This is a genomic window from Citrobacter sp. RHB35-C21, from assembly GCF_013816515.1.
GTDB classification, from domain to species: domain Bacteria; phylum Pseudomonadota; class Gammaproteobacteria; order Enterobacterales; family Enterobacteriaceae; genus Citrobacter; species Citrobacter braakii.
The window spans coordinates 1,553,704-1,610,829 of sequence record NZ_CP057147.1 but is presented as its reverse complement, the minus strand read 5'-3'; the positions used below and the strand labels follow the sequence as shown (position 1 = coordinate 1,610,829).

The 57,126-nt window shown below is 51.9% G+C and carries 52 protein-coding genes, 6 tRNA genes and 1 other RNA gene (2 of these 59 cut by a window edge); 28 read left to right on the top strand and 31 right to left on the bottom strand.

Annotation, left to right across the window (positions count from 1 at the left end; genetic code table 11):
- On the bottom strand, window positions 1–196 hold the 5' end (the start) of the coding sequence (locus tag HVZ39_RS07780) for a lysozyme inhibitor LprI family protein (RefSeq protein ID WP_016153893.1). Its footprint begins 419 nt before the window's first position; only the first 196 of its 615 coding nucleotides appear in the window; its start codon is at window positions 194–196; the stop codon falls past the left edge of the window.
- A gap of 343 nt (window positions 197–539) precedes the next feature.
- On the opposite strand from HVZ39_RS07780, the gene ypdK reads away from it, so the two are divergent.
- A complete protein-coding gene (gene ypdK / locus HVZ39_RS07775) occupies window positions 540–611 on the top strand; it encodes a membrane protein YpdK (protein WP_010723117.1) in 72 nt (23 codons plus the stop codon).
- Window positions 612–677: 66 nt separating this feature from the next.
- On the opposite strand, the gene alaC is transcribed toward ypdK, so the two are convergent.
- On the bottom strand, window positions 678–1,916 hold the full coding sequence (alaC, locus tag HVZ39_RS07770) for an alanine transaminase (RefSeq protein ID WP_016153894.1): 1,239 nt from the start codon (window positions 1,914–1,916) through the stop codon (window positions 678–680).
- A gap of 387 nt (window positions 1,917–2,303) precedes the next feature.
- Here alaC and HVZ39_RS07765 point away from each other — a divergent pair, with 387 nt between their 5' ends.
- The 4 genes from HVZ39_RS07765 (at window position 2,304) to HVZ39_RS07750 (ending at window position 5,917) form a co-directional block, all read left to right on the top strand.
- Window positions 2,304–4,001 (top strand): sensor histidine kinase, encoded by a 1,698-nt coding sequence (locus tag HVZ39_RS07765; protein ID WP_029139619.1) that lies wholly within the window; start codon window positions 2,304–2,306, stop codon window positions 3,999–4,001.
- Between the two features lie 14 nt (window positions 4,002–4,015).
- On the top strand, window positions 4,016–4,750 hold the full coding sequence (ypdB, locus tag HVZ39_RS07760) for a two-component system response regulator YpdB (protein WP_016153896.1): 735 nt from the start codon (window positions 4,016–4,018) through the stop codon (window positions 4,748–4,750).
- Window positions 4,751–4,765: 15 nt separating this feature from the next.
- Complete coding sequence (locus tag HVZ39_RS07755; protein ID WP_181633426.1) at window positions 4,766–5,629, top strand: AraC family transcriptional regulator; 864 nt, start codon at window positions 4,766–4,768, stop codon at window positions 5,627–5,629.
- 99 nt (window positions 5,630–5,728) lie between these two features.
- Window positions 5,729–5,917 carry a hypothetical protein gene (locus tag HVZ39_RS07750; RefSeq protein WP_032931709.1) on the top strand — a complete coding sequence of 63 codons (189 nt, stop codon included), beginning with the start codon at window positions 5,729–5,731 and terminating at the stop codon, window positions 5,915–5,917.
- A 77-nt stretch (window positions 5,918–5,994) separates the two neighbouring features.
- On the opposite strand, the gene ptsP is transcribed toward HVZ39_RS07750, so the two are convergent.
- The 6 genes from ptsP to glk all read right to left on the bottom strand — a co-directional run bounded on the left by ptsP (window position 5,995) and on the right by glk (window position 13,438).
- Window positions 5,995–8,490 carry a phosphoenolpyruvate--protein phosphotransferase gene (ptsP, locus tag HVZ39_RS07745; protein ID WP_181633425.1) on the bottom strand — a complete coding sequence of 832 codons (2,496 nt, stop codon included), beginning with the start codon at window positions 8,488–8,490 and terminating at the stop codon, window positions 5,995–5,997.
- Between the two features lie 23 nt (window positions 8,491–8,513).
- Window positions 8,514–9,554 (bottom strand): aminopeptidase, encoded by a 1,041-nt coding sequence (ypdE, locus tag HVZ39_RS07740; RefSeq protein ID WP_080859861.1) that lies wholly within the window; start codon window positions 9,552–9,554, stop codon window positions 8,514–8,516.
- Window positions 9,554–10,639, bottom strand: a complete 1,086-nt coding sequence (gene ypdF / locus HVZ39_RS07735) for an aminopeptidase (protein WP_181633424.1) — start codon at window positions 10,637–10,639, stop codon at window positions 9,554–9,556. The genes ypdE and ypdF overlap by 1 nt, the downstream gene beginning before the upstream one ends.
- A gap of 17 nt (window positions 10,640–10,656) precedes the next feature.
- On the bottom strand, window positions 10,657–11,904 hold the full coding sequence (locus tag HVZ39_RS07730) for a PTS fructose transporter subunit IIC (protein ID WP_016157076.1): 1,248 nt from the start codon (window positions 11,902–11,904) through the stop codon (window positions 10,657–10,659).
- Window positions 11,905–11,924: 20 nt separating this feature from the next.
- Window positions 11,925–12,251: a fructose PTS transporter subunit IIB gene (locus HVZ39_RS07725; RefSeq protein WP_003028254.1), complete on the bottom strand. Its 327-nt coding sequence runs from the start codon at window positions 12,249–12,251 to the stop codon at window positions 11,925–11,927.
- 221 nt (window positions 12,252–12,472) lie between these two features.
- On the bottom strand, window positions 12,473–13,438 hold the full coding sequence (glk, locus tag HVZ39_RS07720; RefSeq protein WP_016153902.1) for a glucokinase: 966 nt from the start codon (window positions 13,436–13,438) through the stop codon (window positions 12,473–12,475).
- 204 nt (window positions 13,439–13,642) lie between these two features.
- On the opposite strand from glk, the gene HVZ39_RS07715 reads away from it, so the two are divergent.
- A complete protein-coding gene (locus HVZ39_RS07715) occupies window positions 13,643–14,878 on the top strand; it encodes an ion channel protein (protein ID WP_047416352.1) in 1,236 nt (411 codons plus the stop codon).
- Here HVZ39_RS07715 and HVZ39_RS07710 read toward each other — a convergent pair whose 3' ends face one another.
- Entirely contained in the window at window positions 14,879–16,531 is a 1,653-nt protein-coding gene (locus tag HVZ39_RS07710; RefSeq protein ID WP_046275538.1) for a thiamine pyrophosphate-binding protein, read from the bottom strand.
- A gap of 182 nt (window positions 16,532–16,713) precedes the next feature.
- On the opposite strand from HVZ39_RS07710, the gene mgrA reads away from it, so the two are divergent.
- The 5 genes from mgrA to HVZ39_RS07685 all read left to right on the top strand — a co-directional run bounded on the left by mgrA (window position 16,714) and on the right by HVZ39_RS07685 (window position 22,705).
- On the top strand, window positions 16,714–17,712 hold the full coding sequence (gene mgrA, locus HVZ39_RS07705) for an L-glyceraldehyde 3-phosphate reductase (RefSeq protein ID WP_065554067.1): 999 nt from the start codon (window positions 16,714–16,716) through the stop codon (window positions 17,710–17,712).
- A gap of 128 nt (window positions 17,713–17,840) precedes the next feature.
- Window positions 17,841–18,170 carry a DUF2502 domain-containing protein YpeC gene (gene ypeC, locus HVZ39_RS07700; RefSeq protein ID WP_016153906.1) on the top strand — a complete coding sequence of 110 codons (330 nt, stop codon included), beginning with the start codon at window positions 17,841–17,843 and terminating at the stop codon, window positions 18,168–18,170.
- A gap of 402 nt (window positions 18,171–18,572) precedes the next feature.
- Window positions 18,573–20,132, top strand: coding sequence for a PTS transporter subunit EIIC (locus tag HVZ39_RS07695; protein ID WP_016153907.1), 1,560 nt, complete (start codon window positions 18,573–18,575; stop codon window positions 20,130–20,132).
- Window positions 20,133–20,148: 16 nt separating this feature from the next.
- Entirely contained in the window at window positions 20,149–21,501 is a 1,353-nt protein-coding gene (locus HVZ39_RS07690; protein WP_049281513.1) for an adenylosuccinate lyase family protein, read from the top strand.
- Window positions 21,494–22,705, top strand: a complete 1,212-nt coding sequence (locus HVZ39_RS07685) for an amidohydrolase family protein (protein WP_075847694.1) — start codon at window positions 21,494–21,496, stop codon at window positions 22,703–22,705. Before HVZ39_RS07690 ends, HVZ39_RS07685 begins: the two co-directional genes overlap by 8 nt.
- Here HVZ39_RS07685 and HVZ39_RS07680 read toward each other — a convergent pair.
- Both HVZ39_RS07680 and HVZ39_RS07675 read right to left on the bottom strand, forming a co-directional pair.
- Entirely contained in the window at window positions 22,698–24,245 is a 1,548-nt protein-coding gene (locus HVZ39_RS07680; RefSeq protein WP_181633423.1) for a hypothetical protein, read from the bottom strand. The genes HVZ39_RS07685 and HVZ39_RS07680 overlap by 8 nt on opposite strands.
- Window positions 24,246–24,328: 83 nt before the next feature.
- A complete protein-coding gene (locus HVZ39_RS07675; RefSeq protein WP_016153911.1) occupies window positions 24,329–25,567 on the bottom strand; it encodes an Nramp family divalent metal transporter in 1,239 nt (412 codons plus the stop codon).
- A 344-nt stretch (window positions 25,568–25,911) separates the two neighbouring features.
- Between HVZ39_RS07675 and nupC the strand changes: the two genes are divergently transcribed.
- Complete coding sequence (gene nupC, locus HVZ39_RS07670; RefSeq protein ID WP_016157084.1) at window positions 25,912–27,114, top strand: nucleoside permease NupC; 1,203 nt, start codon at window positions 25,912–25,914, stop codon at window positions 27,112–27,114.
- Window positions 27,115–27,267: 153 nt separating this feature from the next.
- On the opposite strand, the gene HVZ39_RS07665 is transcribed toward nupC, so the two are convergent.
- Together HVZ39_RS07665 and HVZ39_RS07660 are read right to left on the bottom strand one after the other, a co-directional pair.
- Window positions 27,268–27,343 (bottom strand) — tRNA-Ala (locus tag HVZ39_RS07665).
- Between the two features lie 42 nt (window positions 27,344–27,385).
- Window positions 27,386–27,461 (bottom strand) — tRNA-Ala (locus HVZ39_RS07660).
- 221 nt (window positions 27,462–27,682) lie between these two features.
- Here HVZ39_RS07660 and HVZ39_RS07655 point away from each other — a divergent pair.
- Both HVZ39_RS07655 and HVZ39_RS07650 read left to right on the top strand, forming a co-directional pair.
- Entirely contained in the window at window positions 27,683–28,045 is a 363-nt protein-coding gene (locus HVZ39_RS07655) for a YfeC-like transcriptional regulator (RefSeq protein WP_016153913.1), read from the top strand.
- A 1-nt stretch (window position 28,046) separates the two neighbouring features.
- Window positions 28,047–28,439, top strand: coding sequence for a YfeC-like transcriptional regulator (locus tag HVZ39_RS07650; protein WP_016153914.1), 393 nt, complete (start codon window positions 28,047–28,049; stop codon window positions 28,437–28,439).
- A gap of 55 nt (window positions 28,440–28,494) precedes the next feature.
- Here HVZ39_RS07650 and gltX read toward each other — a convergent pair whose 3' ends face one another.
- Window positions 28,495–29,910 carry a glutamate--tRNA ligase gene (gene gltX / locus HVZ39_RS07645; RefSeq protein WP_181633422.1) on the bottom strand — a complete coding sequence of 472 codons (1,416 nt, stop codon included), beginning with the start codon at window positions 29,908–29,910 and terminating at the stop codon, window positions 28,495–28,497.
- Between the two features lie 258 nt (window positions 29,911–30,168).
- On the opposite strand from gltX, the gene HVZ39_RS07640 reads away from it, so the two are divergent.
- From HVZ39_RS07640 to HVZ39_RS07620, 5 genes are all read left to right on the top strand, one after another.
- A tRNA-Val gene (locus HVZ39_RS07640) sits at window positions 30,169–30,244 on the top strand.
- A 46-nt stretch (window positions 30,245–30,290) separates the two neighbouring features.
- Window positions 30,291–30,366: transfer RNA gene (locus HVZ39_RS07635), tRNA-Val, on the top strand.
- 46 nt (window positions 30,367–30,412) lie between these two features.
- A tRNA-Val gene (locus tag HVZ39_RS07630) sits at window positions 30,413–30,488 on the top strand.
- Window positions 30,489–30,492: 4 nt separating this feature from the next.
- Window positions 30,493–30,568, top strand: a tRNA-Lys gene (locus HVZ39_RS07625).
- A 29-nt stretch (window positions 30,569–30,597) separates the two neighbouring features.
- A non-coding RNA gene (locus HVZ39_RS07620) (RtT sRNA) lies at window positions 30,598–30,722 on the top strand.
- Between the two features lie 80 nt (window positions 30,723–30,802).
- On the opposite strand, the gene HVZ39_RS07615 is transcribed toward HVZ39_RS07620, so the two are convergent.
- Window positions 30,803–31,729: a LysR family transcriptional regulator gene (locus HVZ39_RS07615; RefSeq protein ID WP_016153919.1), complete on the bottom strand. Its 927-nt coding sequence runs from the start codon at window positions 31,727–31,729 to the stop codon at window positions 30,803–30,805.
- A gap of 89 nt (window positions 31,730–31,818) precedes the next feature.
- Here HVZ39_RS07615 and HVZ39_RS07610 point away from each other — a divergent pair, with 89 nt between their 5' ends.
- Window positions 31,819–32,817 carry a bile acid:sodium symporter family protein gene (locus HVZ39_RS07610; RefSeq protein WP_080859851.1) on the top strand — a complete coding sequence of 333 codons (999 nt, stop codon included), beginning with the start codon at window positions 31,819–31,821 and terminating at the stop codon, window positions 32,815–32,817.
- Here HVZ39_RS07610 and HVZ39_RS07605 read toward each other — a convergent pair.
- From HVZ39_RS07605 to zipA, 3 genes are all read right to left on the bottom strand, one after another.
- Entirely contained in the window at window positions 32,814–33,032 is a 219-nt protein-coding gene (locus tag HVZ39_RS07605; RefSeq protein WP_016153921.1) for a DUF3820 family protein, read from the bottom strand. The two genes, HVZ39_RS07610 and HVZ39_RS07605, sit on opposite strands and share 4 nt — an antisense overlap.
- 1 nt (window position 33,033) lies before the next feature.
- Entirely contained in the window at window positions 33,034–35,049 is a 2,016-nt protein-coding gene (gene ligA, locus HVZ39_RS07600) for an NAD-dependent DNA ligase LigA (RefSeq protein ID WP_019077345.1), read from the bottom strand.
- A gap of 71 nt (window positions 35,050–35,120) precedes the next feature.
- On the bottom strand, window positions 35,121–36,116 hold the full coding sequence (gene zipA, locus HVZ39_RS07595) for a cell division protein ZipA (protein WP_047358215.1): 996 nt from the start codon (window positions 36,114–36,116) through the stop codon (window positions 35,121–35,123).
- Window positions 36,117–36,346: 230 nt separating this feature from the next.
- On the opposite strand from zipA, the gene cysZ reads away from it, so the two are divergent.
- The 5 genes from cysZ to crr all read left to right on the top strand — a co-directional run bounded on the left by cysZ (window position 36,347) and on the right by crr (window position 41,207).
- Window positions 36,347–37,108 carry a sulfate transporter CysZ gene (gene cysZ, locus HVZ39_RS07590; protein ID WP_016153924.1) on the top strand — a complete coding sequence of 254 codons (762 nt, stop codon included), beginning with the start codon at window positions 36,347–36,349 and terminating at the stop codon, window positions 37,106–37,108.
- Window positions 37,109–37,271: 163 nt separating this feature from the next.
- A complete protein-coding gene (gene cysK, locus HVZ39_RS07585) occupies window positions 37,272–38,243 on the top strand; it encodes a cysteine synthase A (protein WP_005121957.1) in 972 nt (323 codons plus the stop codon).
- A 383-nt stretch (window positions 38,244–38,626) separates the two neighbouring features.
- On the top strand, window positions 38,627–38,884 hold the full coding sequence (gene ptsH / locus HVZ39_RS07580; RefSeq protein ID WP_002913505.1) for a phosphocarrier protein Hpr: 258 nt from the start codon (window positions 38,627–38,629) through the stop codon (window positions 38,882–38,884).
- 45 nt (window positions 38,885–38,929) lie between these two features.
- Complete coding sequence (gene ptsI, locus HVZ39_RS07575; RefSeq protein ID WP_016153925.1) at window positions 38,930–40,657, top strand: phosphoenolpyruvate-protein phosphotransferase PtsI; 1,728 nt, start codon at window positions 38,930–38,932, stop codon at window positions 40,655–40,657.
- Between the two features lie 40 nt (window positions 40,658–40,697).
- Window positions 40,698–41,207, top strand: a complete 510-nt coding sequence (gene crr, locus HVZ39_RS07570) for a PTS glucose transporter subunit IIA (RefSeq protein ID WP_000522253.1) — start codon at window positions 40,698–40,700, stop codon at window positions 41,205–41,207.
- A gap of 205 nt (window positions 41,208–41,412) precedes the next feature.
- Here crr and HVZ39_RS07565 read toward each other — a convergent pair whose 3' ends face one another.
- Together HVZ39_RS07565 and pdxK are read right to left on the bottom strand one after the other, a co-directional pair.
- The gene (locus HVZ39_RS07565) at window positions 41,413–41,652 is read right to left on the bottom strand and encodes a hypothetical protein (RefSeq protein ID WP_016153926.1); all 240 of its coding nucleotides are present in this window, start codon (window positions 41,650–41,652) and stop codon (window positions 41,413–41,415) included.
- Window positions 41,649–42,515, bottom strand: coding sequence for a pyridoxine/pyridoxal/pyridoxamine kinase (pdxK, locus tag HVZ39_RS07560; RefSeq protein WP_047416371.1), 867 nt, complete (start codon window positions 42,513–42,515; stop codon window positions 41,649–41,651). Before pdxK ends, HVZ39_RS07565 begins: the two co-directional genes overlap by 4 nt.
- A gap of 82 nt (window positions 42,516–42,597) precedes the next feature.
- On the opposite strand from pdxK, the gene ptsJ reads away from it, so the two are divergent.
- Together ptsJ and HVZ39_RS07550 are read left to right on the top strand one after the other, a co-directional pair.
- Window positions 42,598–43,890 carry a transcriptional regulator PtsJ gene (ptsJ, locus tag HVZ39_RS07555; RefSeq protein WP_181633421.1) on the top strand — a complete coding sequence of 431 codons (1,293 nt, stop codon included), beginning with the start codon at window positions 42,598–42,600 and terminating at the stop codon, window positions 43,888–43,890.
- 13 nt (window positions 43,891–43,903) lie between these two features.
- Window positions 43,904–44,620, top strand: coding sequence for a GMP synthase (locus tag HVZ39_RS07550; RefSeq protein ID WP_016157091.1), 717 nt, complete (start codon window positions 43,904–43,906; stop codon window positions 44,618–44,620).
- A 91-nt stretch (window positions 44,621–44,711) separates the two neighbouring features.
- Here the strand turns inward: HVZ39_RS07550 and cysM are convergent, their stop codons facing one another.
- The 7 genes from cysM to HVZ39_RS07515 form a co-directional block, all read right to left on the bottom strand.
- The gene (gene cysM, locus HVZ39_RS07545) at window positions 44,712–45,623 is read right to left on the bottom strand and encodes a cysteine synthase CysM (protein ID WP_016153930.1); all 912 of its coding nucleotides are present in this window, start codon (window positions 45,621–45,623) and stop codon (window positions 44,712–44,714) included.
- 118 nt (window positions 45,624–45,741) lie between these two features.
- Window positions 45,742–46,839 (bottom strand): sulfate/thiosulfate ABC transporter ATP-binding protein CysA, encoded by a 1,098-nt coding sequence (gene cysA, locus HVZ39_RS07540; protein ID WP_016153931.1) that lies wholly within the window; start codon window positions 46,837–46,839, stop codon window positions 45,742–45,744.
- The gene (gene cysW / locus HVZ39_RS07535; RefSeq protein ID WP_016153932.1) at window positions 46,829–47,704 is read right to left on the bottom strand and encodes a sulfate/thiosulfate ABC transporter permease CysW; all 876 of its coding nucleotides are present in this window, start codon (window positions 47,702–47,704) and stop codon (window positions 46,829–46,831) included. The genes cysA and cysW overlap by 11 nt, the downstream gene beginning before the upstream one ends.
- A complete protein-coding gene (cysT, locus tag HVZ39_RS07530; protein WP_003038061.1) occupies window positions 47,704–48,537 on the bottom strand; it encodes a sulfate/thiosulfate ABC transporter permease CysT in 834 nt (277 codons plus the stop codon). Before cysT ends, cysW begins: the two co-directional genes overlap by 1 nt.
- A complete protein-coding gene (locus HVZ39_RS07525) occupies window positions 48,538–49,554 on the bottom strand; it encodes a sulfate ABC transporter substrate-binding protein (RefSeq protein ID WP_016153933.1) in 1,017 nt (338 codons plus the stop codon).
- 156 nt (window positions 49,555–49,710) lie between these two features.
- Complete coding sequence (gene ucpA, locus HVZ39_RS07520; protein WP_016153934.1) at window positions 49,711–50,502, bottom strand: SDR family oxidoreductase UcpA; 792 nt, start codon at window positions 50,500–50,502, stop codon at window positions 49,711–49,713.
- A 174-nt stretch (window positions 50,503–50,676) separates the two neighbouring features.
- On the bottom strand, window positions 50,677–51,333 hold the full coding sequence (locus tag HVZ39_RS07515) for an FCD domain-containing protein (protein ID WP_016153935.1): 657 nt from the start codon (window positions 51,331–51,333) through the stop codon (window positions 50,677–50,679).
- 144 nt (window positions 51,334–51,477) lie between these two features.
- On the opposite strand from HVZ39_RS07515, the gene HVZ39_RS07510 reads away from it, so the two are divergent.
- The gene (locus HVZ39_RS07510) at window positions 51,478–52,794 is read left to right on the top strand and encodes an anaerobic C4-dicarboxylate transporter family protein (protein ID WP_016153936.1); all 1,317 of its coding nucleotides are present in this window, start codon (window positions 51,478–51,480) and stop codon (window positions 52,792–52,794) included.
- Window positions 52,795–52,915: 121 nt separating this feature from the next.
- On the opposite strand, the gene HVZ39_RS07505 is transcribed toward HVZ39_RS07510, so the two are convergent.
- From HVZ39_RS07505 to HVZ39_RS07490, 4 genes are all read right to left on the bottom strand, one after another.
- Window positions 52,916–54,232 carry an anaerobic C4-dicarboxylate transporter family protein gene (locus HVZ39_RS07505; RefSeq protein ID WP_016153937.1) on the bottom strand — a complete coding sequence of 439 codons (1,317 nt, stop codon included), beginning with the start codon at window positions 54,230–54,232 and terminating at the stop codon, window positions 52,916–52,918.
- Window positions 54,233–54,294: 62 nt separating this feature from the next.
- Window positions 54,295–55,671 (bottom strand): argininosuccinate lyase, encoded by a 1,377-nt coding sequence (gene argH, locus HVZ39_RS07500; protein ID WP_181633420.1) that lies wholly within the window; start codon window positions 55,669–55,671, stop codon window positions 54,295–54,297.
- A 456-nt stretch (window positions 55,672–56,127) separates the two neighbouring features.
- Window positions 56,128–57,027, bottom strand: coding sequence for a porphyrinogen peroxidase (gene yfeX, locus HVZ39_RS07495; protein ID WP_016153939.1), 900 nt, complete (start codon window positions 57,025–57,027; stop codon window positions 56,128–56,130).
- A 94-nt stretch (window positions 57,028–57,121) separates the two neighbouring features.
- A protein-coding gene (locus tag HVZ39_RS07490) for an RpoE-regulated lipoprotein (protein ID WP_016157097.1) crosses the window boundary here: on the bottom strand, window positions 57,122–57,126 show its 3' portion. 571 nt of this gene lie beyond the right edge of the window; only the last 5 of its 576 coding nucleotides appear in the window; the start codon falls outside the window, past its right edge — the gene reads right to left on this strand; its stop codon occupies window positions 57,122–57,124.

Sequence of the window (57,126 nt, the reverse complement as noted above, 5' to 3'; positions counted from 1 at the left end):
CTTCCCAGTAATTTTCATTGAAGGCCTTTACCGTCGCCTTAGTGCCATCAATCCAGATATTGCCTTTGCCATCACTATTCACACCACCAATACTTGCGCAGCTGAAATTGAATGCCATCGGCGAGGCCGCCATCGACGTCACTGGCGTAAGAACGAGTGCTAACATCATTAATCTGGTCATTTTTAACCTTTTCATAATCTCATTCCGCGAAAAATTAACCGCATTAACATCATGGAGATATGAGAATTCTCCGAGTAAACATTTCGTCGCTCAATAGCAATTTATTACCGACAGAAATTAAACTGTCGCCGAATCACGACACTTGTAAGTTATTAAAATTAAATAAAAAAATGCCTCTTGTCTCACCTCATTTTTAGGCGTACATTAGCGCCGTCTGGAGCATAAAAGCTCAGAATTCTGAGGTGATGCAGACAAGCAAACGAAGGGAATTCTCCATTTCGTTTACGCGTGCATCAGCTCTCTGTCAGGTTAGCATATGTTCATTTAGACGTACCTCAGGTACGCGGAGAGATGAAAAGTGAAATATTTCTTTATGGGCATTTCTTTTATGGTCATCGTTTGGGCCGGTACTTTCGCCCTGATGATCTAAATTAAAAGACGCAGCAAAAAAAACAGGAGCCTGATGGCTCCTGTTTGCTTTTGGGGAAACGTGTTGTTAGTCGGTACTTTCAGTGGCCGATTTTGCACTGGCAGGCAGTAAGCCATCGGCGCGGAACATTGCTTTGATGCCACGGATCGCCTGACGGGTACGGTCGCGGTTTTCAATTAACGCAAAGCGCACGTGCGTATCGCCATAATCACCAAAACCAATCCCCGGCGAAACGCATACCTTCGCCTCGTTCAGCAGTTTCTTGGCAAATTCAAGTGAGCCCATCGCGGCGTATTGCTCTGGGATTTTCGCCCAAACGTACATCGAGGCCTTGGGCATCTCGACCATCCACCCGGCTTCATGCAGCCCCTTAACCAGCACATCTCGACGACGTTTATATTGCTCAGCAATATCCCGCACGCACTGCTGATCGCCTTCCAGCGCGGCGATTGCTGCAACCTGCAACGGAGTAAAGGTTCCGTAATCGTGATAGCTCTTAATTCGAGCCAGCGCGTTCACCAGCGTTTTGTTACCTACCATAAAACCGATACGCCAGCCCGCCATGTTGTAGCTTTTCGATAGGGTGAAAAACTCCACCGCGACATCACGAGCGCCCGGTACCTCCATAATCGACGGCGCTTTCCAGCCATCGTAGACGATATCGGCATAGGCCAGGTCATGAACCACCAGCACGTCATAGCGTTTAGCCAGGGCCACAACTTTTTCGAAGAACTCCAGCTCGACGCACTGCGCAGTCGGGTTGGAAGGAAAACCTAAGATCATCATCTTCGGTTTCGGGTAGCTTTCGCGAATCGCGCGCTCCAGCTCATTAAAGAAATCGACGCCTTCGACCAGCGGCACTGAACGTACCTGCGCGCCGGCAATCACCGCCCCATAAATATGGATCGGATAGCTCGGGTTCGGTACGAGGACCGTATCGCCGTGATCCAGCGTGGCCAGCATCAGGTGCGCCAATCCTTCTTTCGAGCCAATCGTCACAATCGCTTCGGATTCCGGATCGATCTCAACGTCATAGCGTTCCTGGTACCAACGGGAAATCGCCCGACGCAGACGCGGAATGCCGCGCGAGGTGGAGTAACCGTGCGTATCCGGGCGCTGCGCCACGGTACAGAGTTTTTCGACGATGTGAGGAGGCGTGGCCCCATCCGGGTTCCCCATGCTGAAATCGATAATATCTTCGCCGCGCCGACGCGCAGCCATCTTTAGCTCAGCAGTGATGTTAAAAACGTAAGGGGGAAGGCGATCAATACGCGTAAAGCGACGTTCAGGGCGGGAGTCAGCCATAATATCCTCAGATTAACGTTAGCGCCCGGACCGTCCGAGCGACGCTGCCACGATGGTGGCACGTTTAGAAAATAGCCTGAATAATTTCCTTCTGTCGAGAGGCAAAACAAAATATTTTTTATTGAGATAAAAGAGGAAGTGCCAGAAAAAATGAGGAAATGAAATTTTTCACACTCCGCTTAAAATTACCACCATTTAACATTTTATTGTTAAACATATTACTTTGTGTGCTCCGTTGACAGGACAGGCATTGTAAATACAACAACCATGCAACAATCCCCTTTTAATATTAAGGTTTTTCCCCATTAGCTACAGGCTGCGGGTGTGCTGGTCATCCAGCCTCAGGTTACCTATCATAGAGGTTTAACCCTTGCGCAAGAGTCACCCGTGCACGAAATATTCAATATGCTGCTGGCGGTATTCGACCGGGCAGCGCTGATGCTGTTCTGTCTGTTTTTCCTGATTCGTATCCGCCTGTTTCGCGAACTGTTGCACAAGTCAGCCCACTCCCCGAAAGAGCTGCTCGCCGTTACCGCGATTTTCTCAATGTTTGCCCTGTTCAGTACCTGGTCCGGCGTACCGGTTGAAGGCTCACTGGTTAACGTACGTATTATCGCCGTCATGTCAGGGGGAATTCTGTTCGGTCCCTGGGTCGGTATCATTACAGGCCTGATCGCGGGCACCCACCGCTACCTGATCGACATCGGCGGCGTAACCGCCCTGCCCTGCTTTATCACCAGCATTCTGGCAGGCTGCATTGCCGGCTGGATCAACCGTAGGATCCCCAAAGCGCAGCACTGGCGTGCGGGTATTTTAGGCGGAATGCTGTGCGAATCTCTGACCATGATCCTCGTCGTCGCCTGGGCACCCACCACCGAACTGGGGCTGGATATCGTCTCGAAAATCGGCATCCCTATGATTCTGGGTAGTGTCTGCATTGGTTTTATCGTCATGCTGGTGCAAAGCGTGGAAGGCGAGAAAGAAGCCAGCGCCGCGAAGCAGGCTAAGCTGGCTCTGGATATCGCCAACAAAACTCTGCCGCTTTTTCGCCAGGTCAATAGCGAATCGCTTCGCCAGGTGTGCGAAATTATTCGCCATGATATCCATGCTGATGCCGTCGCTATTACCAACACCCAGCACGTGCTGGCCTACGTTGGCGTGGGTGAGCTTAACTACCGCGATAACGATGATTTCGTCAGTCCGACTACGCAACAGGCGATCAATTACGGAAAAATCATCATTAAAAACAATGATGAAGCGCACCGTACGCCTGAAATACACTCCATGCTGGTGATTCCACTTTGGGAGAAAGGTGTTGTCACCGGTACGCTAAAAATCTACTACTGTCACGCCCACCAGATAACCTCCTCACTACAAGAAATGGCCATCGGCCTGTCGCAAATTATCTCGACTCAGCTGGAAGTCTCCCGGGCGGAGCAGCTACGCGAAATGGCAAATAAGGCAGAGCTGCGTGCGCTACAAAGTAAAATAAATCCCCATTTCCTGTTTAACGCCCTGAACGCAATTTCATCGTCGGTGCGACTGAATCCAGACACAGCGCGCCAGCTGATTTTTAATTTATCGCGCTATCTTCGCTATAATATTGAATTAAAAGACGATGAGCAGATCGACATCAAAAAAGAGCTGTATCAAATCAAGGATTACATCGCCATCGAACAGGCCCGTTTTGGCGACAAGCTGACGGTTATTTATGATATCGATGAAGAGGTAAGCTGTTATATTCCCAGCCTGCTGATTCAGCCTTTGGTAGAGAACGCTATCGTCCATGGGATTCAGCCCTGCAAAGGAAAAGGGGTGGTCACCATCAGCGTTGCGGAGTGCGGTAATCGGGTACGGATTGCCGTGCGGGATACGGGCCACGGTATCGATCCAAAAGTGATTGAACGGGTCGAATCCAATGAAATGCCGGGCAATAAAATTGGTCTGTTAAATGTGCATCATCGCGTTAAGCTGCTCTACGGCGAGGGCCTCCATATCCGCCGTCTGGAGCCAGGCACTGAGATTGCCTTTTATGTGCCTAATCAGCACTCGCCCGCAGCCGCACCGGCCACATTGTTGCTTTAACCAGGAGTGAAGTCGTGAAAGTCATCATTGTTGAAGATGAATTCCTGGCCCAACAGGAACTTAGCTGGCTGATAAAAGAGCACAGCCAGATGGAGATTGTCGGCACATTTGACGACGGTCTGGACGTGCTGAAATATCTCCAGCACAACCGCGTTGACGCCATTTTTCTGGATATCAATATTCCCTCGCTGGATGGCGTCCTGTTGGCGCAAAACATCAGCCAGTTCGCGCACAAGCCCTTTATTGTCTTTATTACCGCGTGGAAAGAGCACGCTGTTGAAGCCTTTGAACTGGAGGCCTTTGACTACATCCTGAAGCCGTATCAGGAATCACGCATCGTCGGCATGCTGCAAAAGCTGGAAGCAGCCTGGCAGCAACAGCAAACGGGAACCTCGCCTGCCAGTCCGGTGACCCGCGAAAACGATACGATCAATCTGATCAAAGATGAGCGGATCATCGTGACCCCGATCAACGACATCTACTACGCAGAAGCCCATGAAAAGATGACGTTTGTCTACACCCGGCGCGAATCGTACGTGATGCCGATGAACATCACTGAATTTTGCAGCAAATTGCCTGCTTCGCATTTCTTCCGCTGCCACCGCTCGTTCTGTGTGAATCTGAATAAAATCCGCGAGATCGAACCCTGGTTTAACAACACCTACATTTTGCGCTTAAAAGATCTGGAATTTGAAATCCCGGTGAGTCGGAGTAAAGTGAAAGAGTTCAGGCAGTTAATGCACTTATAGCGCAGAGAAAGAGCGATGAAAGAGCCAGGCCTACCCGCAGACCAACAGTTTTTCGCCGATCTGTTCAGCGGCCTGGTATTGAACCCGCAGCGTCTTGGCCGCGTGTGGTTCGCGACCCAGCCCACCACGTTACCGTCCGGCAGTTTGTGTATTGACCTTCCGCGCCTCGATATCGTGCTGCGTGGCGAATACAGTAATCAACTGGAAAAACAGCAGCATAGTCTGCCTGAAGGCGACATGCTGTTTATCCCGGCGAAAGCGGCGAATTTGCCCGGCAGCGATAAACCCGTGATGCTATTGAGTCTGGTGTTTTCTCCGGCCTGGCTGGGGCTCTCTTTTTACGATAATCGAACAGCATCGCTGTTACGTCCTATCCGCCGTATTGAGTTACCACATCCGCAGCGCGGCGAAGGCGAGGCGATGCTCACCGCATTAACCCATTTAAGCCGCTCTCCTCAGGCCCAGGATATTATTCAGCCGCTGGTGCTTAGCCTGCTGCATCTGTGTCGTAGCGTGGTGAATACCCGCCCTGACACAGAACGTCCGCGCGCTGAATTTCTCTATCACAGTATGTGTAACTGGGTGCAGGATAACTATGCCCAACCGCTGACCCGGGAAAGCGTAGCGCAGTTTTTTAATATCACGCCCAACCACCTGTCAAAAGTGTTTGCCCAGCACGGCACCATGGGGTTCGTCGAGTACCTGCGGTGGGTCAGAATGGCGAAGGCGCGCATCATCTTACAGAAATACCATCTGTCGATTAGCGAAGTCGCACAGCGGTGCGGGTATCAGGACAGTAATTATTTCTGCCGCCTGTTCCGGCGTCAGTTTGGCCTGACGCCGGGAGAGTACAGCGTACGTTTTCAGTCAGCACGTTAAGTGAGACAACACCAACAGGTTAGTAATATCCGTTTGCATCGTTGTAAAATAACGGCATGTAGCTCCCCCTGCAGGCTTACTCAATAAAGTGAATATGCGATGAAAAACAGACGTGCACTCTCCCTGATGTGTTTTCAGATGCTGGAATCAGGTGCGGATCGTCAGACCGTGAAAAGAGCCCTTACCTCCCGCCGTGTTAAAGCTCGCCAGGCGGTGGTTCTGCTCTGCAAGCAAGAAATGACGCTCTTAAGAGCCGGGAAACTGCCGGTGCCAAACGCGCCGCATTGATGATGTCGCTTTCCGGTCGCGTTCATCCAGCCTGCAACCAGATCGTCGCAGGCTGGAGAGCGCTCTTTCAGTGAAGCTTAAAACGTCAGTTCCGCCTCCAGCAACGCGAGAATACTGTCGGCATTTTCAGCGGCAAACAACGACTGGCGGAACGGCTTGTTCACCAACTTACGCGCCAGCTGCGAGAAGACCTTCACGTGGTTAATGCCTTCATCAGCCCCCAGCGTCAGCATGATAACCAGTTCCACTTCGCCCATCTCTGACTGCCAGTCAACGGGATGAGCAAGCCGGGCAATACTGATACTGGAATGGCGGATCCACTGGGACTTAGTGTGCGGAATAGCCACACCAAAACCGACAGCAGTGGTGACTATCTCTTCGCGCTGCCAGATATCTTCCTCCAGTTCAAACGGATGTTCAGTTCGCCCATTAACACCCAGATTGCCGCACAGAAACTGAATCACCTGCTCTTTGTTACTCAGAGATTCACCAACAAAGATGTTCTCCCGCGCCAGTAGCGGACGCACGTCTTTCTGCGGTGCAAACTGGTTTAGCAGATCTTCTATCTCTTGAGCGCTACGGCACTCACAAGCCCGTATGGCGAGTTCACGGCATGCCTGGCCCTCCAGTTGACGAAGCTGACTTTTCACCGCCGGAATACGTGGACTGCTCATGCTCAGCTCGTCGAGTCCTAAGCCCAGTAGCAGCGGTAAATAGCGTCCTTCGCCCCCCAGTTCGCCGCAAATGCCCACCCATTTACCGCGTTCGTGCGCCACGCGGACAATCTGCTGCAACATTCGCAGGAACGACGGCGTAATCGGGTTGTACAACGGCGAAACGCGCGGGTTATTACGATCGACGGCGTACAGGTACTGGGTCATGTCGTTTGAACCAATACTGAAGAAATCCACCTCATCGCAGAAATGGTCGATGATGTAACACACCGACGGCACTTCAACCATAATCCCCAATGAAATTGTCGGAGCATGGCGTAAACCGTCGGCTTTCAGTGCCACCAGCGCTTTTTGCAGTTCGCTTTTTACCCACAAAATCTGGTCAAGGCTGTGCACCATTGGGATCATCAGTTGCGCATTGCCGAAGGTTGCCGCACGTAAGATGGCGCGCAGCTGCGTGCGAAACAGTCCGGCAAACTGCGGATAAATTCGCACCGCGCGGTAGCCCAGGAAAGGATTCTCTTCCTGCGGAATATTGAGGTAACGGATATTTTTATCCCCCCCAATATCCATGGTGCGAAAGATTACCGGCTTATCACCCGCGGCCAATAAAACCTGCTGGTAGGCTTCAAACTGTTCCTGCTCGTCGGGAGCGCTGTCGCGGTCCATAAACAGCATTTCAGTACGAAACAGCCCAATCCCTTCCGCGCCATTGGCAAACGCCCCCGGCGCTTCCAGCGCGGTACCGATATTCGCTGCAACATCAATACGCTGATTATCTTTGGTCAGCGCGGGCTGGGCGGCATCCAGCGCCTGCCGCCGCTGGCATTCATCGGCCAGCTTCTGCGCAATCGCGTAATAACCGCGAACCGCATCGTCTGGATTGATGGCCAGTACCCCACAGCGGGCATCCAGTACCGCATGCTGCCCTGCATAGCGGCTAATGGCCTCCAGCGGCAAGCCGCTAAGCACCGGAATAGCCGACGCGCGAGCAAGGATCAGGGTGTGCGATGTGCGCCCTGTTTTCTCCAGGATCATGCCTGACAGATGCTGCAAATTGAGGCTTAAAAACTGGCTGGGCGTCAAATCCTCAGCGACCAGAATCGTCGGCTTATTCAGCACCAGCGCATTGCGCGGACGTCTTTCAGGCCAGGTGATGTGCAGCAGTTGTTCGCTGATATCACGGATATCGCTAACGCGCTCGCGCAGGTAATCGCTACCGGAGGCCGACAGCTTGTCGCACACCTGCTCCATATTGGCGATAATCGCCGCCCCTAACCCCAGATGCTGCTCCAGCATTAAGCGACGAATATTCCCGGCAAACTCGTCGTCCTGAATCAGAGACAGATGGGCGCTGAGGATGGTTTTACTCTCACCCTCACGCTCGCGCAGTTGCTGATTGAGCTGTTCGGCAAGCGTCGCCAGACTATGCTCCAGCCGGGTATTGTCTTCCGCACTCGGCGCAATCGCGCGATAGCTTTCCAGATTATCGCTCTGCCAAAGCGTGAGCGAACCCGCCCCTACGCCCCCTGCAAGCACGGTGCCATAAAGAAGGTCTGGGTTGAGGCGAATCAGCGAACGCGGCAACGGATGTGCCGCCAGTTCTGCCGGCGTCGGCTGAACGCTGTCGCTGTCAATAAACCGGTGCAGGAGGTACTCCTCCAGCGCTCGCCGGGCCTGTTCTTCATCGCGACCGGTGATGGTTAAGCTACAATTGTCATTAAACAGCGTCCCGGTGCCAATCAGCGCCAGCGAGCTTTTCGCATCTGCTCTGGCATTCTGGCGATGGTTAAGAAATATCACCTCACTTTGCCACTGGCTGCACTGCTCTTTCAGCTCCCACGCCGGACGCGCATGCAGGCCATTGGGTAACGGGCAAAGAAATTGAATCGTTAGCATAACAACTCCTGATTAGCGCGAAATCAGCACCTGAAATCCGTCAGATGAACCACGGTTTCGCACGTAAGATGTGAAAGAAGAGCCGACAACAACTGCTGCGTCTGGATGATGTCACGGCAGTCGGCAATCGACGCCGCGCAGTGTCCATGCCGCGTAGCTGGCCCCATGACAACCGTGGGGATCCCCGTGCCGCTTACATGCACCGCCCCGCCGTCAGTGCCGCCGTTACTGAACATGTCAAGCTGCAGGGTAATGCCCGCATCGGTGGCCACGCTTTCAACCCACGCCGTCAGCTTTGGCGAGGCAATCAGCGATTTATCGCTTAACACCAGCATCGGGCCATTACCAATCTGCCGATGGTTGGCCGCACCATGATCAAAGTTTTTGGCCCAGCAGGCGGTATCCAGCACGATCGCCACATCCGGGGCGACCGCGCGTGCTGCTGTTTGTCCTCCGCGCAGTCCCACTTCTTCACTGGAACTGGCCACCAGCCAGACCTCGCATGGGAGAATGGCGTTATGCCATTCGCGCAGCAGTGCCACCAGCAAATAACATCCAAGTCGATCATCAAAGGCTTTGCCCATGACTCGCTGGTGCGGCAAAACCTGAAACGTCGTGTCAAAGGTGACGCGATCGCCAGGGCGTACGCCGGCCTGAAGTACCTCGTCATAAGACCGCGCGCCAATGTCCACCTGCAGCGCACTGACGTCATTACCGCTGCGCTCTCCGTCGAGCAGACCGGGAATTTTGCTCTCTTCACGGGTGGTGATCCGCACCGGCTGCAATTGCCTGGCCGCCATACGCACATTTCCCACCGGCAATACATCGATCGCCCCTTCGCTGGAAATACTGCGCACGATAAATCCCACTTCATCCATATGCGCGCAGATCATCACCTTCGGACCAGTTGATTCATTCAGACGGATCAGCACCGATCCCAGGCCGTCAAAGCGCACCTCTTTATGCAGACGATCCGCCTCTTCAAGCAGGATCTGACGCACTTCCTGTTCTGAAGAGGCGATCGCGTCCGCCTCACTCAGCGCCTTCAGTAGCGATAAGTCCATTACGCTTCTCCCGTGTGTAACAATGTTTTCGCCATGGTGTAGAGCACCTCGCCGCCGTCTGGCGTAACAAGCACCACGTCCTCAATACGCACGCCTCCCTGCCCCGGCAGATAAATACCCGGCTCAACGGTGAGCAGCATGCCAGCCGCCAGAAGCGTCGCGTCGGTGGGGGAAAAACGGGGATTTTCATGCACCTCAATGCCGATAGCGTGTCCGGTATTGTGACCAAACTCATCACCATAGCCCGCCTGCGTAATGACCTGCCTGGCTGCGGCGTCAACCTCATGGCAACGCCGACCTGGTCGAATTGCTGCCACCGCCGCACGCTGCGCCGCCAGAACAATCTGATACACGGAAAACAGCGGGCTTTCTTGCGCTGGCTGGTTTGCGTCTGGGATGCGAAAGGTTCTCGTCATATCCGAACAATAGCCCTGATACTGCGTGCCAAAATCCAGCGTGATGAACTCACCCGCCTCGACACGCTTGTCGCTGGCTTTACCATGCGGCAGCGCGCCGCGCCAGCCGCTGGCGACAATGGTGTCAAAAGAGGGTTTGTCTGCACCGAGCGTACGCATGTACCACTCCAGTTCAGCGGCGATTTCGCGCTCACTGAGGCCAGGTTGAATAAAGCGGCGAATATGTTCAGCACTAAGGTCAGCTATCCGGCAGGCTTCGCGAATGCAGGCTATCTCCTGCGCCGTTTTTACCTGCCGGAGCACATCCGGCACGGCACTCACTAGTCGCGCAAGCAGTTTGCCCGACCATCCATTCGCCGTATTCCAGCTTACCTGCTCGCCTTCAAATCCCACCGTCTGCAGCTTTTCGTCAGCAATAATGTGATTCACCCGTGAATACAGCGTCTGCGCGCCATCAAGTAGATGGATCTGATAGCCCTGAGTACGCGTAGCGACATCGGTGTAGTAACGGGCGTCGACCAGGATATGCGCGCTTTGATGGCTGATAAACACAAACCCTGAACCGCTGGAGATCCCCATATGCGGCTGTTTATTCTGCCGCGATGACAGCAGCATCGCATCGAGATGTTGCGCCGTTAGCCAGTCACGCAGCGAGGCAAGTAAGCTCATGGTCACAATCCTTCTAATCAGAGGCTTTCAATCAGCAATTTGCCTTTGCGATACATCATGTTGCGCAGGAACACCACCATCAGAGCCGTAATCACCGCACCTAACAGGATCCCCGCCATATAGACGCCGAGGTTAGTGACCAGCGGCCATGCCCAGATGGCCGATTCCGGGAACCACTGCACCGCCCCCAGCCAGACGGCAGCCGTCGATCCGACAATAGCGCCAACCATATAGGATGGAATTGCCGTGATGGGGCTTTCCAGTGCGAACGGGATCGCCCCTTCGCTGATGCCCATAAACGCGAGGAACATTGCCGTTTTCCCTTGCGGGTAGAGCTGTGCGTTGAACAGGCGTTTGCCGGTTAAGCGCCGGTCGAGAAGCGTAGCCAACCCGAGGCCAATTGGAGGAATCACGATGGCAATAGAGCGTGCGGTTACCGGCAGAACGTGATCGGTAGTAAAGCTGAAGGCGACAAATCCTGCGGCTTTATTAATCGGACCGCCGAGGTCAATCGCCGTTGCCGCAGAAATCCCCATCGCGTACATCAGCGTGCCTTTCTCTCCAGCCGCCGTCAGCAGAGAACGAATTCCGCCGTTGATCCACCCGCCAAACGGCGTTATCACGTAATACATCGCCAACATGACGAAGATCGCGGAAAGAATGGGCAGTAAAAAGGTGGTTTTGAATGCCAGCAGGAAATCAGGCAACTGGATTTTTTGGTTCATCCACTTCACCAGATACCCGGCGACAATCGAGATAATCAGCGCGCCAATAAAGGTTGACGGGACGGGAGCACTGGTTGCCCATTGCAGCGTCGCTGGGTCAAAATTCAGTATCTGTGTGGGCTGAGTGGACATCAGTCCACCAATGAACCCCGCCGGAAACGCCAGCTTACCGCCGATAGAGTTGGCGACAAACGCGGCAAACATCGGAATAGCAAAACCAAACAGCACGCCGCCAAAAGATTGCGACAGCCAGGCAAACTTCAGTAATGAGAGATTAAAACCGCTGAATTTTCCGCTGTTCAGTGCATCCATGATGCCGGTGTCAGCAGGAATATCGAGCCAGCTATAGGCGATCAGTTGCGAGAAGGCGAGAATTACCCCGCCCATAATTAACGTCGGTACCATGCGCGAAATACCCGACATCACATGCTGCGGAAGTTCGCCCCAGAAGCTATTGTGGGAGGCCGGTGGATTTTTTATTGCCGCTGCCGCACCAGATGCGCCAGGCACAACGGTTGCACTGCGTTTTTTAATGGCCATACGTAATTCCCTGTCGATGATTATTGTTGTTCAGCGGCAACCATCTCTTCGATCTCTTTGATGATGCCGGCTGCATTTTTTATCGCGTCCTGTAACGTAATTTCGTAGACGTCACGCGACTCAAAACGCTCGTTATCTTCCGGAGTAACGGCAACAGAATGGATGATCAACGTTGCCTCTGCGATATCCTGCGCCGTCAGGCGATTTTGAATTCCGTCCGCACCCTGGGTTTCAATTTTCACTTCATAACCCGCTTCAACCGCGGCTTCTTCCAGCGCCTGAGCCGCCATGAAGGTATGGGCCAGACCCATTGGGCACGCGCAAACGGCAATCAGTTTTTTGCTCATAATCATTTCCTCGTAATAGTTAACGAGTGAAATTATGGTCCGGGGAAAGTAACGACCGTTATCAGACAAATAATGCTTTTACTGGACAAATAATCCCGCCATTCGGAAATGTGACGAAGGTCGGAAAGGCGGGCGGCAGGCATAAAAAAACCGCGTAATAAACGCGGTTTTGCGGGATATATGTAAGCCGGATAAGCGCTGTGCACCGTCCGGCATTGGTCTTACAAAATATGGCCCAGCGTCTGGCGCAGATGCGCACCGGAACCAAGCAGGCCCGGGTTATCATGCACGATCAGATATACCGGAATATCCTGTACGTAGGCTTTAAAACGCCCCTTATCTTCAAAACCACCACGGAAACCCGAAGCTTTAAAGAAGTCGAGGAAGCGCGGTACGATGCCGCCAGCGATGTACACACCGCCAAACGTGCCCAGCGTTAACGCCAGATCGCCGCCAAAACGCCCCATGATGACGCAGAACAGCGACAGCGCGCGACGACAGTCGATACAGGAATCGGCCAGCGCACGCCCGGTGATGTCCTTCGGCTGCAGATTTTCCGGCAGGCGCCCGTCTGATTTGACGATGGCGCGATACAGATTAACCAGCCCCGGACCTGACAGTACGCGCTCTGCGGAAACGTGACCAATTTCCGCACGCAGGACCTCAAGGATAATCCCTTCTTCTTCGCTGTTAGGCGCAAAATCCACGTGACCGCCTTCACCGGGCAGGCTCACCCAGCGTTTATCTACATGCACCAAATGCGCCACGCCGAGTCCGGTACCTGCGCCATAGACAGCAATCGGTTTGCCTTCAACAGGTTCCGCACCGCCAAACTGGATCAAATGCTCTTTCTTCAGCATCGGGATCGCCATCGACACGGCGGTGAAATCATTGATGATTTCCAGATGGCTGAAGCCCAGATTTTTTTTCATCTCAGCAATAGAGAATGCCCAGGTATGGTTGGTCATTGCCACCCAGTCACCGGTTATCGGACAGGCAATGGCAATACAACCATCCTCAACGCTGACGCTATGCTCATCCAGGTATACGCGTACTACCGCCTCGAGGCTTGGGTAATCCAGCCCGGAATAGGTTTTTGCCTGCGAAATCTCGCCGCTGGCAATGTCGCACAGAGCAAGACGCGCGTTGGTGCCGCCAACATCACCTACTAAAGCATATTTTGTCATTCTTCCACTGCTCCGCTAAAGTCAGAATAAATCTTTGCCACACTGTAAATTCATGGGGGCATAACAACAACGCCCTGAAGGCTGATGCCCGTGGAAAATCGATCCAGATCACATAATTACTTTATCGTTTCAGCACCATTTGCAGCGATGCGGTTGCGCAGGCTGTGCAAACTATGTCTATGACTCTGTTTTAAGGAATAGAATATGCTTCATCCACGAGCCAGAACGATGCTCTTGCTATCAACTCCTGCGCTAATTATTGGTATTGCCTCCAGCCTGGTGTTGATCGTTGTGATGAAAGTGGCGTCCGTTTTACAGCAATTTTTGTGGGAACGCCTGCCCGTTAGCATCGGTATTGCCCAGGACTCTCCGCTGTGGATTATCGGCATGCTGACGCTCACGGGGATCATGGTCGGGTTAGTTATTCGCTACAGCCAGGGTCACGCGGGACCGGATCCTGCCTGTGAGCCGTTAATTGGAATGCCGGTCCCCACCTCAGCAATTCCGGGCTTGCTGGCAGCGCTCATCCTCGGCCTGGCGGGTGGCGTCAGTTTGGGTCCGGAACACCCGATCATGACCGTGAATATCGCACTGGCTGTGGCACTCGGCAGCCGTATGTTTCCCCGCATTGCTAAGCTGGACTGGACCATCCTCGCCTCTGCCGGCACCATCGGCGCGCTATTTGGCACCCCCGTTGCCGCCGCGCTGGTCTTTTCACAAACGCTGAATAGCTCGGACAATGTTCCTTTGTGGGATCGCCTGTTTGCACCGTTAATGGCCGCCGCCGCGGGCTCGCTGACCACCAGTCTGTTTTTTCACCCCCATTTTTCACTGCCTATCGCGCACTACACGCAGATGCATGTGATCGATATCCTCAGCGGTGCGGTCGTTGCCGCCATCGCCATTGCCGCCGGGATGGTGGCTGTCTGGTGTCTGCCGCGTTTACACCATTTAATACATCGATTGAAACACCCGGTCCTGATTCTTGGGGCTGGCGGCTTAATCCTCGGCATTTTAGGCGTTATCGGCGGACCGCTTACCTTGTTTAAAGGACTGGACGAAATGCAGCAAATGGCATTTAGCCAGACGCTGGGAGCATCGGATTATTTCATGCTCGCCGTGATCAAATTGGCGGCATTAGTGGTTGCAGCTGCGAGTGGTTTTCGCGGCGGGCGAATTTTCCCGGCAGTATTCGTTGGGGTCGCGCTTGGCCTGATGCTGCACGCCCACGTTGAAGCGGTGCCAGCGGCCATTACCGTCTCCTGCGCGATTCTTGGACTGGTGCTGGTCGTCACCCGTGACGCCTGGCTGAGCCTGTTTATGGCAGCAGTGGTGGTGCCAGATTCCACCCTGCTGCCGCTGCTGTGCATCGTCATGCTGCCCGCCTGGCTGCTGCTGGCGGGCAAACCGATGATGATCGCCGAGCGTACCGATAAGTAGTTAGCCTCCGTTACGCGTTTCCAGCGCACGGGTCACCGTGCGCAATAGCTCAGGAAGATCGGCTTTCGGTAGTACCACCTCAATTAACGACAATCGTTGCGGATGGGACAAACGGGCCAGCACTTCTTCCAGTTGTACCGCCTGCTCCACACGCCAGCACTCCGCCTGACATTCACGACGAAACGCCTGCGGCACCTGCGTCCAGTTCCAGGCAGCGATATCGTTATAGCGCTGATTTGCCCCATGTATAGCCCGCTCCACGGTATAGCCGTCATTATTTAGCAGCAAAATAACGGGAGATTGCCCGTCTCTGAGCATAGAGCCCAGTTCCTGAATGGTGAGCTGCGCCGCACCATCGCCAATAATCAGGATCACCCGGCGGTCCGGGCAGGCGGTTTGCGCGCCGAATGCAGCCGGGAGCGCGTAGCCGATAGACCCCCACAGCGGCTGAACCAGCACCTCCGCTCCACCGGGTAGCATGAGCGCAGCCGCGCCAAATGCAGCGGTCCCCTGGTCGACGAGGATAATGTCATTGGGCGCCAGATACTGCTGCACCGTATGCCAGAAATTTTCCTGCGTCAGAGGTCCCTTCTCAACCTGAATACGCCTAACTGGCGGGCGTTCTGGCGGCAGTGAAAAGGACATCTCCAGACACAGCTCCCGCAAGGTGGTTACCGCCTGCTCCATCGGGACGTTAAACCAACGGTTTCCAATCCGTGAGGCATGTGGCTGCACCTCAATCGTGCGCTCCTGTGGTAACTGTTGCGTAAACCCGGCGGTCAAAGTGTCAACAAATTGTGTGCCAACACATACTATCGTGTCGGCATCTTCTATCGCCTGACGTACATAGTCGCTGCTGGCTCCAGCGCTGTAGGTGCCGACAAACGCCGGATGGCGCTCATCGAATAGCCCTTTGCCCATCAACAACGTGGCGTGGGCCATCGGCGTTTCCGCCATCCAGCGTTGCAATACCGGCTGCAGGCCAAAGCGCTGCGCGAGAACGTCTGCCAGAAGCGCTACGCGCGGGCTGTCCAGTAACCGCTCGCGGGCATGGTAGCGAAACGCTTCTGCCACGCTGCTTTCCGGCTCGCTCAGAGGAACAATCAGGATGTCATTCGGCGGCGTGGTCCGCTGTTTTGCCACATCAGCAGGTAACATCAGATAGCCCGGTCTGCGTTCGATGAGCATTGTTCGCAGCACGCGGTCAATTTCATAACAGGCGTTTTGTTCATCCAGCACTGCGCTGGCCGTCGTCACCGCCTGCTGCATACGATAAAAATGCTGAAAATCACCGTCCCCAAGGGTGTGATGCATCAACTCCCCGCGACGTTGAGCACCGCGACAGGGCGCGCCAACAATATGCAAAACAGGAACATATTCCGCATAGCTTCCCGCGATACCGTTAATCGCGCTTAACTCACCCACGCCAAACGTGGTGAGCAGCGCCCCCACCCCGGATACCCGGGCATAGCCATCCGCAGCATAAGCCGCATTCAACTCGTTCGCACACCCGACCCAACGTACGCTGGGATGTTCAATCACGTGATCAAGAAACTGCAAATTATAATCGCCAGGCACACCAAAGAGATGGCCAACACCACAGCCTGCCAGCCTGTCCAGCAGATAATCAGCAACGGAATACGGGGTTTGCATGACAGCTTTCCTTCTGACGGTAACCTCATGTTGAGTATCGAAGAACTGTGATGACTGTCCAGGAAAGTCGCTGTGAAGGGGGTGGAAAGCAAGATGTACAGTTTTCATCCCTAAATTTAATTGCAGCTGGCCTTGTGTAAACGTATACACTCAAAGTCACACCTTATCTGACAGGAGGCTATATGGCTTATCAGGCTGCTGAAAATCGTTATCAGACAATGGAGTACCGCCGCTGCGGTCAGAGCGGCCTCAAGCTCCCGATTGTATCACTGGGGTTGTGGCACAATTTTGGTGATACCACGCAGGTCGAGAACAGTCGGGCGCTGTTACAGCGTGCATTCGATCTGGGGATCACCCATTTTGATCTGGCGAATAACTATGGTCCACCGCCGGGTTCAGCGGAGCGAAATTTTGGTCGCATCCTGCAGGAAGATTTTTTACCGTGGCGAGATGAGCTGATCATCTCCACCAAAGCAGGTTACACCATGTGGGAAGGCCCTTACGGGGACTGGGGCTCACGCAAATACCTGATTGCCAGCCTCGATCAAAGCCTGAAGCGCCTGGGGCTGGAGTATGTCGATATCTTCTACCACCATCGCCCCGACCCTGAAACACCGCTCAGAGAAACCATGCGCGCACTGGATCATATCGTCCGTCAGGGCAAAGCGCTGTACGTAGGCCTCTCTAACTATCCGGCTGAACTTGCCCGGCAAGCGATTGAAATACTCGACGATTTAGGTACGCCATGCCTTATTCATCAGCCCAAATATTCTATGTTTGAGCGTTGGGTCGAAGAGAGCCTGCTGTCGCTTTTACTGGAAAAAGGCGTCGGTAGTATCGCCTTCTCACCGCTGGCTGGCGGGCAGTTAACCGACCGCTATCTGAACGGTATTCCTGCGGATTCTCGCGCCGCAAGCACCAGCCGTTTTCTGAATCCGGACCAGATCACCCCACAAAAACTGGAAAAAGTTCGAGCGCTGAACGCACTGGCAGAGCGACGTGGACAAAAGCTGTCTCAGATGGCGCTCGCGTGGGTTCTTCGGGAAGACAAAGTTACGTCTGTGCTGATTGGCGCCAGTAAACCGGCGCAAATTGAAGATGCCGTCGGCATGCTGGCAAACCGTCACTTTACGCCTGAAGAGTGCGCGGAGATTGATGCCATTCTGAGTCGGTTGAAATAAAGACACATTTATTAACAAAAAGTGCTCTCACTTGCGATTTAAGAGTTGTGGCGATGAAACGGGGCTTTACTGCCCCGTAATATTACGTTAACAGGCCGGCTACGGCTCGATCGTGAAGGAGAGAAAACATGTTCAGGTCACTGATTCTGGCGGCAGTCTTAATGGCTTTTACACCGCTGGCCGCGAACGCTGGCGAAATCACCCTGCTGCCATCAATAAAATTGCAAATTGGCGATCGCGATAATTACGGTAACTACTGGGATGGCGGCCGCTGGCGCGACCGGGATTACTGGCACCATAACTATGAGTGGCGCAAAAATCGCTGGTGGCGTCATGACAACGGCTACCATCGTGGCTGGGATAAACGCAAAGCTTATGAACGCGGCTACCGAGAAGGCTGGAATGACCGTGACGACCATCGCGGTCGTGGGCGCGGCGGTCACGGGCATCGTCATTAAGAAAAGGAACCTGTGGTAACAGAGAATTTTTAACAATGGCAAAGGGTTCCGTTCACCGTATGTTCATTGTTTCTCTGAAACCCTCATTCCCGTAACGGGCAAGGGAGGCTCACCGTCTCCCTTGCCACCCAGGCTTCCGGCAGGAAAAATCGTCACTTCGTGATCCATTCGCCTTATGTCGTCTTCCTTCGGATCGCTTCAGTACGCTGACTTTCAGTTCAATCCGTTTCGCTTTAATAAAAAATACCTTTGCGGCTAATCAATCCTTAAGTGACCAGCATTAGCCTGCAGGCTGCTTTTTTATGGTCAAATCCTGCGCTTTTTATTTTTCACTATTTGCCCTTGAGCAAAAATCTCCTGAACGTATCTTATCCTCAAGAGAATTCACGTCAGGATTAACTTATGAATGCTAATTTTAAGAATGAAATTCAGACATTCGGTCGATCGCTATTATTACCGATCGCCGTACTGGCGCCTGTGGGGATGGTCATGGGAATTAGCGCTGCGTTAGGGCAGAGCTATATGATTGATAAACTCCCCTTTCTGGGCAATGAAATTTTCAGAGCAATTCTCTCTTCTCTGGGATTAATCAGCAGCGTCGTTTTTAATAATATTCCTTTACTGTTCGCGATGGGTGTCGCCTACGGTATGTCTAAAAAAGAAAAAGGGATTGCTGTATTTGCATCCGTCGTGGCTTACCTGACTCTGCTTATCGCCATGCATGTGCATCTTAAGCTGGCAGGTACGCTGGCGAAAGAGGATATGGCTTTCGTCGGACAGGGAATGGTATTAGGTATTCAGACGCTGAAAATCGAAGCGCTGGGCGGTATTATTGCCGGGCTGCTGGCAGCTAAAATAACCGACCGTTTTTACCGGCTGCAATTACCTCTCGCTTTCGCCTTTTTCAGCGGTAAAAAATCCGTCGCGATCTTAGCCATTGCTTTTTCCATTCCCGTCGGCTTGATCATTCCTTTTATCTGGGATCTGTTTACCGCAGGTATGCGCGCCATATCAACAATAATGATGGCACCCAACATTGGTGCAGGTATCTATATGACGCTCAATCGCCTGCTGATCCCGTTTGGCCTGCACCACGTCCTCAGTTCCACCGTGCGTTTCACCGCGGCAGGCGGTACGTACCTGATTGACGGGCAGACCTATGTCGGTATTTTGCCCGCTATCAATAAAATCCTGTTTGAGCTTGGTCCCACCCATCCGGCCTGGAAAGAGTATATGCCGACGCTCACCAGCTATCTTGCCTCATCACAAATGCTCACGACGCTGTTCCGCGTTCCGGCGATTGGTCTGGCGATGTACCACATGGCCTATTTCAAGAATAAGAAATTTGCCAAAGGGATGATCCTGACCGTGGTGCTGACCGCCATGCTGGGGAATATTACCGAACCGCTGGAGTTCTCCTTCCTGTTTATCGCGCCAAAACTCTTTATTGTCTATGCGGTACTCTGTGGCTTATTGACCATTCCACTGCAATTACTGGAAGTCTCCATCGGCTATATTCGCGGCACCATTTTTGATTTTGGTATTTTCGGTTTGATGTATGAACACACCCAATGGATTAATTTAATTATCCTCGGCGTGATTAACTTTGTTGTCTTCTATTTCGTCTTCCGCTTTGCGATCGGTAAATTTGATATTAAGACCCCAGGCCGCGAGAGTGAAATCGCTGACAGCACCTTACTGAACAATAAAGAGTACGACAAAGTCGCCGAACTGGTGATTCAGGGGCTGGGCGGGACAGACAATATCAAGCGCGTTGAAAACTGCGTTTCACGGTTACGTATTGATTTGAAAGATCAGAAAAAAATGGACATGGCCATTCTTAAAGAATCTGGCTCGCTGGGAACCTTTATCCCCTCCAGCAACCATGTTCATGTGGTATTCGGCCCACACGTAGAATTTGTCCGTAACGCGGTAGACGACCGCCTCGTCGGTGCGAAATAAATTCAAGGAGATAGTAATGCGTGCACTGTATGATTCAAAAAGCAAAACGATCGACGATCGAGGAATGAAATCTCTGCTCGCGCAGCCAGCGCGGGTACAGTCATGGCTCGATGTTGAAGCCGCCCTGGCTCAGGCTCAGGCCGGACACGGCATGATCCCCGCCAGCGCCGCAGTCAATATTACCGCTAACTGCCACGTGGATAAGATTGACCTGACGGAAATGGAACGCCTGCTGCGCGAGATTGGTCACGGCTTCGTTCCGGTCATCAAAGTGCTGGTCAAAGCCTGTGACAGTGAAAGCGGAAAATACGTGCATTACGGCGTCACCACGCAGAATATTCAGCAAACCGCACAGCTTTATCTGGCAAAGCAGTTCGATACCATCATGCAGGGTTTTGTGGACGATATTCTGCGTAACCTGGCAAAGATGGCATCTGACCATAAAGCAACGATTATGGCCGGACGTACCCACGGTAAGCACGCGCTGCCCATCACCTGGGGCTATAAAGCCGCCGTGTGGATTGATGAGTTACTGAGCGCCCAGCAGCGCATGCGGGAAGCGGAAAAACGCGTCTTTACTGTGATGATGGGGGGAGCCGTGGGCGCCTTCCACGCGACCGGTGAAACCGGCCGCCGGGTTCAGGATAGCGTTGCCCAAAAGCTGGGAATGCATTCAATGGCGATTCCCTCCCGCAACTCGCGCATTTACCGCACTGAATACATCAGTAATTTGTGCCTGCTGGCGACGACGTTACACAAAATAGCCGAAGAGGTTTATCAGACCTCAAGCGAAGAGTTTGCCGAAGTTTCAGAAGCCTTCACTAAAGGCACCGTTGGCAGCAGCACCATGCCGCAAAAAGTGAATCCTAAACTGGCGAAGGGGATCATCGCCAACGCGCAGAAATTGTACTCAGTAATGACCTCCTGCCTGTATGTCAGCCCACGTCCCTTCGAAGCAGACAGCTCCGCTTACTTTATCTTTGACGGTAATATTCAGGAGAGTATGGAGTTAATGGCTGAGATTGTGATGCGAGCCGAAGAGTTGACGCGGACGCTGGTCATCAATCCTGGTCGTATGCGCCAGAATGTGCAGTTAACGCATGGTCTTATTAATAGCGAAAAAATCATGATGCAGCTGGTGGAAAGGCTGGGCAAAGATGCCGCACATGAACGCGTCTACCAACTGGCAATGCGCAGCACGCATGAAGGCATCCCCTACGCTGATGTGCTGCGTGATGACCCTCTTATTCGCCAGCACTTTAGCGACTCAGAAATTAATACGCTGCTGGATCCTGCTCACTACATCGGCCTTTGCGCAGAAATCGCCGAGGAAACGGCCGCTCGCGTATGGGAGAAAGACAATGGCTGATCCCCTGCTTTCTCTGGCAAGTGAACGCATTGTCACCCCGAATGGAATCGAAAGCGGCTATCTGCATATTGAAAGCGGACGTATTTCTGGCCTCGACAGTACACCGCGAGGAAAAATCGTCGATTATCGCCATGCCATGCTGATGCCCGGTTTTGTGGATATTCACGTTCACGGCTGGGGGAGAGGGTCGTTTGCCTGGAGAGGTGAACGCCGTTCTTTGCAGGCGATGAGCCGGGATCTGGTTAACGCCGGGGTTACCGCATGGCTTGCAACATCAGCCACCCAGCCGGAAACGTTCTTGCTGGAGAGTCTTTCCACCGCCGCGGACTGGATTGCAGACGCAAAAGCGGAAGATGGTGCCGAAGCGGTGGGTATTCATATGGAAGGCCCCTTTATTAACCCTGCATACAGCGGAATGCAGAGCAAGGACGCGATTCAACCACCCGATATCGAAGGGTTCAAACGCTATCAGCACGCCGCGAGGGGAAATATCCGTCTGATGACGCTCGCACCCGAACTGCCGGGCGCCCTGGCGCTAATCCGCTATTTACGCCAGTCAGGCGTCACCGTGTCAGCCGGTCATACCGACGCCACCTTTGATGAAACCACCCTCGCCATTGAAGCCGGTTTAACCCACTTTACCCATGCCTTTAGCGCCATGCGCGGGCTGCATCACCGGGAGCCTGGCGTGGTGGGGGCGCTGATGTACCATCAGAATACGTATGCCGAGGTGGCAAAGCAGAGCGGGATTACGTTGCGACCAGAAGTGTTCGACATTCTCTATCGGTTGAAAAAAGATCGCCGGTTGGTCATGGTCAGCGATTGTCTGGGATATGTGGATTTTCCCGAAGGATCTGAATTCCACCATTACCTGCGCCAGGAGACGTTTCGCATTCACAATCATTGTCTTGAAATCACCGACCACAGCGGAAAGACCCGAACGGTTTCACCCACGGAGTGGTCCGAAGTGTGCAAACTGGAGATGAGCTTTCTTGACTCCGTGAAAAATGTGGTCGACAGGCTGGAAAAAGGCTGGGTTTCAGCCGCGCAGATTGCCTGCCTTAATCCGGCTATCCTGGCGGGTGTTGATGCGAGAAAAGGCAGCCTGACGTCAGGAAAAGATGCCGATATTCTCGTGTTGGGTGCAGAGTTAAACCTGGAAGCCGTCTGGTGTCGCGGCGTTTCGCAACCTCTGGCTAAATAAAAATATCACTGTAATGCGTATCAAGAAAAATTTTTAACGCCTCCTGGCTCATTCCCTGAACCTGCTGAATAAAGTCCTCAGCAGGTATTTTTTTGCGCGCGGAGGGAAGTCCATTTTCGCGTAATAACAGGAGATCGTCCTGCGTGAGCCAGAAATTCACTTTGACATAATCCAGCCCGGCGTAGCGGAGATGACTCGATATCTTGTTTGTAAAGGTAATCAGCAGGTCGAATTCGAGCTGCTGAAGCCGCGCAATCTCATTGATGTTGATGCAGGCGGGGATTTCAATATGGAAGCGGGAGAAAAGCATCTCTTTAAAATAGCCTACCTTACTCTCTGACGAGTTCGTCACAATAATGACCCGCTTTTTCTTATCGCCAACAACCCGATTTTTGAGCGCATACTTTTTGATAATCAGCACCAGGGTTGCCAGATGAATAGCAGAAAAGGTCGTTTGCCAGTGATGTTCAATCTCTTTCACCGCATACTGGACATGTTCCCATAGCTCAGGATAGCGTCGCTGGACATCATGGAGCTTTTTATCATCGAACCAGAGATGAAATTTATTCTGGATGATGGCGGCATAGATAAAATTATAAATCTCCGCAAACCAGGCGTGCTGATTGTGAATGGTGTTCTCCAGACATCCGGCTAAAGCGTGACAGGTGCGCTTAACGTAAGAGACCAGCCGGGCGTCGTATAATGTGAAGGGGCGATGAGTAAACGTCAGTGAAGCAATCAGCAGATCCAGACAGATATTTTCATCCGCATCAGGCAATACGGCATAAGCAAAGGTTGTCAAAAACTCAGCCGCCGAACTCTCCGTAATTCTGTGTCCCCTGCGGATACGGTGCAGGGCAAGGCTAAGATAGACCAGTAAGTATTTTCTGCCGTTATATCCCAGGGCGATGACCGGACTGATTTTCTCTTCGTAATAGTCTGCCGCCTGGTTTATCTCTGCAGCACACTCATGAAGAAACTGTTCGGCAATTGAACGGCCTGTCGGCTCATTGGCCTGGTGGGCGATTAGTCGGTGATCCTCACCAATTTCGACCGTTTTTAGTATCGTCATGCACGCCGCCAGCCGCAGCTGGAACTCATCCCCCGCAAGCCGGGAGCCCTTACGCGGGATACTTTGCACAATCAGATCGCGTTCCTGCACCAGGCTCATCATGACGGGATTATCATTTTTTACCGTTCCCGCACTGACATAAAATTTTTTGTAATAATCATTTTTATTCACCACATCGTGCAAACAGAGCGCCACAAAGAGATCCTTCACCCTTTCTTCTGCCGTAGTGATATAGCGATTAAACTGGACGCGCGCTAAAAACTGTCGGTATTCGCTGTAGCCAATCCGGGTGGTAATAAACTGATTATCCTGATGTAGCTGGACATTTTCTGGCAGAAGTTCATTGAGCTCTTTCATTGTCCGTTTTAGCGTGGAGAGCGTTTTACCGAAACGCTCGACAGCCTCTTCAACGGGGAGCGGACTGTTGTCCTGGAGATATTTCAGGAAAGAGAGATCAAAATGATTCATGAACGCCTGCCAGTTAATTATGCAGGGCACATCATAGAGGAAAAGCTCAATTAAAACCGTGACCCGTCGCGAGTCACGGTTGATTATAGCCCCATCGCCGTGCCTGCCAGTAGCCAGAGATTGAGCGCCACGACCAGTATCACAATGACCCAGCCAATCTGTTTAACGCAACGACGATTGACCAGATCCCCCATCAGCTTACTGTCGCTGGTGAAGATCAGCAGCGGCACCAGCGCCAGCGCGATACCAAAACTGAGCAACACCTGACTCATCACCAGAATACGGGTCGGATCCAATCCCATTAGAATCACAATAAATGATGGCATCATGGTGACGGTACGGCGTACCCATAGCGGAATGTGAAAACGGATAAACCCTTGCATCACCACCTGCCCCGCCAGCGTACCGACCACGGTAGAAGAGAGTCCCGCAGCCACCAGGCTTAAACCAAACACCGTCGCTGCAGCGTGACTCAACAACGGTTCAAGGGTCAGATACGCCTGATCGAGATCGGCAATACCGGTATGCCCGCTAAAATGAAATGCAGCGGCAGCCGTCGCCATCATCGCCAGATTGACAAATCCGGCAATCGTCATGGCGATAGCCACATCCCATTTAGTGGCCGCATAGCGTTGTTGGCGTGTTCCGCCGTGCAAATGCTGAGTTAAGGAAGAGTGCAGATAAATGACGTGCGGCATGATAGTCGCCCCGAGCACCCCAGCGGCCAGGAACACCGCTTCGGAATTAGGCAGGCTTGGGATCACCATTCCCTTACTAAGCTGCGCGAAGTTCGGTTGGGAAAAAACCAGCTCCACAATGTAAGCCGCGGCCACAAACAGCAGCAGGCCGCCAATCACCTTTTCCAGCGGTTTTTGACCGCGACGCTGCAGCATCAGAATTAAGAACGTCGCGATACCGGTGAGTACGGCCCCTTGCAATAAGGAGACGCCGAGGATCAGTTTGAAGCCAATCGCAGCGCCAATAAATTCAGCAAGGTCTGTTGCCATAGCGATAATTTCTGCCTGCACCCAGTAGAACCACACCACCGGGCGAGGATAATGATCGCGAATTTGCTCCGCCAGGTTTTTACCCGTAGCAATGCCGAGTTTTGCCGACAGCACCTGAATCAGCATCGCCATCAGGTTTGCCCAGACCACCACCCACAGCAATTGATAACCAAAGCTGGCCCCTGCCTGGATATTGGTGGCGAAGTTACCCGGATCGATATAACCGATCGCCGCGATGAACGCAGGTCCCATTAATGCGAGCTTCAACTTGCGCGCTGCCCGCCCACTGCTACTCTCAACGCGATCGTTAGTCATTTTAATGCCTCAGAAACATAGCCTTTGCTATGTTTCAAGCTACGCCTACTGAGAATGATTATCAAATTCATTTTAATGGGTGACGTTGATTTCTCTGATAGCGTTTGTCTATGGATCGATAAGGATTCTGGAAATACCGGCGAGATGTTTAATTATTGTTATGAGAATAGCACAATGACATAACTTTTCACTTCCATACTAAACATAACGGAAGTGTATCACCGATCACTAATTTTGAATCTCGTCACAGGTCCTTATTATAGTGTGTGTTTGATCTCGTTTTCTTTATGGTTGTTACATAGAATGTGCACGAAAACTAAACCTGCCTCATATTTGGAGCAAATATGGACCGCGTTCTTCATTTTGTCCTGGCCCTTGCCGTGGTTGCGGTACTCGCACTGCTGGTAAGCAGTGACCGTAAAAAAATCCGCATTCGTTATGTTGTTCAATTGCTTGTTATCGAAGTGTTACTGGCATGGTTCTTCCTGAACTCTGATGTCGGTCTGGGCTTCGTGAGAGGCTTCTCCGAGATGTTTGAGAAACTGCTCGGGTTTGCTAATGAAGGGACAAACTTTGTCTTTGGTAGCATGAACGATAAAGGCCTGGCATTCTTCTTCCTGAAAGTGCTTTGCCCGATCGTCTTCATCTCCGCCCTGATCGGTATTTTGCAGCATATCCGCGTACTGCCGGTAATCATCCGCGCGATTGGTTTCCTGTTATCCAAAGTAAACGGTATGGGCAAACTGGAATCCTTCAACGCCGTCAGCTCTCTGATCCTGGGTCAGTCTGAGAACTTTATCGCCTATAAAGATATTCTCGGCAAAATGTCTCGCAACCGTATGTACACCATGGCAGCAACGGCGATGTCGACCGTTTCCATGTCTATCGTCGGCGCGTACATGACCATGCTGGAACCGAAGTACGTGGTTGCGGCGCTGGTTCTGAACATGTTCAGCACCTTTATCGTGCTGTCGCTGATCAACCCTTACCGCGTTGATGCCAGCGAAGAAAATATCCAGATGTCTAACCTGCACGAAGGCCAGAGTTTCTTCGAAATGCTGGGTGAATACATTCTGGCTGGTTTCAAAGTGGCAATTATCGTTGCGGCGATGCTGATTGGTTTCATCGCACTGATCGCTGCCCTGAACGCCCTGTTCGCCACCGTGACCGGTTGGTTTGGCTACAGCATCTCTTTCCAGGGCATCCTGGGTTACATCTTCTACCCGGTTGCATGGGTAATGGGTGTGCCGTCCAGCGAAGCGCTGCAGGTGGGCAGTATCATGGCAACTAAACTGGTTTCCAACGAATTCGTTGCGATGATGGATCTGCAGAAAATCGCCGCTACGCTCTCCCCGCGCGCAGAAGGCATCCTGTCCGTGTTCCTGGTTTCCTTCGCTAACTTCTCTTCCATCGGTATTATCGCCGGTGCGATTAAAGGCCTGAACGAAGAGCAAGGTAACGTGGTTTCTCGCTTTGGTCTGAAGCTGGTGTACGGCTCTACGCTGGTGAGCGTACTGTCTGCATCTATCGCCGCACTGGTGCTGTAAGCGTAAGACAACGTCGCAGTAATAAGACCGGGGAGATTCATATTCTCCCCGGTTTTTTTATGCCTGCGATTCAGCAAACCAAAGAGATAAAGAGTAAGAACTGGCAGGATGCAGAAACAAAAAACCCCCGCTTTTCAGCGAGGGTTTAAATTTTGGTGGAGCTAAGCGGGATCGAACCGCTGACCTCTTGCATGCCATGCAAGCGCTCTCCCAGCTGAGCTATAGCCCCACGATGCTTTTACGTACGTACCAAATTCATTGGGATTAAATTTGGTGGAGCTAAGCGGGATCGAACCGCTGACCTCTTGCATGCCATGCAAGCGCTCTCCCAGCTGAGCTATAGCCCCATTACGTAAAGCTTGTCGAGTTGACGGGCGGCATCATATGAATTCCCTTCGCGTGTGTCAACGGCAAAATTAACTCATAGAATTCAATCGCTGAAAAAGCAGTCAAATGAAGAACATTGCGTAACAACTCGCATTCAGTAGTTAAACGCGTCACGGTTTCTACTAAAATGGTGCTATAAAATGAACCACTAATTAACCCCACGACTATTCAGGGAATCGTTATGTTCAAGGAACGGATGACGCCAGAAGAACTTGCTAATCTGACCGGATACAGCCGACAGACCATCAATAAATGGGTACGCAAAGAAGGTTGGGCGACATCACCAAAACCAGGCGTTCAGGGCGGTAAAGCCCGGCTGGTTCACGTCACCGAACAAGTTCGTGAATACATTCGCAGCGCTGAGCGTTCAGCCGAAGGTTTATCAGATAACTTATCGTTATCCGGCGATACCTCTGTTGAAGCGCTGCTGATTAGGCTCGCTAAAGAAATGACGCCGACAGAACAGAAAATGTTTACCTCACTGATCCTGCGTGAAGGCATTACGGGTTTATTACAGCGTTTAGGGATCCGCGAAAACAAATAATATGAAAAAATTACGCAGCAAAATGACGACCGAAGAGCTGGCGGAATGTCTCGGGGTTGCCAAACAAACCGTCAATCGTTGGATCAGAGAACAAAACTGGACTACCGAAAAGTTTCCCGGCGTTAAAGGTGGTCGTGCCAGACTGATTCATATTGACTCCAGCGTCCGCGCGTTTCTGCTCAATATTCCCGCTTTTCGCAAAGTCCCTGAAGTTTATCAGGCTGAAGAACCGCTGGCAGAATACACCCATGTAGTACGCAGCCACGCGTGTCGCCAGATAATTAGCGCACTGGACAACATGTCCCCAACGGAACAAGAAAAGCTGGCGATGTATATTTCGCGCGAAGGTATTCGCACTTTTCTTACTCGTTTGGGTATTGATGAGTCTGAATAACAGGCAAAAAAACGGCAGGATACGCTCCTGCCGTTGTTTCATCGGTCAATCAGTCTTATTGCTGGCTTTCACGCTCAGCAATAAACGCCAGCGCTTTATTAATACGCTCAATGCTGCGGGATTTACCAATCGCATGCACCGTAACGTCTAACGCCGGGGACTGACCCGCGCCGGTAACGGCTACGCGCAGCGGCATCCCGACTTTACCCATGCCAACTTCCAGTTCATCAGCCGTTGCCTGAATCGCATGGTGCACGTTTTCTGCCGTCCACTCGCTAATCGCAGCCAGCTTGCCGCGAACCACTTCCAGCGGCTGACGCGCAACCGGGCGCAGGTGTTTCTTCGCTGCATCAGCGTCGAACTCGGCAAAGTCTTCGTAGAAGTAGCGGCAGCTCTGCGCCATCTCTTTCAGCGTTTTGCAGCGCTCACCGAGCAGTTTAACCAGCTCTGACAGCTGCGGGCCTACGCGGGTATCGATATTTTCCTGCTCAATATGCCACTGCAGATGGGTTGCTACATATTCCGGTGCCAGCGCATTAATATAGTGATGGTTCAGCCACTGCAGTTTTTCGGTGTTAAACGCACTCGCAGACTTGCTCACCGCACCAAGGGAGAACAGTTTGATCATCTCTTCACGGGTGAAAATTTCCTGATCGCCACTGGACCAGCCCAGACGCACCAGATAGTTCAGCAGCGCTTCCGGCAGGTAACCGTCGTCGCGGTATTGCATAACGCTGACCGCACCGTGACGTTTGGAGAGTTTTTTACCATCGTCACCGTTGATCATTGATACGTGTGCGTAAACTGGCACCGGCGCGTTCAGCGCTTTCAGGATATTGATCTGACGCGGAGTGTTGTTGATATGGTCTTCACCACGAATAACGTGGGTGATTTCCATATCCCAGTCGTCGACAACAACGCAGAAGTTGTAGGTCGGGGAACCGTCGGTACGGCGAATGATCAAATCATCCAGCTCCTGGTTGCTGAATTCGATCGGCCCACGGATCTGGTCGTCAAAAATAACGGAACCGTCCTGCGGGTTGGCAAAACGGACCACGCAAGGTTCATCAGCGGCATGATGCTCGTGGCCGTGGCGGCATCGGCCGTCGTAACGCGGCTTCTCACCGTTCGCCATCTGCTCTTCGCGCAGCGCGTCCAGACGCTCTTTAGAGCAGTAGCATTTATATGCGGTGCCTGCTTCCAGCATTTCATCAATCACCGCGTTGTAGCGATCAAAACGTTTGGTCTGGAAGTACGGGCCTTCATCCCATTCCAGATTCAGCCAGTTCATGCCATCCATAATGGCTTCAATAGCTTCCGGAGTGGAGCGTTCGAGATCGGTGTCTTCAATACGCAGCACAAACTCACCGCCATGGTTGCGTGCAAAAAGCCAGGAATAAAGAGCAGTACGCGCACCGCCGACGTGCAGGTAGCCTGTCGGGCTTGGCGCGAAGCGAGTTTTGATTTTCATGAAATGGCCTTACGTTTATAAAGATGCCGACAACCGGCAAATCCAGGGAAGATTATCAGGCTCGTATTCTATCACCGTGGTCTGATTCCTCAATGTTGTTCAGGTTGGAACATTACGCTTTGCCATTTTCGTATACAAATCATGCCGCACGGACTGTTTTGCGATCGTTTTGTTTAAATTTACGACGAACGAACAATTTCTTTAGAAAATGCGTTGACTCATTTTCAACTCTCCCTATAATGCGACTCCACACAGCGGGGGTGATTAGCTCAGCTGGGAGAGCACCTCCCTTACAAGGAGGGGGTCGGCGGTTCGAACCCGTCATCACCCACCAACTACTTTATGTAGTCTCCGCCGTGTAAAACAAGAAATTGAGAAGTGGGTGATTAGCTCAGCTGGGAGAGCACCTCCCTTACAAGGAGGGGGTCGGCGGTTCGATCCCGTCATCACCCACCACTTTCTCGCCAGCTGGATTTCTTGTTAAAATGTGAAGTACCGAAGTGGGTGATTAGCTCAGCTGGGAGAGCACCTCCCTTACAAGGAGGGGGTCGGCGGTTCGATCCCGTCATCACCCACCACTTCGGGTCGTTAGCTCAGTTGGTAGAGCAGTTGACTTTTAATCAATTGGTCGCAGGTTCGAATCCTGCACGACCCACCAATGTAAAAAGGCGCCCTAAAGGCGCCTTTTTGCTATCTGCAATTTATAAGATTCGAACCTGCAGCAGGTCGAGTCGAACGCAGTGAGACAACGGAGCCGTTTACGGCGACGGCCCGAAGGGCGAGCGAAGCGAGTCATCCTGCACGACCCACCAATGTAAAAAGGCGCCCTAAAGGCGCCTTTTTGCTATGCAGAGAAGAACCATTTCCCCTCTGATAACCATCAGCGTGAGCGTTATAACTGATACAACGGATCGCGGGCGCGGGCTGCGGTTAATTCACTGGCCTGCATACGCACCACATCCCACAGCGCCTGAGCAGCGGTTGATAAAGAGCGGTTTTTACGTCGGGCCAGCATCAGTTGCCGTTCAACAACCGGCGTCAGGCGCTTAACCTGCAAGTGACTGCCCTGCGGTAAGGGGAGCGCCAGCGCGGGCAGCACGCTGATGCCAATCCCCGCCTCAACCATCGGAAACAGCGTGGCGGGATGGCCTATCTCCTGAACGATATTGGCATCAATGGAAAAATGGGCCAGCGCAGCGTCGATCAGCGGTCGACTACCGGAAGCATAATCCTGTAGCACCAGGCGTTCGTGATACAAATCCTGCCAGTTCACCCACTCTCGTTGGGCTAACGGATGATCCTGGCGACACAGCAGCAGGAACGGTTCGGACAGCACGGCTTCACACTGCAAATCGGTGACTGCGCCGGGATCAATCACAATGCCAAAATCCACTTCTCCCTGGCGAATACTCTCCAGCACCCATTGCTGTGGCCGGTCGTGCAGCACAAAATCGATAGCCGGATAAAGCTGATTACTCTGGGCAATACACTGCGGAATAAGATGAGCAGAGATCGTCTGGCTGGCGGCAACCCGCACCGTGCCGGTTAACTGCGTACCTACCTGTCCGGCTTCGCGCAGCGTGCTGTGCAATTCATCCAGAATACGTTCCAGCCGCGCCGCCAACTGGTGTCCGGCCTCCGTCAGCACCACTTCCCGCGTCGTTCTGTCCAATAACCGCACACCCGTCTGCCCTTCCAGCTCTTTTACACTATGGCTAACCGCCGACTGGCTTAAGCCGATGATATCCCCCGCCCGGCTAAAGCTTTTGGCTTGAGCGACGGTGACAAAGATACGCAACTGACGCAGAGAGTAATTCATCTATTCGATTCATATATGGATGCAATAAATCAATTTTATTTCTCAAACGGAAAAAAGCAAAATGTTACTACCGAATTTCAGGAGTCTTTATGAAACTTTTTCGTATTCTTGATCCGTTCACGATAACGCTGATTACCGTTGTTTTGCTGGCATCCTTTTTCCCGGCCGAAGGTGGTTTTGTGCCTTTCTTTGAAGGCTTAACCACCGCCGCCATTGCCCTGCTGTTTTTTATGCACGGGGCGAAACTCTCGCGTGAAGCCATTATTGCCGGTGGTAGCCACTGGCGTTTGCATCTGTGGGTGATGTGCAGCACGTTTGTTGTCTTCCCGGTTTTCGGCGTTCTGTTCGCCTGGTGGGCGCCGGTCAACGTAGACCCGATGCTGTACACCGGTTTCCTGTACCTGTGTATTTTGCCTGCCACTGTGCAGTCGGCCATCGCTTTTACGTCGCTGGCGGGCGGTAACGTTGCCGCCGCCGTTTGTTCTGCTTCGGCCTCCAGCCTGCTGGGTATTTTTCTCTCGCCGCTGCTGGTAGGGCTGGTGATGAATATGCACGGCGCAGAAGGCAGCCTGGAGCAGGTGGGAAAAATCATGTTGCAGCTGCTGCTGCCGTTCGTGCTGGGTCACCTTTCACGTCCGTGGATTGGAAACTGGGTTTCTCGACATAAAAAATGGATCGCGAAAACGGATCAATCCTCTATTTTGCTGGTGGTGTACTCTGCCTTCAGTGAAGCCGTCGTTAACGGGATCTGGCACAAAGTGGGGGTGGGTTCACTGCTGTTTATCGTGGTGGTCAGCATCATTCTGCTGGCAATCGTGATTGGCATAAATGTCTTTGTTGCGCGCAAATGCGGCTTTAACAAAGCTGATGAAATCACGATTGTATTCTGCGGTTCGAAAAAGAGCCTGGCGAACGGGATCCCAATGGCAAATATTTTGTTCCCGACTTCGGTGATTGGGATGATGGTGCTGCCGTTGATGATCTTCCATCAAATACAGCTAATGGTGTGCGCCGTGCTGGCGCGTCGCTACAAGCAACAGACGGACGCATTGCAGGCGCAACAGAAAAGCCGCGCCGCAAAAGCTTAAAGAGGACGTTTCAGGGGCTGCACCAGTTGCGTCAGCCCCTCAGTTTTAATCAGCAGCGTGATTTGCATCAGCTCGCCAAGCTTGCCCGGCGGGAATTCATCCTTACGGGCAAACCACAGCAGATACTCTTCCGGAACATCAATCAACCGACGCCCTTTATATTTGCCAAAGGGCATCACAGTATTAGCGATGTCAACCAACTGCTCTTTTTCCATCTCAGGCACCCAGTAAGCGGATCATTTCAGCTTCATCGATCACGGCAATACCCAGTTCCTGTGCTTTTGCCAGTTTCGAACCCGCCGCTTCACCGGCAATCACCAGATCGGTTTTCTTCGACACGCTACCGGCCACTTTTGCACCTAACTCGGTCAGTCTCGCTTTGGCGTCATCGCGCGACATCAGGCTCAGGCTCCCGGTCAGCACCACCGTTTTACCTGCGAAGGGGCTGTCGATTTCTTCAGCGTTAATGACCACCGGCGCTGGCCAGTGGATCCCCTGCGCCAGCAGTTGAACAATTACCTCGCGGTTGCTCTCCTCGGCGAAGAAATTAAACACGTGCGTCGCCACCACGATGCCGACATCCGGCACTTTTTGCAGCTCTTCAATGGAAGCGGCTTCCAGCGCGTCGAGCGTGCCAAAATACGCCGCCAGACCTGCAGCCGTGGCTTCGCCGACTTCACGAATGCCTAGCGCATAGAGGAAACGGGCAAACGTGGTTTCTTTCGCTTTTTCCAGCGCATTGACCACGTTTTGCGCCGACTTCGGCCCCATACGATCAAGCCCCGTCAGTTTACCGGCGGTCAGGGTGAAAAGATCCGCCGGCGTGTGGACATACTCTTTCTCGACCAGTTGATCGATAATTTTGTCGCCCATACCGTCAACGTCGAGCGCGCGGCGGGAAACAAAGTGTTTCAGCGATTCCTTACGCTGTGCTCCACAGATTAAACCGCCGGTGCAGCGAGTGACCGCTTCGCCTTCCACACGTTCAACGTCGGAATTACATACCGGACAATGCGCTGGAAACACAATTTCGCGGGTATCGTCCGGGCGTTCAGAAAGCACGACGTTCACCACCTGCGGGATGACATCGCCCGCACGGCGAATGACGACTTTATCGCCAATACGCAACCCCAGACGCTCGATTTCATCAGCGTTATGCAGCGTTGCGTTACTGACCAGCACCCCGGCAACCTGGACCGGCTCAAGGCGGGCGACGGGCGTAATCGCCCCGGTACGTCCAACCTGAAACTCAACATCGCGTACGAAAGTCATCTGCTCCTGCGCCGGGAACTTAAAGGCCACAGCCCAGCGCGGCGCGCGGGCAACAAAGCCCAATTGCTCCTGCAACGCCATAGAGTTGACTTTGATCACCACGCCATCGATATCAAATCCCAGCGTTGGTCGGTCTTCTTCAACCTTGTGATAGTAAGCAAGTACTTCCTCCGGGGAGTCGCAAAGCGCCACTCTGTCGCTTACCGGCAGGCCCCACTCTTTAAATTGCAGCAGGCGGCCCAGATGGGTATCTGGCAGCACGCCGCCTTCCAACACACCAACGCCATAGCAGAAGAAAGTAAGCGGTCGCTTCGCTGTGATACGCGGATCGAGTTGGCGCAATGAACCGGCCGCTGCGTTACGCGGGTTAGCAAACACTTTGTTGCCAGTGCGGCGGGCCTCTTCGTTAATTTTTTCAAATCCGGCCTGTGGCAGGAACACTTCACCGCGCACTTCCAGACGTGAAGGGATGTTTTCGCCACGCAGTTTTAACGGGATTGCGCGAATGGTGCGCACGTTAGAGGTAATATCCTCACCCGTGGTGCCATCACCACGCGTTGCAGCGCTGACCAGCACACCGTTTTCATACAGGATACTCACCGCCAGGCCGTCCAGTTTCAGTTCACAGCACCAGGTCAGTTTATCGGTACTCTTTAGCCTGTCCTGCACGCGCTTGTTGAAAGCGAGAAAACTCTCTTCATCAAACACGTTATCCAGCGACAGCATCGGCACTTCATGGCGAATCTGGCTGAACGCGGTTAACGGCGCTGCGCCAACGCGTTGGGTTGGCGAGTCGGGGGTAACAAGGTCCGGATGCTGCGCTTCCAGCTCGCGCAGTTCGCGCATCAGGCGATCGTATTCCGCATCGGGAATTTCCGGCGCGTCCATCACATGGTAGAGATACTCATGATGGCGAAGCGTGGTTCGCAGTTCTGTCAGTTGTTGTTCGATTGATTCCATATCGCACCATCAATGATAAAAAACCCCCGACAGGCGGGGGTTTAGAAAGGAAATGTCACGCCAGAGGAAAATCAGGCGCGAGATTCTTTAACTTCGCGGATGCGGTCCTGATACTCGCGCAGTTTCTGCGGCGTCATCATGCGACGTTGATCGTCGAGCACCACACCACCCACTTCATCGGCAATGTGCTGTGCAGACTGCAGCATCAGCTTAAAGTTTTGCAGCTCGTCCCCGTAGGACGGAACCTGCATAAAAATAGTCACGCCAGGGGTGCTGAAGTCGCCCGTCATTTCTGGGTCAAACGTTCCCGGATTAACCATATTAGCGAGGCTGAACAGCGACGGACCGCTGCCATCCGGGCTCAAATGACGATGGAAAATATTCATATCGCCAAATTTGAAACCGGCCTGCTGAATGCTGTTGAGCAGCACTTCCCCGTTGAGCTCGCTACCATGATGAGCCGCAACGTTCATAATGATGACCGCTTCTTTACGCTGCGGTTTTTCAGCAACAGGCGCTTCTTCTACTACCGGCTCGGGCTGCGGTTGATGTTCAACAACAGGCTCTGCTGGCTGGAAGGTCTGCGGCGCAGGTTGCGGTGCTTGCTGAGCAGGTTGCTGAACCTGCGGGGCAACAGGTTGCTGCACAGGTGGCTGCTGAACAGGCTGATGTTGCACCGGCTGCTGCGGTTGTACAGGCTGCTGCTGCTGAACATGCGGCGGCGGTACCGGCGCTTGTGCAGGCTGCTGCGCAGGCTGACGCGGCTGAGCAGACGCATAAGGCGGCTGGTACTGGTGTTGCGGCGACTGAGGAGGAACACCATGTTCCTGCGCATTACCGGGAGCATGATTCACACGATGAACGCGAACTTCACCCACGCCTTCGTCTTCCTCGACGTTGTCGTCGAACGAATCCTCGTCTTCACGTTTAGACTTCATGCGTTTCAGTGGGCGATCGCGGAATATAGAAGACCGCTCTTTACGGCTAGTCCAAAAACCATGTACCAGTAAAGCGATTATGGCGATCGCGCCAACAATGATTAATATCAGACGCAAATCCTGCATCATTATATTCTCTGTTGTTCTAACACCTTGCCACCACGGCAAACATTTACTCACTAAGAGTATTTGTCGATTACGCCAAGTGCAAGTGTACTCTTGGCTTTCACGGCATAAAGATGAACAAAATTGTGCTTTTTGCTGTTTTTTCGAACATTTCCGAACAGCTTAACGCTCAACAACCCGGTAAGATACGCACAGTTTACCAGAGCTTATATAACAAGGAGTACGTCCTGACCATGGTTTCATCATCTGCAGTTGTACCTCGCAGCGGCCTTTATTACTTTTCTCAGGGATGGAAGCTCATCACCCAACCGGGCATTCGTCGTTTTGTTATTCTGCCTTTGCTGGTGAATATCCTGCTGATGGGCGGCGCATTCTGGTGGTTATTTACGCAGCTCGGTAACTGGGTTCCCGCGCTGATGAGTCACGTCCCTGACTGGCTTCAGTGGCTCAGCTATTTACTGTGGCCGATTGTGACCATTTCAGTGCTGTTGGTGTTCGGCTACCTGTTCTCCACTATCGCCAACTGGATCGCCGCACCGTTTAACGGTCTGCTGGCTGAACAGCTGGAAGCACGCTTAACGGGCGCAACGCCGCCCGACACCGGCATTCTCGGCATTATGAAAGACGTTCCGCGCATTATGAAACGCGAATGGCAAAAGCTGGCGTGGTATCTCCCGCGCGCCTTCGTGTTGCTGATCCTCTATTTTATTCCAGGCATTGGGCAGACCGTCGCCCCGGTCCTGTGGTTCCTGTTCAGCGCGTGGATGCTGGCTATTCAGTACTGCGATTATCCTTTTGATAACCATAAGGTGCCTTTTAAGGAGATGCGCGTCGCGCTGCGCACGCGCAAAGTGACCAATATGCAGTTTGGCGCGTTGACCAGCCTGTTCACCATGATTCCGGTGCTCAATCTGTTCATCATGCCGGTAGCGGTTTGTGGTGCCACGGCGATGTGGGTAGACTGCTATCGTGCTAAACACGCGTTATGGAAGTAATGCAAAAATGTGTAAAAGCGGGCTGGCTTATGCCCGCTCTTATTCCATACTGCTACGCATTATTTCTCATCAGCATATAGATATGCGAATTCCTTACTTCCCCATACTTTCTCAACAGGTATGCTGAAGCGGTATCCCAATTTCATACAGTTAAGGACAGGCCATGAGTAAGATTTTTGAAGATAACTCGCTGACTATCGGTCATACGCCGCTGGTTCGACTGAACCGTATCGGTAACGGACGCATTCTGGCGAAGGTGGAATCACGCAACCCAAGCTTTAGCGTCAAATGCCGTATCGGTGCCAATATGATTTGGGATGCCGAAAAACGTGGCGTACTGAAACCGGGCGTTGAGCTGGTAGAACCGACCAGCGGCAACACGGGGATTGCGCTGGCCTACGTTGCCGCCGCCCGTGGTTACAAACTGACTCTGACCATGCCGGAAACCATGAGCATTGAGCGCCGCAAGCTTTTAAAAGCGCTGGGCGCGAACCTGGTGCTGACTGAAGGCGCAAAAGGTATGAAGGGCGCAATTCAGAAAGCGGAAGAAATCGTAGCCAGCGATCCGGAAAAATTCCTGCTGCTGCAGCAGTTCAGCAACCCGGCGAACCCGGAAATTCACGAAAAAACCACCGGCCCGGAAATCTGGGAAGATACCGATGGCCAGGTTGATGTCTTTATTTCCGGCGTCGGCACCGGCGGTACGCTAACTGGCGTGACCCGTTACATTAAAGGCACTAAAGGCAAAACCGATCTGATCACCGTCGCGGTAGAACCTACTGACTCCCCTGTTATCGCCCAGGCATTGGCGGGTGAAGAACTCAAACCTGGCCCGCATAAAATTCAGGGTATTGGCGCGGGCTTCATTCCTGGCAACCTTGATCTGAAGCTTATCGATAAAGTCGTTGCCATCACCAATGATGAAGCTATTTCTACCGCGCGCCGCCTGATGGAAGAAGAAGGTATTCTGGCGGGGATCTCTTCTGGCGCAGCCGTGGCTGCCGCGCTTAAGCTCCAGGAAGATGAATCCTTTACCAACAAGAATATTGTGGTTATCCTACCGTCATCGGGTGAGCGTTATCTGAGCACTGCATTGTTTGCCGATCTCTTCACAGAGAAAGAACTGCAACAGTAATGCCAGCATGTTAAAAACGCGTAAAAAAGCACCCTTTGGGGTGCTTTTTTGTGGCCTGCTTCAAATTTTCAACTCTCCTGGCATTGATTCAACCCGCCGGAACTGGTATTTAACCAAACTAATTATTTTGATGCGCGAAATTAATCGTTACAGGAAAAGCGCTAGCTGAATCGATTTTATGATTTGGTTCAACTCTTCCTTTCGCGGCATAATGTTTAATGACGAACGAAACGTCAGCGGCAAGAAGTTGCCAGCAACGGATTGCACCGAACTCCTTTTGTGTCGCGTCCAGTTTACGCCGATGCTAACAATACAGGCTAAAGTTGAACCGCCAGGCTAGACTTTAGTTCCACAACACTAAACCTATAAGTTGGGGAAATATAATGTTCCAGCAAGAAGTTACCATTACCGCTCCGAACGGTCTGCATACTCGCCCTGCTGCTCAGTTTGTTAAAGAAGCAAAAGGCTTTACTTCTGAAATTACTGTGACTTCCAACGGCAAAAGCGCTAGCGCCAAAAGCCTGTTTAAACTGCAGACTCTGGGCCTGACTCAGGGTACCGTTGTCACCCTGTCCGCAGAAGGTGAAGACGAGCAGAAAGCAGTTGAGCATCTGGTTAAACTGATGGCTGAACTCGAGTAAGTTCAACGAGTTCTTTTAAATATCAGTCACAAGTAAGGTAGGGTTATGATTTCAGGCATTTTAGCATCCCCGGGTATCGCTTTCGGTAAAGCATTGCTGCTGAAAGAAGACGAGATCGTCATTGACCGGAAAAAAATTTCTGCCGACAAGGTTGATCAGGAAGTTGAACGTTTTCTGAGCGGTCGTGCCAAGGCATCTGCGCAACTGGAAGCGATCAAAACCAAAGCTGGTGAAACGTTCGGTGAAGAAAAAGAAGCCATCTTTGAAGGGCATATCATGCTGCTCGAAGATGAGGAGCTGGAGCAGGAAATCATAGCCCTGATTAAAGATAAGCACATGACGGCTGATGCAGCTGCGCATGAAGTTATCGAAGGTCAGGCCACAGCCCTTGAAGAGCTGGATGATGAATACCTGAAAGAACGTGCGGCTGACGTACGTGACATCGGTAAACGCCTGCTGCGTAACATCCTGGGTCTGGCTATTATCGACCTGAGCGCTATTCAGGAAGAAGTTATCCTGGTAGCCGCAGACCTGACCCCGTCAGAAACCGCACAGCTGAACCTGAACAAGGTGCTGGGTTTCATCACTGACGCGGGCGGACGGACTTCCCATACTTCTATCATGGCGCGTTCTCTGGAACTGCCAGCCATCGTAGGTACGGGTAGCGTCACCTCTCAGGTTAAAAACGACGACTATCTGATTCTGGATGCCGTAAACAACCAAGTTTACGTCAATCCGACCAACGAAGTTATTGAGCAACTGCGCGCCGTTCAGGAGCAGGTTGCTACTGAGAAAGCGGAACTTGCTAAGCTGAAAGATCTCCCGGCTATCACGCTGGACGGACATCAGGTAGAAGTTTGCGCCAACATCGGTACCGTTCGTGACGTTGAAGGCGCTGAGCGTAATGGCGCCGAGGGTGTTGGTCTGTACCGCACCGAATTCCTGTTCATGGACCGTGAATCGCTGCCGACTGAAGAAGAACAGTTTGCCGCGTATAAAGCCGTTGCTGAAGCCTGTGGCTCTCAGGCGGTCATCGTCCGTACCATGGACATCGGCGGCGATAAAGAGCTGCCGTACATGAACTTCCCGAAAGAAGAGAACCCGTTCCTGGGCTGGCGTGCCGTACGTATCGCCATGGATCGTAAAGAGATCCTGCGGGATCAGGTTCGCGCTATCCTGCGCGCCTCTGCTTTCGGCAAACTGCGCATCATGTTCCCAATGATCATCTCTGTTGAAGAAGTGCGCGCACTACGCAAAGAGATCGAAATCTACAAACAGGAACTGCGCGACGAAGGTAAAGCATTTGACGAAAGCATTGAGATTGGCGTGATGGTGGAAACACCGGCAGCGGCAACAATTGCGCGTCATTTAGCCAAAGAAGTTGATTTCTTTAGTATCGGCACCAATGATTTAACGCAGTACACCCTGGCAGTTGACCGTGGTAATGATATGATTTCACACCTTTACCAACCGATGTCGCCATCTGTGCTGACGCTGATCAAGCAAGTTATTGATGCTTCTCATGCGGAAGGCAAATGGACTGGCATGTGTGGTGAGCTTGCAGGCGACGAACGTGCTACACTTCTGTTGCTGGGGATGGGTCTGGACGAATTCTCTATGAGCGCCATTTCTATCCCGCGCATTAAGAAGATTATCCGTAACACGAACTTCGAAGATGCGAAGGTGTTAGCAGAGCAGGCTCTTGCTCAACCGACAACGGACGAGTTAATGACGCTGGTTAACAAGTTCATTGAAGAAAAAACAATCTGCTAATCCACGAGATGCGGCCCAATTTACTGCTTAGGAGAAGATCATGGGTTTGTTCGATAAACTGAAATCTCTGGTTTCTGATGATAAGAAAGACACCGGAACTATTGAGATTGTTGCTCCGCTCTCTGGCGAGATCGTCAACATCGAAGACGTGCCGGATGTAGTTTTTGCTGAAAAAATCGTTGGTGATGGCATCGCTATCAAACCAACCGGTAACAAAATGGTCGCCCCTGTTGATGGCACCATCGGCAAAATCTTTGAAACCAACCACGCTTTCTCTATCGAATCCGACAGCGGCATTGAGCTGTTTGTTCACTTCGGTATTGATACCGTTGAACTGAAAGGCGAAGGCTTTAAGCGCATCGCTGAAGAAGGTCAGCGCGTTAAAGTGGGCGACCCGGTTATTGAATTCGATCTGCCGCTGCTGGAAGAAAAAGCCAAGTCTACCCTGACTCCGGTTGTTATCTCCAACATGGACGAAATCAAAGAGCTGATCAAACTGTCCGGTAGCGTGACAGTGGGTGAAACTCCGGTTATCCGCATCAAGAAGTAATTCTTGCTGCTGAGAAGAATGGCGCCATCAGGCGCCATTTTTTTATATACTTCATCCTTCAGATTGCCTCTGTGTTGGCTGCAGTCGCTCACCCCAGTCACGTACTCATGTACGCTCCCGGGGATTCTCTCCTTTGCCGCCTTGATGCAACCTGAATGATTTTGTATATACCCCGACAACGGTTTTTTTGTAGTTCGGAAAAGCGCTAAATTTGTGAGGTGACCGGTCGGTAACACGCCTCGCGCATCAGGATTTTCATCCCTTCCGGCCCGCTTTCCAGCATCCGTCGCTCCGAATCCGCCACTAACAGTTCACAATTGTAGCCACCCGCGATGCCAAACATGGCCCGCGCCACACAGATATCTTCCAGCGCCGTTGCCCCGCTGGTGTCAAAATGTCCAACCATACGCCCATTCTGGCGAACCACCAGCCGGTAACTCTTCATCGCGCCTCCCCTGCCGGTGGCAGAATTAACTCATCACAACCGCACAGATTGGTCCATTTCATCACTTCCAGTACGCGCTGTGCTGCATCGTGCGTCGCGGTTGTCAGCGCTTTACCCAGCACAATACCGCTCACCAGCTCAGCACAAAACAGATCGCCAGTTCCCTTCAGATCCGTTTTAACCCGTGGATGAGCGAACACCTCAACCGTTTCAGCCGTCACTACCGCCACGTTAATAATATCTTCGCTATCCCCCGGCGCGCTGGTGATCACCACCCATTTCAGCGTTTCGGTAAGCAGCGATTGCGCCGCCGTGATGGCTTCATCAAGCGTACGACACGGCTTTCCGCTCAGCATTTGCAGTTCAAACACGTTCGGCGTCAGTCCCTGAGCCAGCGGCAGCAGGTGCTGACGGTAGGCCTGCGGAATTTCAGCTTTTACATACATACCGCTGTCCGTATCGCCAATCACCGGGTCGACCAAAATGCACACTGTCGGATGCTTAGCCCGCACCGTTTTCAGCCACTGTGCTAACAGAGCGATTTGCTCTGCACTGCCCATATAGCCTGTAGTCACCGCCTTCAGCTCGCGTAAAGCATCACGCTCATTCAAGGCGCGGAGATACCCGCTAAACCAGTCGGCCGGAATAACGCCGCCGTAAAATGTTTCATAATGCGGGGTATTACTGAACAGCACCGTAGGCACTGCCGTCACGCGTAATCCCTGCGCTTTAATGGCCGGAACGGCGATGCTGTTGCCTACGCTGCCATAAACCACCTGTGACTGGACGGCGACGATATCGGTCTGTAACGCCCGATGCTTGTCGCCGAAGAGCACTGACTGAATATCACTCCCCTGCTCCATAAATTTCTCCTCTCGCTGGACAGCGGGCTTACGCCTCACTATTATCGTCATATGCTAAAATTCATTTTGTCATAGGTCAATAATGATCGACGGAAAAACCGCTAACGAAATTTTTGACAGTATTCGTCAACATGTCGCTACAGGCACGTTGGCAGCAGGAGAAACGTTGCCGCCGGTGCGTGAACTGGCAACAGCATTGAACGTTAACCGTAATACTGTCGCGGCGGCTTATAAACGCCTGGTCACCTCCGGGCTGGCACAAAGCCAGGGACGTAACGGCACGGTAATCAAGGGGATTTCAGCCCCCGTTGCGCTGGAAGGCGGCAATCCGGATACCGCGCTTATCGATCTTTCCGGCGGTAATCCAGCCCCCGCGCGTCTTCCCGATCTCAGCCGTTATTTCGCGCAAATAAATAAGAATCCTCGTTTGTACGGCGATGCCGCTGTATCATCCGGCCTTGAGGCGTGGGCCGCGCAATGGATGCAAGATGCGATGCCAGCCAAGGGAGAAATTGATATCACCAGCGGCGCCATTGATGCCATTGAGCGCCTACTGTGCGCCCATTTACTGCCTGGCGACAGCGTTGTGGTAGAAGATCCATGCTTTTTGAGCAGCATCAACATGCTGCGTTATGCCGGATTCTCCGCCAGTCCGGTCAACGTTGACAGCGAAGGCATGCAGCCAGACATGCTGGAAATCGCGCTACAGAAAGGCGCGCGGGCGGTGATTCTGACGCCGCGCGCCCATAATCCGACAGGATGCAGTCTGAGTGCATCCCGCGCGGCGCAATTGCAGGAAATCCTGGCCCGCTATCCGCAGACGCTGGTGATCGTCGACGACCACTTTGCGCTGCTGTCCGCATGTCGTTGGTATCCGGTGATTGCGAAGGAAACCACGCACTGGGCGATTGTTCGCTCAATGTCGAAAACATTAGGCCCGGATTTACGCCTGGCCATCGTCGCCAGCGATCCACTCACTTCCGCGAAACTGCGTTTACGGCTCAACGCCGGCAGTCAGTGGGTTAGTCATCTGCTGCAGGATCTGGCCTGCGCCTGCCTGAGTGACGAGACTTATCAACACACGCTGGCGCAAACTCAGCAGTTTTACGCCGCCCAGCAGCAAAAGCTGGCAGCGGCTCTGCGGCTTCATGGCATTACGCTGCCCGACTGCGACGGTCTTAATCTGTGGCTGCCGCTAGAAGATAACAGCCAGGCTATCGCTTTTGCGCTGGCAAAGTCCGGCTGGCTGGTACGTGAAGGCGAAGTATTTGGCGTCAATACGCCTGCGCATGGCCTGCGCATTACACTGTCAACATTAGCAGACAGCGACATTGATAAGCTGGCGACTGATATCCATCAGGCGCTAAAGCGCTAACAGGAGAGGAAAAGTGCGAGTTCATTTTGTTATTCATGAGTCTTTCGAATCTGCTGGCGCGTACCTGCCGTGGGCCGAATCACGCGGCTATACCATCAGTTGGTCGCGCGTTTACGCCGGAGAAACTGTTCCCGCTAATGCCGATGGCTTCGATATGCTGGTGGTATTTGGTGGGCCGCAGTCACCCCGCACCACGCTCGCAGAGTGCCCATACTTTGACTCTCAGGCAGAGCAACATCTGATAAACCAGGCGATTGCGGCACGAAAAATCGTGGTGGGGATCTGTTTGGGGTCGCAGTTAATCGGCGAAGCACTGGGCGCGAAGGTGTGCCAAAGCCCGGAAAAAGAGATTGGTCACTATCCGATCGCCCTGACCGAGGCAGGCCAACAGCATCCGTTGTTCAGCCATTTCGGCTCACCGCTCAACGTGGGTCACTGGCACAATGACATGCCGGGATTAACCGACCAGGCGACAATTCTTGCCACAAGCGAGGGATGTCCGCGACAAATCGTGCAATACGGTAATTTCGTCTATGGTTTTCAGTGCCATATGGAGTTTACCGCCGAAGCGGTCGAAGGATTAATTCAGCACTCTGAGCAAGAACTGGCCGAAGCGAAAGGGAAGCGCTTTATTCGCGCTGTTGAAGAGATGCGCACCTGGGATTACCAGCAGATGAATGAGACGCTGTGGCAATTCCTTGATAAGTTGGTAGAAAAACGTAACGATTGAACAGTGCGGGCCGGAGAAGACGCTTTGCGTCGTCATCCGGCGATCCTGCCGTACGGTTGCCTGCTAGCGCTACGCTTATCAGGCCGACAAATTAAATACCTAATCCCTGGCTGAAATGCTCTTCGCCAAAGACCCCGGTGGAAAGGTAGCGATCGCCGCGATCGCAGATGATCGCCACCACCACCGCCCCCGGTGTCGCGCGCGCCACGCGTAACGCGCCCGCAACCGCGCCGCCAGAACTCACTCCGCAAAAAATCCCTTCGCGAACGGCCAGTTCACGCATGGTGTTTTCCGCATCGTTCTGATGAATATCCAGCACCTCATCCACCAGCGAGGCGTTGAAAATGCCCGGCATATATTCCGCTGGCCAGCGACGAATGCCCGGAATACTACTGCCTTCTTCCGGCTGCAGGCCAACGATGGTGACGGGTTTGTCCTGTTCACGCAGAAAACGCGATACGCCGGTAATGGTGCCAGTCGTCCCCATGCTGGAGACGAAATGGGTAATACGTCCTGACGTCTGCTGCCAGATTTCGGGTCCGGTAGTCGTGTAGTGCGCATACGGGTTATCAGGATTATTAAACTGATCTAGAAGTTTACCTTCTCCGCGCTGCGCCATCTCAAGGGCTAAATCACGCGCCCCTTCCATCCCCTGCTCTTTGGTCACCAGAACCAGTTCAGCCCCGTAAGCACGCATCGCCGCACGTCGCTCCTGGCTCATGTTGTCTGGCATCAGGAGCTTCATGCGGTAGCCTTTCAGCGCGGCAATCATCGCCAGCGCAATACCCGTATTACCGCTGGTGGCCTCAATCAGCACGTCGCCAGGCTGAATTTCCCCGCGCTTTTCCGCTTCAACGATCATCGACAACGCCGCGCGGTCTTTCACTGAACCTGCGGGATTATTGCCTTCCAGCTTGACCCAAATTTCACTGCCGTTATCCGCCGTCAGACGTTGTAATTTCACCAGAGGCGTATTGCCAATTGTTTGTTCTAATGTGTTCACGTTTTCAGCTCAATAAAATGCCGGGTGGCGCTGCGCTTACCCGGCTTACAGGTCATGCACCACCCGTTAAGCCCGGTAAGCGCAGCGCCACCGGATGATAACTATACGAATTAACCTATCAGGCACTTTGCGCCAGGGCAAGTTCCTCTTCACGCGTTTCAATACGCTGGTCGCCATTATACAAACGCGCATTTTGCAGCCCAACAAACAGACGTTCGCCGCGGTTCGGGGAATCATCGCCCTGCATAATCACCGTCAGCGGTTCGTTATACCACCCCAAGGGTTGCACAACTAATTGGGTGTAGTGTCCTTTCGGGCTGGCTTCCAGCACCTGTACTGGCAACGGTGAATCCAGACTGGTACGGCGGCTGACGTCCACTTCCCACGGACGCAGGAACAGATCCACCGGGCCCTGATAGCCAGGCGTATAGCCCAACGGCCAGCGATGTGCGCCCACGTGGAATTGTCCACCGCGAATCGTCCCTTGCAGGCGGTTAACTTCACCCATAAATTCCAGGACAAAACGGGTAGCCGGTTCGCGCCATACCTGATCGGGCGCATCGGCCTGCTCGATATGACCCTGGCTCATCACCACCACGCGGTCTGCGACTTCCGTCGCTTCTTCCTGATCGTGGGTAACAAACACGCTGGTGAACTTCAGCTCTTCATGCAACTGACGTAGCCAGCGACGCAGTTCTTTACGCACCTGAGCATCGAGCGCGCCAAACGGCTCGTCGAGCAACAAGATCTGCGGCTCTACCGCCAGCGCACGCGCCAACGCCACGCGCTGCTTTTGCCCACCGGAGAGCTGTGCCGGGAAACGGTCCGCCAGATGAGCCAGTTGAACCATCTCCAGCAGTTTGGTCACTTTTGCTTTGATCGTCGCCGCATTAGGGCGCTCACGCCGTGGCAGAACAGTCAGACCAAAAGCGATATTGTCGAAAACGGTCATATGACGAAACAGCGCATAGTGCTGAAACACGAACCCCACCTTACGGTCGCGGGCGTGCAAACGACTGACGTCAGTGCCGTGGAAACGGATATGCCCGCTGGACTGATGCTCCAGCCCGGCGATGATGCGCAGCAGCGTGGTTTTGCCCGATCCAGAAGGCCCCAACAGGGCGACCATCTGACCTGAAGGAATATCCAGCGAGATATCGTTCAGCACCTGTGTGCGACCAAAAGACTTCTTAATATTGGCAATCTCAATGCTCATGATTTTCCTCCTGCTGCGCGCGTTTCTCCTGGTTTTCCAGGCGCCATTGCAACATGCTCTTCAAAAACAAGGTAATAATCGCCATCAGCGTTAATAGCGCCGCGGCGGTAAAGGAGCCGACTGTGTTGTAGTCCTGCTCCAGTAATTCAATCTGTAACGGCAAAGACAAGGTTTCACCGCGAATCGAGCCAGAAACCACCGATACCGCGCCGAACTCGCCAATCGCACGGGCGTTGGTCAGCACCACGCCGTACAGCAATGCCCAACGGATATTCGGCAGCGTAACGCGACGGAACATTTGCCAGCCGGAGGCGCCAAGCAGAACCGCCGCCTCATCTTCATGGCTGCCCTGGCTTAACATCACCGGCACCAGTTCGCGCACCACAAACGGACAGGTCACGAACACCGTCACCAGCACCATTCCCGGCCAGGCAAACATAATTTGCAGGTTGTGTTCATCCAGCCATCCGCCAAGCGGGCCGTTAGAGCCGTAAAACAGCAGATAGACCAGGCCGGCGACCACCGGTGAAACGGCAAACGGAATATCCAGTAACGTGAGCAACAACTGGCGTCCAGGGAAGTTAAAGCGGGTCACCAGCCAGGCCAGTAACACGCCAAACACCAGGTTCACCGGCACCGCAATCAGCGCAATCAGCACCGTCAGCCAGATGGCGTGCAGCATGTCCGGATCAGCCAGGTTGTGTAATACCGGCATCAACCCCTTGCTGAACGCCTGCACGAAGATGTAAACCATCGGCACCAGCAAAATAAAGGCGGATACCAGCATGCCCGTGCCGATCAGAAACCATTTCCCCCAGTTGATGCGGGGTGCGCCATAACGTTTCAATTGGGTAATGTCTGCCATCAGTGACCTACCACGCGTCGACCAAAGCGACTTTGCAGGGTGTTAATTGAAAACAGCAGCAGCAACGAAGCCCCGAGGATCACAGATGCAATCGCGCTGGCGGCCGGGTAGTCAAACTCCTGCAAACGAACAAAAATCATCAGCGAGGTCACTTCCGTTTTCCATGCGATGTTTCCGGCGATAAAGATAACCGCGCCAAACTCACCGAGGCTGCGGGTAAACGAGAGCGCAACGCCCGCGACTAGCGCGGGAGACAGCTCCGGCAGTACCACTTTACGAAAGCTCTGCCAGCGCGTAGCGCCGAGCGTTTCCGCCGCTTCTTCATACTCCGGACCTAACTCTTCCAGCACCGGCTGCACGGTACGCACCACGAATGGAATGCTGGTAAAAGCCATCGCCACCGCAATGCCAAGCCAGGTGTAGGTCACTTTAATATCCAGCTTCGCCAGCCACTCGCCGTAGAAACCATTGACCGAAAAAAGCGATGCCAGCGTCAGACCTGCTACCGCCGTAGGCAGCGCAAACGGCAGATCCATCAGCGCATCCAGCAGCGTACGGCCCGGAAAGCGATAGCGGGTTAAGATCCACGCCATCAGCAAACCAAACACGCCGTTAAAAATCGACGCCACAAACGCCGACAGCAGCGTCACTTTATAAGCCGCCACCACCTGCGGGTTGGTAATCACATCCCAGTATTGCGCCCAGCTCATTTGCGCCAATTGCATCACCAGCGCGCTAAGCGGCAGCAGCAAAATCAGGCAGACAAACAGTAAGCTGGTGCCCAAACTTAAGGTAAAGCCGGGCAGCACGCGTCGGGAAGAAACAGCAAACATTTACTTACGCCCCGCCGCCAACAGTTTGTCCAACTCACCGCCGCTGACAAAGTGCGTTTTCATTACCTCAGGCCACGAGCCAAACCTGTCTTCCACGCGGAAAAGTTCGGTCTGCGGGAATTTATCCTGCAGTTTGTCCATCACCTGCGGGTTATTCACGCGGTAGTAGAAATCGGTAATAATGGTTTGCGCCTGCGGGCTGTACAGCCAGTTCAGGTAAGCTTTTGCCGCTTTTTCAGTACCGTTAGCCTGCACATTTTTATCTACCCAGGCCACCGGGAACTCCGCCAGAATGTTGACCTTCGGCACCACCACTTCGAAGCCCTGGTCTTCATACTGTTTACGGATGTTGTTCACTTCTGATTCAAAGGTGATCAGCACATCGCCCAGGCCGCGTTCCACGAATGTGGTGGTTGCCCCGCGACCGCCGGTATCAAACACTTCCACGTTTTTCAGAAACTGGGTCATGAACTGTTCAGTTTTGGCTTTATCCCCACCATCAGCTTTATCTGCCGCGCCCCACGCAGCCAGATAGGTATAACGCGCGTTACCGGAGGTTTTCGGATTCGGGAAAATCAGTTTCACGTCCGGGCGAACCAGGTCGTTCCATTCGTGGATATTCTTCGGGTTACCCTTACGCACCAAAAACGCCATGGTGGAATAGAATGGCGAACTGTTATTCGGCAGACGACTTTGCCAGTCGGCCGGGATCAGCTTGCCTTTGTCATGCAGGATCTGCACATCGGTCACCTGGTTATAGGTCACCACATCGGCTTTCAGCCCCTGCAGAATCGCCAGCGCCTGTTTTGATGACCCGGCATGAGATTGTTTAATCGTCAGTTTGTCACCGCCGTTATCCTTCGCCCATTGCTGTTCAAACGGTGGGTTAAGGGCGGCAAACAGCTCGCGAGAGACATCGTATGAACTGTTCAGCAGCTCCGTTGCCTGCGCCTGACCCACCAGCAACAGCATTGCAGCCAGCGTCAGGGTTCTTTTTTTCAGTAAGTTAACGGCCATTGCGCACCCTTATAAATTTAATGACTTTCTTATGGTCATCATATTTATAACCAGTGCTAAAGGAGTAACGGTTTTATATACCGTTTGATGATTTGAAAGTTGAAAAGAGAATAAGGGTACCTCCTCCCCAGCGCACGGGGAGGAGACCGGCATCAATCAGACGCCGACGCTAACGCTTTCAGGCAGGGTGCTGCCACCATCAATCACGTTTTGCGTGCCAGTTAAGTAACTGGACTCATCCGACGCCAGGAATGCCGCCAGTTCACCAACCTCAAGTGGGCAGGCCAAGCGGCGCATCGGGATCGCTTTTGCCATTTCGACTAATACGGATTCAGGATCCTCCGGATTAGACTGACGAGCGATATTTTCCGCCATCGGCGTACGAACGTAGCCCGGGCAAATAGCATTAACGCGAATGCCGGACTGCGCGTATTCCACCGCCAGAGATTTGGTCAAACCGATGATTGCGGCTTTCGACAGCGCGTAGGCCGTTTCGCCCGGATCGGCAACCATATCGCCGGTCACAGAGGACATCATCACGATGCGCCCGTCTTTGCGCGCAATCATCTCCGGCAGAACGGCTTTCGTCACGTTCCAGACGCCTTTAATGTTGATATCAATGTGGAAATCGCGATCTTCATCGCTCATATCAAGGAAGTTGCCGAGGCGACATACGCCCGCATTGTTGACCAGAATATCGATTTTGCCTTCAATCTTCTTCGCGCGTTTTACCGCTTCCGTGACCGACGCAAAATCTCTGACGTCAGCGTGAACGGCGGTGCAACGGTGCCCGCGCCCAGCCAACTCATCCGCCAGTTTTTCAATCTCATCGGAGATATCCAGCAGGATTAGGTTCGCGCCATGGCGGGCAAATGTTCTGGCGATCCCTTCGCCAATACCCTGAGATGCGCCCGTAATCAATGCTGTTTTGCCCGTGAGTTTTCCCATTTCAATATTCTCCTTTTGAATATGAAGCATTCGCCTCATTCACGCAGAAGATACAGCAATAACAAATAAGTGCTGAGGAATAGCTCACTAAATCAGGTTAATCTCAGGTAAAAAAAGTCCCCGGCGTTGCGGGGACCCAACGGTAAACATGCTCTGACCAGGTTAACAGAAGACTTACAGCCGTTTTTCCAGCAAATGTGCTCTCATCAACTCCGATGCCATCTGCGCATCCCCTTTTTTAATATGAAGCAGTATTTCCCTCTGTTTTGCCGCCGTATCAAGAAAATACTGACGATCGTTCGCAGGTAACGACTCCCTTGTTTTCTCAAAATAAGTAATGAGGACATCAGAGAAAACCTGCAGCACCCGGTTGCCACTCGCCTGTAGCAAGAGCAAATGAAAATCTCTATCGTGACGATCGGCCACCTGGGGGTTATCCGCATTCTCTTCAATAAGCCTTAGCTCATTTTCAAGTTTGGAGAGCATCGCCGGAAAAATTCTACGCGTTGCCAGAGGAATAATCGCGCACTCAATCAGGATCCTTGCCTCTGTAAATTCTGTGATATCAAACCCAGACAAATCAAACTGCATTAACAACTGGTGATTTATGTTGTGCTGTTCCAAATTCTTCAAGACGCTGCCACGACGAGGAGATCGTTCCAACATTCCCATCTGTACCAGTGTGCTAAGCGCCTGACGAACTTTATATCTTGATGTATTAAAACGAACGGCAAGCTCAGTTTCAGTTTCAATGCGACCATCAGCATTGCGGTTAGCATCATCAAGCAGATAATTTTTAATACTTTCAAACAGTTCGTTTTTGTTATCCATAAACACTCTCGGATTAAAGTGCTGCAAAACTGATGAGTATAAATAATCTAATAAGTTAGATTGCTTAATATACTGTTATGGTAAGATTATAGCCCCTATTATTCAAATTATACCAAACCATTTGTTAATAAAAAGGAATTAATTATGGTGTTATTCGTAACTCAGTTTGCGATAGTACTTATATGTATCGGTATAGGTGGGCGTTTTGGTGGGATTGGCCTGGGGGCTGCTGGCGGGTTAGGACTCGCTATCCTGACTTTTGGTTTTGGACTCCCTCCCGACTCACCTCCTTTCACTGTTATTTCTATTATCCTTGCGGTTATCACTTGCATCACAATCCTCCAGGCGGCTGGCGGGCTTGATTTATTCGTTACGATGGCAGAACGGATCCTCAGAAAGTGGCCGGGCGCTATCACTTTCCTCGGTCCCGCAGTCGCTTACCTTTTTACTGCTATCTGCGGAACAGGATATGTTGCCTTTTCGGTTTATCCAGTCATTGCTGAAATTGCAGCAGATGCCAGAGTACGGCCAGAGAGAGCCATGTCGATGTCAGTAATCGCTGCCAATTTTGGGCTTATTGCCAGCCCGGTCAGTGCGGTCGTTACAGGGACAATTGCTGTCCTTGCTGGATTACATGTCTCTGCTTTAGATATCTTGCTGGTCACCGTTCCCGGAACGTTCCTTGGCTGCGTTGTCGGCTGCCTGTTCGTCTTTAAAAGAGGTCATGAGCTTAAAAATGATCCGGAATTCCAACGCAGGGTTGCTGAAGGTGAGTTTGAATCAGTAAAAGCTGAAGAGCGAACAGCCAATATAGTGACAAAAGAGGCGAAGAGAGGATTGCTGATTTTCCTTACCGGTATCATTCTGGTCGTACTTATGGGTTCAATTCCTGAATTACGTCCTGAGTGGAATAACGGTACCGGAATGGAACGTATGAGTATCCCTACCACGCTGCAAATAGTTATGCTGACAACAGCATGTATTATTATGATGGTATGTCGAATTTCTCCGTCAAAACTCGATTCAGGTTCTGTTTTTAAAGCTGGTCTTGTGGGTGTTGTCGCCATATTTGGTCTGTCATGGATGATGAACTCCTTTTTTGAGGCATGGCACGAGTTATTTAACACGGCTTTCCACGGTTTTCAGAATCCAGTCTTGTTCGGCATTATTGTTTTTGGTCTTTCAGCCGTAATTTATAGCCCCGCAGCGACTGCTGTAGCGCTACTCCCCGCTGGCGTGTTAATGGGATATCCGGCAGAAACCCTGGTCGCCCTGCTCCCGCTGACTTGTGGATCATTCATTATTCCAGGGGGGGCACAGATTGGCTGTGTGGCGTTTGATCGTACCGGGACAACTCGAATTGGCAAGTATGTGGTTAATCACAGTTACATGCTACCTGGTCTTGTTACCGTTGTAGCATCAACCCTTTTTTGCTTCCTTTTTTCCAAAATGCTGATGTAGTGAGAGAGCAATTTAATTGTGGTAAACCTTTTCTTCATGGCATCCCCCCTGAATGAATTCAGAGAGGATGCCTGGTACTCACTTCTGAATAGCACCACTGCAATTTTCCATAGAATGTACTTTACAGAACAACCTGAGCAATGAGATAAGCAAAAATTACCTGAGAGATAACCATCACAAAGCCCGGACGAATATAGCTATGGTTGACAACAAAGCGTCCAATCTTTGTGGTACCAGTTCGATCAAATGCAACACAGCCGATTTGATTTGCTCCAGGTATAATAAAGTCACCACAGGTACAAGCAAAAATAGCGATAAGAAACGGGGCTGGAATACCTAAGGTAACACCGAGTGGCATGATGGCAGCTACCGTCGCCGCCGGACTCATAATGACCAGCGAGAACAAGAATACAACCACACCAAATAGCATTGGTGCATCATTGACAATGCCACCAAAAACCTTAATCAGTTCTGGCTGATAGGCATCAAAAAACGTCGCCGTCATCCATGAAACACCGAGTATTGCTACCACTCCCATCAAACCTGCACGGAAGACTGAGCCGCTATTCAAGGTACTACTTGGTACTTTACTGACAATCATAATAAACAAAGCGGCTGTCAACATGACCATCTGAATAACCATTGGGGTTGACAGTCTTTTTCCATCCCAGGAAGGGAGTAACTCAGTAAAAGAACCTAAAATAAGTACCAGTACCACACCAATCGCAAAGATAACGACACCTTTTTTAGCGCCAGCTGAAGCAACAAATTCTTTTTTCTGCTCAGTATGCATGAACTCATATTCGCCAGCAGCAACTCTCCTCTGGAATTCCGGATCATCCTCCAGCTCTTTTCCGCGTTTATAAACTGAAAAGCTGGTAACAATAGCTGCCATAAAGAATGATGGGAGAGCAATCGTCAGTATTTGCCCAAGGCTAATCCCGGCATATTCATGCAGAATAGCCAGCATCCCCGCGGTTGCCGCACTCATCGGACTGGCAGCAACCGCGACACTGGCCGCAATAACCGTTGCGGACAACGCTCGCTCCGGACGAACCTTTGCTTCAGCAGCAACTTCAGCGACAACCGGATACAAAGAGAAAGCAACGTAAGTAGTCCCACAGAATAGCGTAAATATGGAAGTTAATATGGGGGCAACAAAAGTAATTGCCTGTGGTTTTTTACGGAGTAATTTTTCAGCCACGCGCACAAGATAATCAAGCCCACCAGCGGCCTGTAATACGCTGACAGCGCCAATCACACAAATAATAATTAGCATTGCAGTAATAGATGGTGCGGAGGGTTTAAGTCCAAAACCCAGAACTAATATTGCAACACCAAGTCCTCCACCAGCACCCAGCCCCATTCCGCCATAACGCCCGCCTATACCAATACAGGCGAGTACAATAAATAATTGTATAAAAAATAAAGCATCCATTTTTCACCTCAAAGCGTCTCCCGGATATTGCATCCGGGAGATATTAATTACTATGCTCGGGATTAGTTTAAATATGATTTAGCAATTTCGATCTGTTTTTTAACAGCATCAGTCCCTGTGCCACCATAAGACATTCTTGATTTAATACATTCTTCGAGAGATATACTCTCATAAATATCATTTTCGATTTTATCATCAAATGTGTGGAATTCATTCAGAGTAAGCTCTTCCAACATTTTTCTATGTTTTATACAGTAATTAACAGCACTGCCAACAATATGGTGAGCTTCTCTAAAAGGAATACCTTTACGAACCAGGTAGTCGGCCATATCGGTTGCGTTTGAAAATCCTCTTGCCGCTGCGCTGCGAGTATTATCTGAAAGAATAACCATTTTTTCGAGCATCGGCGCCATAATTTTCAGACTGGTCTGTAAGGTATCCATAGAGTCATAGACCTGCTCTTTATCCTCACTCATATCAGTATTATAGGCCAGAGGGATACCTTTCATAATGGTCAACATCGCCATTAGATTTCCGTACATACGCCCCCCTTTGCCGCGCATTTTTTCAGCCACGTCGGGGTTTTTCTTCTGTGGCATGATGCTGGAACCGGTACAGAAATCATCTGAAAGCTCAATAAATTTAAAATCCTGACTTGAGAATAAAACCAGTTCTTCTGACAAACGGGTAAGATGCATAAAGCACATAGCAGCGGCGGCAGTGAATTCAACCATATGGTCACGATCGCTGACAGAATCAATACTGTTTTCAGTCGGTTTGTCAAAGCCAAGCTCTTTAGCCGTGAAATCACGATCAATGGGGAAAGTAGTACCGGCAAGGGCTGCTGAACCTAAAGGGCATTCCCCCATGCGTTGATAAAGGTCTGCAAAACGAGTCCAGTCACGGCGTAACATCCAATAATATGCCATTATCCAGTGCGACAGAAGTATAGGCTGACCGGTCTGTAAATGAGTATAGCCAGGCATGATCGCATTAATGTTATTTTCAGCTTTACTGATAATAACTTTTTGTAGATGAACGATATCCTGCTGAATTTCACGAATAGTCGATCTCATGTGCATTTTCGAATCGACAGTCGTCTGGTCATTACGACTGCGGCCGGTATGTAGCTTCCCGCCTACAGGACCAATTATTTCTGTCATACGTCTTTCTATCGCCATATGAATATCTTCATCAACGGTATCAAAAACGAATTGCCCTTCCTCAATCTCTTTATTAACTTGCCTTAACCCGCCAATAATCGCATTCGCTTCATCCTGCGTGATAATCCCCTGACGGCCCAACATAGTGGCGTGAGCAATACTCCCCTGAATATCAAAAGGGCAGAGACGTTGTTCCAGCATAATTGTCGCATTATAAGATTCGACCAGTTTATTTGTAGGCATATCAAAACGCCCACCCCATAATTTTGTAGACATAAAACCTCCAATGACCCTTTGTTGCAAAATGGTTAAATATAAATTCCGTTATTTTTCGGTCATTTTCAGATTACAAGACAGTCATTTTAATTGTCAACAAATGAAGGCATTAAATCAATTTATAGCGAAATTAATTACACTTATTATTTATTTTATTTTCATAAATTGCATTAAAAAACCTGATCTTCATCACATTTAAATTGTGATTTAATTCAGATATATTCAGAATTTTTAAAGTAATAAATTGGTATTAATAGTTTATTAATTCTAAATAATTCCATTTAATACCGTTGTCATAACCGAGAAACTGGCAGGTAAATAATAATGAACGTGGGAGGTGATTTTTCAGGATGAGCGTCAACGCAAGTGCATCATCAGCATGGCGGACGTTGGGTGATTCGGGGGAGAGCTATATTGTGCCAGATGGCGGCATCAGCGCCATCTGGCATCAAAAAATTACAGGGCCAGCAAACGATCCAGCGATGGCGCGAAATAATAGCCGCCGGTCACCGGTTTAGTGAAACGCAGCATCGCATCGCGCTTGCCGTCAGTGTCGCCAAACATGCTCAGCAGTTGCTGCTCGATGTTGTGCAAACGGGCGCAATAGGCACAGAAATAGAGGCCGTGCGTACCGCTGGCGGTGCCGTATGGCAGGCTCTGGCGCACAATTTTCAGTCCTTTACCATCTTCTTTGAGATCGACACGGCTCAGGTGAGAAGTAACCGGACGGTCATCACCGTCGATCTCTTCGTTGGCTTCCTTGGTACGCCCAATCATCATTTCCTGGTCATGAATGCTCATGCGGTTAAGCTGCTTCAGGTTATGTTCCCAACGCTGCACAAACACATAGCTGCCGCCAGCATCCACGCCATCTTTAATAACCGCGACTTCACGGCGCGTTTCAACGCCTGCCGGGTTTTCCGTTCCGTCAACAAAGCCGCTGAGATCGCGCTCTTCAACCCAACGGAAACCGTGGATCTCTTCTTTGACTTCAATACAGTCGCCAAAGGCTTCCATTGCCGCCTGTGCAACGGAGAAATTCACGTCATGACGCAAAGAGAGAATATGAATCAGCACATCATACTGGGTGGCTGGCGCAAGACCTTTACCGTAAGGGATAAAGTCTTTTAACTCTTCTGCGCCAACGCCGCCGCTCAGTGTACGCCAGGTGTTGTTGCCAAAAGCAACAACCGCGCCCAGATGCGCATCCGGGAACTTCGCTTCAAAGGTCGCCAGCTTATCGGCGAAGGTTTTGCTGGCCCCACGCAGGGCCTCAACGTCGCCTTTAACATTGGCTTCAATCCAAATCGCCGCACGGCAATGTTCTGGCAAAATGCCACTCTGAACCTGAGACATTGTTCCTCCTGAAAAAAAAGATGCCACGACATCGTGGCATTGATGGGCGCTATTCTACCTGTTTTTTTAACAAGCCGATTTGTTCAGACGCAAATTAAC

Excerpts from the sequence above, each read along its gene's own strand:
- alaC (WP_016153894.1), bottom strand. The coding sequence starts at position 1,916 with ATGGCTGACTCCCGCCCTGAACGTCGCTTTACGCGTATTGATCGCCTT.
- HVZ39_RS07755 (WP_181633426.1), top strand. The coding sequence starts at position 4,766 with ATGAAAGAGCCAGGCCTACCCGCAGACCAACAGTTTTTCGCCGATCTG.
- HVZ39_RS07750 (WP_032931709.1), top strand. The coding sequence starts at position 5,729 with ATGAAAAACAGACGTGCACTCTCCCTGATGTGTTTTCAGATGCTGGAA.
- ptsP (WP_181633425.1), bottom strand. The coding sequence starts at position 8,490 with ATGCTAACGATTCAATTTCTTTGCCCGTTACCCAATGGCCTGCATGCG.
- ypdE (WP_080859861.1), bottom strand. The coding sequence starts at position 9,554 with ATGGACTTATCGCTACTGAAGGCGCTGAGTGAGGCGGACGCGATCGCC.
- ypdF (WP_181633424.1), bottom strand. The coding sequence starts at position 10,639 with ATGAGCTTACTTGCCTCGCTGCGTGACTGGCTAACGGCGCAACATCTC.
- HVZ39_RS07730 (WP_016157076.1), bottom strand. The coding sequence starts at position 11,904 with ATGGCCATTAAAAAACGCAGTGCAACCGTTGTGCCTGGCGCATCTGGT.
- HVZ39_RS07725 (WP_003028254.1), bottom strand. The coding sequence starts at position 12,251 with ATGAGCAAAAAACTGATTGCCGTTTGCGCGTGCCCAATGGGTCTGGCC.
- glk (WP_016153902.1), bottom strand. The coding sequence starts at position 13,438 with ATGACAAAATATGCTTTAGTAGGTGATGTTGGCGGCACCAACGCGCGT.
- HVZ39_RS07715 (WP_047416352.1), top strand. The coding sequence starts at position 13,643 with ATGCTTCATCCACGAGCCAGAACGATGCTCTTGCTATCAACTCCTGCG.
- HVZ39_RS07710 (WP_046275538.1), bottom strand. The coding sequence starts at position 16,531 with ATGCAAACCCCGTATTCCGTTGCTGATTATCTGCTGGACAGGCTGGCA.
- mgrA (WP_065554067.1), top strand. The coding sequence starts at position 16,714 with ATGGCTTATCAGGCTGCTGAAAATCGTTATCAGACAATGGAGTACCGC.
- ypeC (WP_016153906.1), top strand. The coding sequence starts at position 17,841 with ATGTTCAGGTCACTGATTCTGGCGGCAGTCTTAATGGCTTTTACACCG.
- HVZ39_RS07695 (WP_016153907.1), top strand. The coding sequence starts at position 18,573 with ATGAATGCTAATTTTAAGAATGAAATTCAGACATTCGGTCGATCGCTA.
- HVZ39_RS07690 (WP_049281513.1), top strand. The coding sequence starts at position 20,149 with ATGCGTGCACTGTATGATTCAAAAAGCAAAACGATCGACGATCGAGGA.
- HVZ39_RS07685 (WP_075847694.1), top strand. The coding sequence starts at position 21,494 with ATGGCTGATCCCCTGCTTTCTCTGGCAAGTGAACGCATTGTCACCCCG.
- HVZ39_RS07680 (WP_181633423.1), bottom strand. The coding sequence starts at position 24,245 with ATGAATCATTTTGATCTCTCTTTCCTGAAATATCTCCAGGACAACAGT.
- HVZ39_RS07675 (WP_016153911.1), bottom strand. The coding sequence starts at position 25,567 with ATGACTAACGATCGCGTTGAGAGTAGCAGTGGGCGGGCAGCGCGCAAG.
- nupC (WP_016157084.1), top strand. The coding sequence starts at position 25,912 with ATGGACCGCGTTCTTCATTTTGTCCTGGCCCTTGCCGTGGTTGCGGTA.
- HVZ39_RS07655 (WP_016153913.1), top strand. The coding sequence starts at position 27,683 with ATGTTCAAGGAACGGATGACGCCAGAAGAACTTGCTAATCTGACCGGA.
- HVZ39_RS07650 (WP_016153914.1), top strand. The coding sequence starts at position 28,047 with ATGAAAAAATTACGCAGCAAAATGACGACCGAAGAGCTGGCGGAATGT.
- gltX (WP_181633422.1), bottom strand. The coding sequence starts at position 29,910 with ATGAAAATCAAAACTCGCTTCGCGCCAAGCCCGACAGGCTACCTGCAC.
- HVZ39_RS07615 (WP_016153919.1), bottom strand. The coding sequence starts at position 31,729 with ATGAATTACTCTCTGCGTCAGTTGCGTATCTTTGTCACCGTCGCTCAA.
- HVZ39_RS07610 (WP_080859851.1), top strand. The coding sequence starts at position 31,819 with ATGAAACTTTTTCGTATTCTTGATCCGTTCACGATAACGCTGATTACC.
- HVZ39_RS07605 (WP_016153921.1), bottom strand. The coding sequence starts at position 33,032 with ATGGAAAAAGAGCAGTTGGTTGACATCGCTAATACTGTGATGCCCTTT.
- ligA (WP_019077345.1), bottom strand. The coding sequence starts at position 35,049 with ATGGAATCAATCGAACAACAACTGACAGAACTGCGAACCACGCTTCGC.
- zipA (WP_047358215.1), bottom strand. The coding sequence starts at position 36,116 with ATGATGCAGGATTTGCGTCTGATATTAATCATTGTTGGCGCGATCGCC.
- cysZ (WP_016153924.1), top strand. The coding sequence starts at position 36,347 with ATGGTTTCATCATCTGCAGTTGTACCTCGCAGCGGCCTTTATTACTTT.
- cysK (WP_005121957.1), top strand. The coding sequence starts at position 37,272 with ATGAGTAAGATTTTTGAAGATAACTCGCTGACTATCGGTCATACGCCG.
- ptsH (WP_002913505.1), top strand. The coding sequence starts at position 38,627 with ATGTTCCAGCAAGAAGTTACCATTACCGCTCCGAACGGTCTGCATACT.
- ptsI (WP_016153925.1), top strand. The coding sequence starts at position 38,930 with ATGATTTCAGGCATTTTAGCATCCCCGGGTATCGCTTTCGGTAAAGCA.
- crr (WP_000522253.1), top strand. The coding sequence starts at position 40,698 with ATGGGTTTGTTCGATAAACTGAAATCTCTGGTTTCTGATGATAAGAAA.
- HVZ39_RS07565 (WP_016153926.1), bottom strand. The coding sequence starts at position 41,652 with ATGAAGAGTTACCGGCTGGTGGTTCGCCAGAATGGGCGTATGGTTGGA.
- pdxK (WP_047416371.1), bottom strand. The coding sequence starts at position 42,515 with ATGGAGCAGGGGAGTGATATTCAGTCAGTGCTCTTCGGCGACAAGCAT.
- ptsJ (WP_181633421.1), top strand. The coding sequence starts at position 42,598 with ATGATCGACGGAAAAACCGCTAACGAAATTTTTGACAGTATTCGTCAA.
- cysA (WP_016153931.1), bottom strand. The coding sequence starts at position 46,839 with ATGAGCATTGAGATTGCCAATATTAAGAAGTCTTTTGGTCGCACACAG.
- cysW (WP_016153932.1), bottom strand. The coding sequence starts at position 47,704 with ATGGCAGACATTACCCAATTGAAACGTTATGGCGCACCCCGCATCAAC.
- cysT (WP_003038061.1), bottom strand. The coding sequence starts at position 48,537 with ATGTTTGCTGTTTCTTCCCGACGCGTGCTGCCCGGCTTTACCTTAAGT.
- HVZ39_RS07525 (WP_016153933.1), bottom strand. The coding sequence starts at position 49,554 with ATGGCCGTTAACTTACTGAAAAAAAGAACCCTGACGCTGGCTGCAATG.
- ucpA (WP_016153934.1), bottom strand. The coding sequence starts at position 50,502 with ATGGGAAAACTCACGGGCAAAACAGCATTGATTACGGGCGCATCTCAG.
- HVZ39_RS07515 (WP_016153935.1), bottom strand. The coding sequence starts at position 51,333 with ATGGATAACAAAAACGAACTGTTTGAAAGTATTAAAAATTATCTGCTT.
- HVZ39_RS07510 (WP_016153936.1), top strand. The coding sequence starts at position 51,478 with ATGGTGTTATTCGTAACTCAGTTTGCGATAGTACTTATATGTATCGGT.
- HVZ39_RS07505 (WP_016153937.1), bottom strand. The coding sequence starts at position 54,232 with ATGGATGCTTTATTTTTTATACAATTATTTATTGTACTCGCCTGTATT.
- argH (WP_181633420.1), bottom strand. The coding sequence starts at position 55,671 with ATGTCTACAAAATTATGGGGTGGGCGTTTTGATATGCCTACAAATAAA.
- yfeX (WP_016153939.1), bottom strand. The coding sequence starts at position 57,027 with ATGTCTCAGGTTCAGAGTGGCATTTTGCCAGAACATTGCCGTGCGGCG.